This window comes from Candidatus Thiodictyon syntrophicum (assembly GCF_002813775.1).
GTDB classification, from domain to species: Bacteria; Pseudomonadota; Gammaproteobacteria; order Chromatiales; family Chromatiaceae; genus Thiodictyon; species Thiodictyon syntrophicum.
On the sequence record NZ_CP020370.1, the window covers coordinates 6701599 to 6759269 of the forward strand.

Below are 57671 nucleotides of genomic sequence, written 5' to 3' on the forward strand. Positions count from 1 at the left end.
GGACCGGGCATCCCCGACTATGCCATGCCGCGACTCTTCGAGCGTTTCTATTCGACGCCCCGTCCCGACACCGGCAAGCGGGGCAGCGGCCTGGGCCTCAATCTGGTGCAGGAGGTGGCCCGTCTGCATCGGGGGGCAGTGGGCCTGCGCAACCACCCTGAGGGCGGCGCCGAGGCCAGCTTGCGCTTGCCCGTAGGGCGTGAGGAGTGAGGAGTGAGGCGGGAGGAGTGAGGCGGGAGGCGAGGCGGTTACTGTGAAAGTCAGGCGTCTCCGGGGCTCGCTGGGCCCGCTCGTTCCCACGCTCCGCGTGGGAATGCATCCTGGGACGCTCTGCGTCCCGAGTGCCCCGAGCCCCTGTCACGACCGCTAGCCGGCGCGAGCCGGAAGTGCCAAGAAATCGACCGGTTACGCTGCGTTCGCCTGGACTCTCGCCGACTGAAGTCGGCGGTGCAAGACCCAGCCGGCCGCCGGGCGGTCGAATTCGGAATTGCTGGTTGAAACGCCGACCTTCGCCAAGCAGGCCGACGCGATCTGGAGCCGATCCCAGCGCCCGCCCCCCCACGCAATCCACATCCAATCCACACCCGAGCCTCACCGAGGCCCCACGAGCCCCCCACGCCCCCTGCCTAAGCTGGTCATACCCAATCCATCGAGAGGAGATGACCATGCACCGCGTTCTGCTTCCCATCATCGTCTGTCTGGGCCTGCTGTCCGGCCCCGTCCCGGCCGCGGACTGCGACGGCTGCGACCGCAGCCTGGCGCCCCGGCTCTGGATCCCGGACGGCGACCCGGCCCTGGACCAGTTGCCGCTGAAGTCCAGCCACGCCGAGATCCGCATCGACGGCCCCATCGCCCAGGTCCGCGTGACCCAGCGCTATGGCAACGCCGGTACCCGGCCCATCAACGCCCGCTACGTCTTCCCCGGCTCCACCCGCGCCGCGGTGCATGGCCTCACCATGCGCATCGGCGAACGGGTGATCTGGGCCGAGATCAAGGAGAAAGGCGAGGCGGCCCGGACCTTCCAGGAGGCCGCCGCCCAGGGCAAGCGGACCGCGCTGCTGGACCAGCAGAGGCCCAACGTGTTCGCCATGGACGTGGCCAACATCATGCCGGGCGATGCGCTGGAACTGACCCTGGACTACAGCGAACTGCTGACCCCGGAGCAGGGCGTCTATGAGCTGGTCTATCCGACCGTGGTCGGGCCGCGCTACGGCGGCGACCCGCTCCGCGACCCGGGCGCGGAAACCAGCCAGGGCCAGTCGGACGCCAAGTGGATCGGCAACCCCTATGCGCAGACCGACCAGGAGGGCCGCAATCCCGCCGCCATCGCCACCGGGATCACGGTGACCCTGGCGAGCCCGGTGCCGATCCGCGACCTGCGCGTGGTGCAGCACAAGGTGACGACGCGCTGGGACAGCGACCGCGCGGCGCACGTCGCCCTGGACCCGGCCGAGACCGAGGCCGGGAATCGGGACTTCGTGCTGCGCTTCCGCCTGGCGGGCGACCAGGTGCTCTCCGGCCTCATGACCTACACCCGCGAGGCTGAGCACTACTTCCTGCTGATGGCCCAGCCGCCCCAGCGCGTCGCGCCGGCGCAGATCATGCGACGCGAGTTTCTCTTCGTGGTGGATGTCTCGGGCTCCATGAACGGCTTCCCACTGCAGACAGCGGGCGCCCTGATGGCCCGTCTGCTCGCCGGGCTGCGCCCGCAGGAGACCTTCAACATCCTGTTCTTCTCGGGGGGCTCAGACGTACTCTCGCCCACGCCGCTGGCCGCCACCCCGGAGAACATCCGCCACGCCGTCGCGGTGCTGAACAGCCGGCAGGGCGGCGGCGGCACTGAACTCGGTGCGGCCCTGGAGCGTGCCTTCGCGATGCCGCGCACCCCGGACCTGGCGCGCAGTGTCGTGGTGGTGACCGACGGCTTCATCAGCGCCGAGCGCGGCGTCTACGACCTGATCCGCCTCAACCTGAACGACAGCAACCTGTTCGCCTTCGGCATCGGCAGCTCGGTGAACCGCTTCCTGATCGAGTCCATGGCCCAGGCCGGGGCCGGCGAGCCCTTCGTGGTCACCGACTCCGCCGCGGCCCTGGAGGTCGGCGAGCGCTTCCGTCGCTACGTCGATGCGCCGCTCCTGAGCGGCATCCGAGTCCAGGGACAGGGGGTGGAACTCTATGATCTGGAACCCCGGGAGATCCCGGTGATGCTCGCGGAGCGCCCCATCGTGGTGCTCGGCAAATACCGCGCCGCCGGTCCGGATGCCCGCCTGGAAGTGACCGGGCGCACCGCGGAGGGCGAATACAGCACCGCCTTACCGCTCGCCGAGGCCACCAGCGGGGAGGATGCGGGCCTGCTGCCGGTGCTCTGGGCCAGACAGCGGCTGGTGCGCCTGTCGGACCAGGCGGGCGAGGGCGTGGAGGCGAACCGGGACGCGATCCTGAGCCTGGGCCTGCGCTACGGCCTCCTGACCCGCTACACCTCCTTCGTCGGCGTCGATGAGGTGATCGCCAACCCGCAGGGCGGCGCCCGCACCGTCCAACAACCCCTGCCGCTGCCCCAGGGGGTCTCGGCACTGGCCCTGGCGCCGAACCCCATGCCGGAGCCGGAGGCGGTCTGGCTGGCGCTGCTGCTGTTCCTCGTCCCCTTCCTGAACCGGGTCCTGAATCGGGGCCTGAACCGGAAGGGGCCGGCGGCGGCCGGGTCCGCCCGGGGGCTGCGCCATGGCCGGTGCTGAGTGCAGGACCGGGTTGCAGGCCTGGCACTGGGGCCTGGTCCTGTTGGCGGTCGTGGCCCTCAAGCAGGGCTACGGCCTCGCCGGGGCCGGGCAGCTGCAATGGCTGCTCGCGCCCCTGGCCGAGGTGCTGAACCGGGTCGGCGGTCTCGCCTTCGAGCCCCAGCCCGGCGGGGTCTGGCTCGACGTCGGGCACCGGGTGGTGCTGGTGAAGGCCTGTGCCGGCGGCAACTTCCTGCTGACCGTCTGGCTCGCCTGGCTCTGGCGCTGGCGGCAGCGGTCCGCGCCGCTCGCGACGGTTCTCATCGCCGCCGGGACGGCCTGGGTCACCACCCTCACCGCCAACGCCCTGCGCATCCTCCTCGCCGTCCACGGTCAGGACGCGCTCGCCCACCTGGGGGGCCTCACGCCCGCCGACAGCCACCGCCTGATCGGCATCGGCGTCTACTTCCTCGCCCTGTGGGCCCTGCTCGCCCGCCCCGGTCGGGTCCAGTCGGCCCTGATCCTCGCCGCCGGCCTGTACCTGGGAGTCAACCTGTTGCTCCCGGCGCTGCGCGCCTGGTGGCTGGGCCTGCCCGCCATCGACCCCGGACATCTGCTGTGGACGGCCGGGGTTCCGCTCGCTGCGATCGGTGCGGCGGGCATCCTGCCAGCCACGACGCGGCTTCTGCGGTGGAAGGCCGGCAACCATTCAGCCTGAATCCGGCAATTGCCCATGCCAAGACGCCAAGACGCCCGGAAGAGGCCTTGATCATCGTCCCGGCCACCGAGGCTTGTGGGTCGGCCTTCAGGCCGACCGACTGGGAGCGCCGCACCCCAGTGCGGCCCGGCCTATCGGCAACAGGTGATGCCACAGTCGTTTGCGAGATCGCGCCGCACTGGGGTGCGGCGCTCCCAGTCGCCGGGATGATGATCGAGGCCCCGGAAGAGACAAAGCGAAGTCGCGGTTTGTCGGTAGGATGGGTAGAGCGCAGCGAAACCCATCATCTGCGCTAGCCCAGCGCATCCAACGGACTCTGCACCCCCTGACCCCCGCGATCGAGCACCTGCGTATAGATCATGGTCGTGGACACCTCGGCATGCCCCAGCAGTTCCTGCACCGTGCGGACCTCGTAGCCACCCATCAGCAGATGCGTCGCAAAGCTGTGCCGCTTATGCCGAGATCGGCATAAGCGTCACGCCTACGCCACCCATCAATTGGCGGGCGGTTTGTCGGTGGAGCGCCTGCAACGGTTGATGGGCCACCGCAGCATCCAGACCACCCTGCGCTATGTGCATTGGCTGTCCAGTGCCAGTGAGGGCGAGGGCGCGCTGGACCTGATTGCGCAGTTGGGGGTTGACCATGGCTAATGCCTCCCTGCAAGCGGTCATGGCGGCCTGCCTGTCCGGTTATGCCGAACATCACCCGTTGAGCCCGCACCAATGGCAGGTCTGTCACCACATCCTGGACTGTCGTACCGCCGCCTTGGGCGGCTTTGCCCTGGAGTGCGACCAGTGTGGGGATTGCCCCTTTCTCTATCACGCCTGCCGTGATCGCCATTGCCCGCGCTGCCAACGTCGGGCCTCTGAAGACTGGGTCGAACGCCAGCGTGCGGCGGTGCTGCCGGTGACCTACCACCATCTGGTCTTCACCCTGCCCGACACCCTCAACGGTTGGGTGGAGGTCCACCCCGAGGTGATCTATGGCCTGCTGCTCGAGACCGTCTGGGCGACCTTGTCCGCCTTCGGTGAGGACCCCAAGCGCCTGGACGGGCAGTTGGGGATGACGGCGATGCTGCACACCTGGGGGCAGACCCTGGTGCGCCATGTCCACCTGCACTGTCTGGTGCCGGGCGGGGCCTTTGGGGCCGACGGGACCTGGCATCCGGCCACGAGCACCTATCTGTTCCCGGTGCGGGCGCTGTCGCGGCACTTTCGCGGCGGTTTGGTCAGCCGGCTGCGCCGGGCCTTCAAGGAGGGGCGCCTGGCGCGGATCACGGCGGCGGAGGTCGAGCGGGTCTTGAGCGCCCTGATGCAGCCCGAGTGGGTGGTCTATTCCAAGCCCTGCCTGGCGCGCACCGATACCGTGATCGAGTATTTGGGCCGCTACAGCCATCGCATCGCCCTGTCGGACCGGCGGCTGCTCAACTTCGATGAGGACGACGACACGGTGGACCTGTCTGGCGGATGGGGTCATGGCGGATGGGGTCAGGTCTTGACTTATGCCCTGGTAACAAAAAGCCTCCGGCGTAGGGACTCCGGTTACCCGGAGCCCCCGCCACAGACCCGGACGTGCAGTTTTCCCGCATCCGGTTCCTCGGTCGTACTCGCTTTCGCGCGAGCGCGAGGTTTTACGCAAACACCAGTTCGTATTGCAAGCAGCGCGACTCGGTGATGCGGGGTTTGGCGATACCAAGCTTTTCGATGGCGCGACCGAAGGCCGCCCAGGTGAAACTCTTACGCTTACCCCCGCGCCGGTTCAGCCACTTGAACGCGCAGACGACGGCCGTTCGGTAGAAGCGCCACAGGTCCGCCGAGTTGCCCCGTAGACCATAGTAATTGTAATGCCCTACCAGCCGCCGATCCGGCGCGGGTTGTCGCGGACGATGTAGTCCGCGATTCCTTCAAGGTCGCTGTCGGCCAGTCGCGAAACTTTGCAGCGCATGGGTCAACTCACGCCTGTTGGTCAAGCATTGCTTGATACTTGGCTTCAAGGCGTGCGAAAACCTCTTCGGCGGGAATTGCCGGGGCGCTTTCTATTCCCTCGCGAATCTTCTCCCGGTATTCCTCAAGCTCAATCTCGCGCAACCGCTCCGGCGTTTCCAGAAGGCGCAGGGCTTCCCTGACAATTTGGTCGGCGCTGGTGTAATGTCCGGCGTCTATCTGCCGACGGATAAACTGCTCGAAATGATCGCCGACGGCGTAACTTTTTAACTTGGTTTCCAAGTCGTTGGGCTAGCTGCTTGGCGATAGTCATAACGCCCCCTTGGTCGCGTGGCGTCAACATTCGCAGGCCGAACTTATCACCTAAGTCTGCCGCATCTGTAGATTCTTGCGCGTTCTGACCCGGGTCAAGTCGCGGCATTGAACTCGTTCGTCGCTGCGGCCGCGGAACCCGTCAGCAATCCCAAGGATTCGGGCAGCCCGCGTCAATGCCGTAGCGCGCAATGGCATCCTCGACTCGGGACGGCTCGTGCGCCCCCTCGTCGGCGAGCACCTTGAGCGCGGCCACCGCGATGTGGTGCCGGTCCACCTCGAAGAACTGCCGCAGCGCCGCGCGGGTATCGCTTCGCCCATACCCGTCGGTGCCCAAGGCGACGTAGCGGCGCGGCACCCAGGCGCGAATGAGATCCGGCACCGAGCGCAGGTAGTCGCTCACGGCGACCACCGGCCCCGCGGTCGGCATAAGACATTGCTCGACCCAGCTCAGAACGGGCGCCGCGCCCGGATGCAGCCGGTTGCGCCGCTCGGCGTCGAGTCCGTCGCGGCGCAGTTCCGTGAAGCTGGTGACGCTCCACAGGTCCGCGGCCACGCCCCAGTCTTGCTCCAACAACTCGGCGGCGGCCAGCGCCTCGCGCAGCAGGGTGCCGGCGCCCAGCAGTTGCACGCGCGGCCCGCCTTGGCCGTCCGCGGCCGCCCGCAGCCGGTACATACCGCGCAGGATGCCCTCCTGCGCACCCTCCGGCATAGCGGGGTGGACGTAGTTCTCATTCGTCACCGTGACGTAGTAGAAGACGTCCTCCTGGTCCTGGTACATCCGCCTCATGCCGTCCTGCACGATGGCCGCCAACTCGTAGCCGAAGCAGGGATCGTAGGCCACGCAGTTGGGCACCACGGAGAACAGCAGGTGGCTGGAGCCGTCCTGGTGTTGCAGGCCCTCCCCCGAGAGTGTCGTGCGGCCGGCGGTGGCGCCGATCAGGAAGCCGCGGGCCCGCGAGTCACCGGCCGCCCAGACGAGATCCCCGATGCGCCGGTAGCCGAAGGCGGAATAGAAGATGTAGAAGGGCAGCAGCGGCATGCCGTGGGTACTGTAGCTGGTCGCGGCGGCGATCCAGGAGGCGACGGCGCCGGCCTCGGTGATGCCTTCCTCCAGGATCTGGCCGGCGCGGGCCTCCTTGTAGTAGAGCAGCTCGTCTCGGTCCTCGGGCTCGTAGAGTTGCCCGAGCGAGGAATAGATGGCGACCTGCCGGAACAGCGCCTGCATCCCGAAGGTACGCGCCTCGTCGGCGACGATGGGCACCAGCGTCGGCCCCAGCGCCGGGTCGCGCAGCAGGTGCGCGAGGATTTGCACGAACACCATGGTCGTGGACTCCTCGCGCTCATGCCCGCCCTCCAGGAACCGGGCAAGCTCGCTCACAGGCGGCGCGGTGCGCGCCGGACCCTTGGCCGTGCGCGCCGGCAGATAGCCGCCGAGCGCCTGACGGCAGGCGTGCAGGTATTTCATCTCGGGGCTGTCGGCGGGCGGCCGACAGAAGCTTAAGGCCGTGACCTCGGCATCCGACAACGGCAGGTCGAAGCGGTCGCGGAAGGCGAGCAGGGCCTCGGCCTCCAGCTTCTTCTGCCCGTGGGAGCCCATCTTGCCCTGACCCCAGTGGCCCATCCCGTAGCCCTTTTTGGTCTGGGCCAGGATCACGGTCGGCTGGCCCCGGTGGGCGACCGCCGCGTGGTAGGCGGCGTAGATCTTCACCGGGTCGTGGCCGCCGCGCTTGAGCCGGTCGATGTCGCTGTCGGAGAGGTGGGCGACGATCCCCTGCAGTTCCGGGTACTTGTTGAAGAACTGCTCGCGGTTGAAGCGCCCGTCGGTGGCGGCGTACTGCTGCAGCTCGCCGTCGACCGTCTCGTGCAGGCGCTTTAAGATGGCGGCTTCGTGGTCGCGGGCGAAGAGCGGGTCCCAGTCCGAGCCCCACAGCACCTTGATGACGTTCCAGCCCGCCCCGGCGAAGAGTCCTTCGAGCTCCTGCACGATGGAGCCATTGCCGCGCACCGGACCGTCGAGGCGCTGCAGGTTGCAGTTCACGACCACGATCAGGTTGTCCAGCCGCTCGCGCCCGGCGAGCGATAGCCCCGCCAGGGACTCCGGCTCGTCCATCTCCCCGTCGCCGACGAAGGCCCAGACCTTGCGACCCGCGGTGTCGGCTATCCCGCGGTGTTCGAGATAGCGCATGAAGCGCGCCTGATAGATGGCCTGGAGCGGGCCCAGCCCCATCGAGCCGGTGGGAAACTGCCAGAACCGCGGCATCAGATAGGGGTGGCAGTAGGAGCACAGGCCAGCGCCGCCGACCTCGCGCCGGTAGTGATCGAGTTGGGCCTCGCTCAACCGCCCTTCGAGGAAGGCGCGCGCGTAGACGCCGGGCGCGGAGTGGGGCTGGAAGTACACCAGGTCGCCGGCCTCACCGGCGCGGAAGAAATGATTGAAGCCGACCTCGAAGAGGTCCGCGGCGGAGGCGTAGCTCGCGATGTGACCGCCCAGTTCCATGGAGAAGTTGTTCGCGCGCACCACCATCGCCAAGGCATTCCAGCGCACCAGCGCGACGAGGCGCTGCTCGGTCGCGAGCGTCCCCGGAAACTGCGGCTGCTCGGCAAGCTCAATGGTGTTGCAGTAGGGGGTGCTCCAGACCGGCGGCAGCGCCACGCGCTACACGCGCGCCCGGTCGAAGAGCCGACGCAGCAGGAAGGTGGCGCGCTCACGGCCTTCGCGCTCGATGACCGCATCGAGCGCTTGCAGCCACTCATCGGTCTCGGTCGGGTCCGGGTCCGGCGGGAGCACGGCCCAGTGACCGGAGAGGCTGAAGTCGGAGTTGTCGTTCATAGCAGACTCGGCGGCTCGATGGGCGAAGACTCAAGTATCCTTGATGCGCGCAAACTGTCAAAGACCGAACGGGCCGAGGTCGGCCGCCGCCGCACGGTAGAGCTGGCGGGACCTTGCCCCCGGAGTCCAAGGCTTCAGCCTTGGATCTGGGCTAAACTCGCGCGCATTGCCGCTGACTTTTCCCGGAGGGACAGACCCATGGGCTCCGTCGTCGAACTCTATGAAGCGCTCGCCAGCGCGCCGGACGAGCGGGCGCGGGCGCGGCTCATCGCCGCGGCCTTCGAGCACTTCCGTGTCGAAATCACGGCCGCGATCGAGCGTGACCGCAATATCCTCCTGATGTGGATCATCACGCTCATGCTCGCCCAGGTTGGCGTGTTTGCGGCGCTGGTGAAGCTGCTGTGAGGACAGTGGATTGAAAGCTCGCGCGAGGTCGATCGGCGCTGCGGCTACTGCGCGCGGCCAAACAGGAATCGCACCATGCATCACATAAGGGTCCAATCGGACCCCATCGACCTGGCCGCCGAGCAGGAGCCACTGTGGCAGGGCCGCCCCGAGGTGGGGGCCGTCGTCACCTTCGTGGGGCTGATGCGCGACCTCAACGCCGGGGTCGCCGTCACCGCCATGACCCTGGAGCACTACCCCGGAATGACCGAGAAGGCCCTGGAGGCGATTGCCGCGGAGGCCGCCGCCCGCTGGGATCTGCTCGGCATCCGCATCGTCCATCGGGTCGGTCCGCTGAGCCCCCAGGAGGCCATCGTCTTCGTCGGGGTGGCGAGCGCGCACCGCCGGGAGGCGTTCCGTGCCTGCGAGTTCCTGATCGATTATCTCAAGACCCGGGCGCCCTTCTGGAAACAGGAGATGACGGCGCAGGGTCCGCGCTGGGTGGAGGCGCGGGAGACGGATGCGGAGGCGGCGGACCGCTGGGGGGCGGGCGCGGAAGGCACCTCCCGATAGAGCATTAGGCAAACGATGGGCATCGCTCTCACTAATCGAACAGATCGGCGTGCGTACCAGCGCGCACGAACACAGCCAAGCCATGTTTTCCGCTGTCATCAAGCTTATAAGCCAGCAGGAAGTCCACGCCGATGTGACACTCGCGGTACCCCTGCCAGTCGCCGCTGAGCGGGTGATCGAGCCCCCTCAGGCCCGAGTTGGCGGTCGTTGGCGATCAGGAGCAACATCGCCTCTTGGAGCCGTGCGGCCAGCCCGGGACAAGGGCTCCCAGTCCTTGAGAAAAGACTTCGCATAGTCCGCCGCTCGCGGCAGCGGAGCACGTTTACTTGCCGCCAGCCTTTTCGAGGTCATCGAACAGTTCAGCGGCCGTGGCAAAGCGAGCGCGGCGGTTGCGCGCGATTTCATCGGCTTCTTCCATCGCGGCGCGCGTTTCGCGGTTCGGCACCCTGGGCGCAAGTGATGGGTTTCGCTGCGCTCTACCCATCCTACTGGGTTTCACGCCTGGGGCCTCGATCATAACTCCGGCCACGCTGCTGGACGGGAGGTCGCTGGTCCGCACAGCGGACCCTACGGGCGCGGGGCCGTAGGGTCCGCTGTGCGGACCAAAGGCCTCCCCGTTGGATGATGGGCGGGGATTTTGATCAAGGCCCATGCCTGGGCCGGGGCACGGATGGCCGGGATCATGACCAAGGCCGCGCCGGCTCATTCCTCGGTCTCGACCACCACCCCGGCGCCGGTGCGGCCGCGGATCAGGACCAGTTTGCCCAGGGTCGGGTGTCGGGCGGTGATGACGGTGAAGTCGCCGGCGTCCTTTTCGGCCAGGACCTCGCTTTCGTCTTTCAGGTCACGCAGAACCGGCGGGTTGGCGTCGAACATGCGCATGGGTGGGCTCCGGGGGGTGGTGTTTATCGTCGAACCGGGGGCGGCGCGCTTCAGAGCGGCGGGCGTTCGTCAGTACGCACGGACCTGGTCGTCAGCGAGGCCGCGCCGCACTGGGGTGCGGCGGTCCCAGGGGGCCGGGTCAGCCGTAGTGCCGCTCGATGTAGTCGTCCACCATGCGCTTGAACTGCCCAACCAGGTCGTCGCCCTTGAGCGTCGCGACCTTTTCGCCGTCCACATAGACGGGCGCGGCGGGGTGTTCGCCGCTCCCGGGCAGGCTGATGCCGATGTTGGCGTGCTTGCTCTCCCCGGGGCCGTTGACCACGCATCCCATGACGGCCACCTGCATGGTCTCGACCCCCGGGTAGCGGGTGCGCCAGGCGGGCATCTGCTCGCGCAGGTAGGTCTGGATGTCCTGGGCCAGGTGCTGAAAGGTGTCGCTGGTGGTGCGCCCGCACCCGGGGCAGGCGGTTACCATGGGGGCGAAGGAGCGCATGCCCATGGTCTGGAGGACCTCCTGGGCGACCTGGACCTCGCGGGTGCGCGCCTCCCCCGGGGCGGGGGTGAGCGAGACGCGGATGGTGTCGCCGATGCCCTCCTGCAACAGGATGGCGAGCGCGGCGGTGGAGGCGACGATGCCCTTGGAGCCCATCCCGGCCTCGGTGAGCCCCAGGTGCAGGGCCTGGTCGGTGCGGGCGGCGAGCATCCGGTAGACGGTGATCAGGTCCTGCACCCCGCTCATCTTGCAGGACAGGACGATGTGGTCCTTGGGCAGGCCCAGTTCGACCGCGCGGGCGGCGCTGGCGACGGCGGACTCCACCATGGCCTCGTGCATCACCGCCGCGACCGGCCGCGGGGCCGGGGACCGGGCATTGGCGTCCATCATACGCACGATCAGGTCCTGGTCCAGGCTGCCCCAGTTGACGCCGATGCGCACCGGGCGATCATAGCGGCAGGCGATCTCGATCATGGTCGCGAACTGGCTGTCGCGCTTCTCGCCGCTGCCCACGTTGCCCGGATTGATGCGGTACTTGGCCAGGGCCTGCGCGCACTCCGGATAGTCGGTCAGCAGGCGGTGGCCGTTGAAGTGGAAGTCACCGATCAGGGGGACGGTGCAGCCGGCGGCGTCGAGCTGGGCGCGGATGGGGGCGACGGCGCGGGCGGCGGACTCGGTGTTGACCGTGATGCGCACCAGCTCGGAACCGGCCTGCGCCAGGTCCGCGACCTGGCGCACGGTGGCGGTCACGTCGGCGGTGTCGGTGTTGGTCATGGACTGGACCACGACCGGGGACTGGCCCCCGACGGTGACCGGGCCGATGCGCACCGGGAGTGTGGGGCGGCGCGGGAGCCGGGCGTTGGGGGGGGTGGAGACTCGATTCATGCTGACCTCGCCGCGGGGCGGCCTGGGGGGACTCGAAAACCGTGTCACGATGAACCTTGCGCCGCCTCAGGGCAAGCAGGAGCGCAAGCCTTGGACGATCGGCAGATAGTCCGGGTCCTCCTGATCGATACCGCCGTGGCGGACCAGGAAGTCGATTACTACCAGATTACAGTTGAGTTTGAACTCATCGGTGTCGCGTACCAATTGGGCCACCGCCGCCAGCGGCAGGCGGGTGAAGGACTCCACCTCCCCGTCGGTGCAGCGCGGCACGAAGTCGGGCGCAAGCTCCAGGTCGTAGCAGTACATCACGTCCGGCTTCAGCCCGTCGCGCGCCCCTCGGCAGTAGGTCACGGCACCGACCGGCTCGGCCCGATCCGCCAGCGCAGGCTCGATGTCCGCCTCCTCCCGGCACTCCTTGCGCAGGTTGTCGCGCAGGGTGACGGCATGGGGCAGGCCGCCGGCCACCAGGTTGTCCAGGTGCAGCGGATAGACCAGCCGATTCGCGGCGCGCCGGGCGACCCAGAGCTCGATCCCGCCCCCGGTGCGCACGAAACCGTTGAGGTGCTGTCCGAAGGCGCGCACGCCGAACCAGGGGGCGGCGGCGCGGTCGATCAGACAGCGCGCCTGATCGCGCCGCCCCGGGGTTACCGCATAGGCTTCGCCGTGCTGGGGGTAGATCAGCCCCGTCTCGACCAGGGTCTGGACCACCTCCGCCAGGACCCGGGTGCGCGCCTGGAACCCGTCCGGGGCACCGGCCCAGTCGACCCGGTAGGCCTCCACGCGGAACTGCTCCGGCCAGCGCCGCAGTTCTTGCGCAAAGCCCGGCCGCACCGAGCCGATGCGCTCGCCCGCCAGGGTCCAGGGGATGAATTCCCCCGGGTCCCAGGCGTTACAGGCGCGAACTTTGTCGAGATAGCTCATCGTCGTAGGGTCCGCTGCGCGGACCGATGCCCCCCGTAGGGTCCGCTGCGCGGACCGATAAATTACGACTCAGGAACGAGTCAAACACAAACACGATCGTTGTCGTTGTTGTAATCGTAATCGTAATCGGAGAAGCGATGCCATTTGGGGTGCGAGAGAATCCAGAGCGCTACGACAAACTCGATTACGACAACGACCGTGCCGCCAAGGCCATTGCAAGGGCCCCGATCGTCGTTCCGGCCGGAGCGGCCGTAGGGTGCGCCGCGCGCACCAGTGCCACCGCGCTGCCATTGGGTCCCTGCGCAAGGTGCGCGCGGCGCACCCTACGATCGCCGGCCGCGGCCGGAACCACGATCAAGGCCGCCACAAGCACCCCGGCCAACCCCACACTCGCTACCGCCGCCGACAACGGGTCATGGCTTCGACTTGGCCGCCTCCCACAATAGCTCCATCTCCTCGCGCACCGCAGGTCCCGGTTGCAGACCGGCCCGGTCCAGGCCAGCCTCGACATAGGCGAAGCGGTGCTCGAAACGATGGTTTGCGGTCCGCAGCGCCGCTTCCGCGTCGACCCCCAGATGACGGGCCAGATTGACGCAGGAAAACAGCAGATCGCCGATCTCATGCACCCGCGCGTGCAAGTCCACCGGCGCGGCTAGGGTCTCGCGACACTCGTCGAGTTCCTCGCGGACCTTGTCGAAGACCCCCGCGATGGCGTCCCAGTCGAAACCGACCGCGGCCGCCCGCCGCTGCAGCTTCTGCGCCCGCACCAGGGCCGGGAGGGCCGCGGCCACGCCGTCCAGGGTCGCGGCCCCGGCGCCCCCCGGCGCCCGCGCCCGCTCGGCCGCCTTCTCCCGCTCCCAGTGGACGCGCACCGCCGCCGCATCCGGCAGGTCCGCCTCGCCGAAGACATGGGGGTGGCGCCGGACCAGCTTGTCGCAGATGGCACGAACCACGTCGGGGAAGGCGAAAGAGCCCTGCTCTTCGGCCATGCGGGCGTGGAAGACCACCTGCAACAGCAGGTCCCCCAGTTCATCGCGCAGGTCCTCCAGGGACCCGGACTCGATCGCCTCGGCGACCTCGTAGGCCTCTTCCAGGGTGTAGGGCAGGATGGTTCTGAAGGTCTGGGCCAGGTCCCAGGGACAGCCGCCCGCCGGGTCGCGCAGGCGCGCCATGATGCTCAGCAGCTCGTCGATAGTGGTCTGGTCGGGCATGGTCCGGGCGGCGGGTGCGGTGGGGTCGCCTACTTGTCCTTCTTGGTCACTTTGATCAGGCTGCTCGACGCGATGTCGCTGTACTTGGCGCAGTCACCGGGGGCGGAATTGAACCGGTTGAGGGTATCCAGGCTGCAGCGTCCGGGGTCGGTCACCTCCAGCCCCAGGATCTGATCGCAGCGCACGCCCTGGAAGATCATCTCGCGGTATTGATCTTCGCTCGGACGCAGCTCGGAGAAACTCTTGGTCTGGCTGTCGAAGGGCACGCCGCCGCCGATGAGCGCGGTGAACCGGAAGGACAGGTCGGTGATCTTGAAGGGCAGGTTGTTGGTCAGGGTGATGCCGAACTTACAGGCGTTCTCATAGGCCTTGCGGGTGTGGACACTCACCACGGCGGCAGCCCGCCCGGTGCTGGTGACCGGCGGGGTCCGGTCCTCCTTGGGTGGAGGCGCGGGCCGGGCCTTGGACCAGAGGCCGATATCGGTCGCCATGTCGGCACAACCGGCGACGAGCAGGAGCGTCGCCAAGGTCAGACCGCCAAGTACGGCGGCATTCAAGGGGCGGGATCGGGGAAAGGACATGGCGTCACCTCATGGAGATCATTCAATCCAAGGGCCGGATCACGGTCGGCCCCCGGCAGGCGGTCGGAACCCCGCCCGACCCGTCGTCAGAATTGCCCGGTGCGCAGCAACACCAGGGTACAGGCGTGTTCGTAAGGGATCCGGGCGTCATGCAGGGCCAGTTCCAGTTCGCGCGACTCGGCGCCCGGATTCAGGATCACCCGACCGGGGCGCAGGGCCAGGATGGCCCCCACCAGGTTGCGCACGCGCTCCGGACCGATGTACAGCGTCAGGGTATCGACCCGCTCATGGATGTCAGGCAAGGCATGGACAACCGGGAGCTGCTCAATATGCGCCGCCTTGCGGTGCACCGGAATCACCCGGTAACCCAAATCTTTCAGCAGCCTGACCGCCTGGTACGAGTAACGCGCCGGCTTCGGACTGGCCCCGAGCACGACCACGGTGTGCGTCTGGGGCTGGCGAAGCGCGGGCAAAGATGCCGATCCCATCATGTTCCCTCGATCGCCCGGGTTTAAGTCCGGGCCTTAGAGTCCGCATGTTAGCGGAAGCCCTAACCCAAGGTCCACGCCGGACACCCGATCAGACCGCAGGAATGTTGCCCGATGTGCGGACGTTTCATCCAATGTTCAGACCCGCAGGACTACGCCGACTACTTCAGCCTGGAACTGGACCCCGAGTCGATGGGGCCGAGCCGTCCCCGCTATAACCTCGCCCCCAGCCAGGACGTGCTCGCCGTGCGCCTCGGCCCGGACGGGCGGCGGCACCTCGGGCACCTGCGCTGGGGGCTGGTCCCCGCCTGGTCACAGGGACCGGACCACCGCTACACCATGATCAACGCCCGCGCCGAGACCGTCGCCGACAGGCCCGCCTACCGCGCCGCCTTGAAGGAGCGCCGCTGCCTGATCCCCGCCGAGGGCTTCTACGAATGGCAGGCCCAGCCCGGGGGCAAACAGCCGTATCTGATCCGCCGCGGCGGCGGACAGATCTTCGCCATGGCTGGCCTCTGGGAGCACTGGGCCGGCACCGCCGAGGCGGCGCCCATCAGCTCCTGCACCATCATCGTCACCGCCGCCAACGCCGCGATTGCGCGCGTCCATGACCGGATGCCGGTAGTCCTCGACCCCGACCGCCAGGCCCAGTGGCTCGACCCCGCCAAGCGCGACAGCGCGGCGCTGCTCGCCCTCCTCCAGCCGGACCCATCCGCCGACTGGACCCTCACCCCCGTGAGTCGGCGCGTCAACAATGCCCGCACGGACGACCCCGGTCTCATCGAGCCGGCCGCGGGACCCTAGGCCGCCATGAGCGATTGACAAGCGCTGCGTCGATCCGGATAATGCGCCGCTCGGTGACGGTTGCGCCCCGGCAAACTCCCTCTGGACATCGCCGCGCGGACCCACCCCCAGTCAATCGGTCGGCAGGCATGCGCGGCTGGATAATGTCTCCAAGGACGGGGTCCCTCAGCGCCCGTAGCTCAGCTGGATAGAGTACCTGGCTACGAACCAGGTGGTCGGGAGTTCGAATCTCTCCGGGCGCGCCAATTAAGAATATAGGCTTAGCGGTCAACATCGCTAAGCCTTTTTTTTTGTTTCCGGCGCAGCGCGCTACCATTGCGGACGCCACGGGGACCAGATCCCCGAGCCGGGCCGGCTGTTCGATGACAGCGGGAAACCCGCCAGTTGACCCCTGAAGGACCCCCGCGCCGGATATGAGACTCACCCAACAACAACTTGAAGCCCACCTCTGGGGCGCGGCCAACATCCTGCGCGGCAAGATCGCCGGGCAGGACTACAAGGACTACATCCTCTCGCTGATGAACTGGAGCAACGCCGCCATCGGCAAGATCAACTCCGTGCTGCACGGGCTGGAGACCCGGATCGTCGCCGGGGGCCAGCACCATCACCGATCCGGCCTTTCGGGCCGCGGGAGGCACGGTGCGCAAGTTCTCGCTGGTGCTGGCCAATTTCCCCTTCTCCGACGAATTCTGGTGGCTCAAGAAGGAGACCTTCGGCAAGTAGGGCTACAAGGACCCCTTCGGGCGCTTCGGGCGCGGCACCGCCTTCAAGGCCCCGCCGATCGTGCGCGGCAGTGGCTGGTGGCCAATGCCGACCGGCTCCTCATGGCAGACTGCATCGCGGCTGTACCACAGGAGCGGTTTACATATCAGTGAATACCTTAGGTAAGGTCCTGTGCCACCTGTTTTCCTGACCGGGTCAGACGGTATTGCTGTCTTGGACTCGTCGGCGTATCGGGATGCGTCTGTTCCAGCCAACCAGCGGCGAGCGCCGGTTGCAGGTAGTCGTAGAGAAAGGTTGGACGATGGGACAATCTTAGTAGCATCATCAACGATTTGGCCGAGTAGCAGCCGTCCCCCATCGACGCCAGCAGGCGCCGGACTTGTTCGGTTGCTTGTACGGTCACTTGTTCGGGCGGGTCGGCCCCGAGGGCCTCACGGATCACACCCAACATGAAGGCGATAAAAGGCGTCGATGCGCCCACGCGGGTACTGTCGGCCAGCGCCCGATAATAGTCGTCCTGATGGGCATGGACGATGCTCTCGACCGGCAGATCGGCAAACAGCGGTTTCCAGCGGCTCAGGATCAGGCTTTGCCATAGCCGACCCATGCGCCCGTTGCCGTCGTCGAAGGGGTGGATGAATTCGAACTCGTAATGGAAGACACAACTGGCGATCAGGGGGTGGACCTCGCACCCGTGCAGCCAGTCGAAGAGGCCCTCCATCAAGCCGCGGACGCGGCTGGCCGGTGGCGCCATATGGACCACGACGCTACCCGACATGACCCCGACACCACCGCTGCGATAAGCGCCGGGCCGCTCCACCAGGCCGGCCATCAGCAGGGCGTGGGCCGCGAGCAGGTCATCCTCCAACGCCGGATTCCAGGTCGCGAACCGGTCGTAGGCCAGCAGCGCGTTGCGCACCTCCTGGACTTCGCGGGGCGGGGCAATCACCCGCTTCCCCTCCAGGATCGCGGTGATCTGCTGCTCGCTCAAGGTATTGCCTTCAATCGCCAGCGAGCCCTGAATGGTCCGTATGCGATTGATGCGCCGCAGTCGCAGGGCGGCGGCGGAATCCGCGGCCTGGGCATGTTGGCCGACCCGCTCGGCGATGTCGGCGATGAGCGTGACGATGGCAGGGGTGATCGCGAAGGGCGGTGAATAGGGTGCGACCATGGACTTCGACTCAATCCCGCGTTGCGCAACGATGTTATGCCATCTCGCCGACGCGTCGCAGCACTGTCTCGATCACCTGCGCCGAGATTCGGAAGTCGGAGCCGTGCAGACGGGCAAACGCGTCCCGCGCCGATCCGATCAGCCTCCGCGTCTTGGCCATCCCGATGATCGCCGCGGTGCCGGCCACGACCAAGCCATGCTCCATGGCGACCGCACGGCCGGCGCGCTCGTCCATCAACACCAGGCTGGCCCCGGCGTGGGTCAGGGCGATCCGAATGCAGGCGGCCTCTCCCTCATCGAGGTCGGGGAGCACCACGGCCCCGGGGGTCGCATCAATCTGATTCAGCCAGCCCGCGGCCGCGGCTGCGAGGATCGCCGTCTCGTCGCGACCATCAGCGCATCGGGCTTGTCCCGGTTCATGACGACGACCAGGTCGCGGTGCGACTTGCGCAGGGCCTCGCTGGGGTTGTTCTTGAGCCCGCTGACGTTGACGGTCTCCATGCCTAGCTCCCATGGGAATGTCTGATGGGAATAATCGTAGCAGAGGTACGCGCCGCTTCACACTGGGGAACGCCGCAACCCGAGGACCCTTTTGGGACGCACTGGTGATGATCTCGGGCAATACGTGTGCACGAGGGTAGGGCACATTCAGGCCCCCGGGGGTGGTGGGCGGGGCCTGGATGGCGTGACGGAAACGTGACGCCGTCAGGTCACATGATGCCGCTCCCGTGCGTCTTTCGCAGTCACAACAGCCTGGGGCAGGATGTGCTAAAGTGTTGACTCTGAAGTGTTGTCTGGGCACCCGCGTGGCTACGAATCCGGTGGTCGGGAGTGTGAATCTCTCCGGGCGAGCGACTCGAACGGCTGCCACCCAGCCGGGGCCTGAGCCTTACGAGGACCAACCGATGAACCCGACACGACTGGATCGCTACCGCGGCTGCCTGCTCGGCCTGGCTGCCGGGGACGCCCTGGGCACTACCCTGGAGTTCCGCGCGCCGGGGAGCTTTGAGCCGATTACCGGCATCGCGGGCGGCGGACCCTTTCACCTCAAACCCGGTGACTGGACCGATGACACCTCCATGGCCCTGTGCCTGGCCGAGAGTCTGGTCCTGTGTCGGGGCTTCGACGCGGCGGACCAGATGCGGCGCTATGTGCGCTGGTGGCGGGAGGGGTACTTGAGCGTCACCGGCGCCTGCTTCGACATCGGCAACGCCACCCGGGGCGCGCTCGGGCGCTTCGAGCAGACCGGCGATCCCGTCGCCGGCGCCGCCGACCCGCGCTCGGCCGGCAACGGCTGCATCATGCGCCTGGCCCCGGTCCCCATGGCCTTTGCGGGGGACCCGCATCAGGCCATCAGCCTGGCGGCCGAGAGTTCGCGTACCACCCATGGGGCGCGCACCTGCCTGGATGCCTGCCGCTACATGGCCGGCATCCTGGTCGGCGCACTGCGCGGGGTGGACAAGGGGACCCTGCTCGGACCCCGCTACAGCCCGGTGCCGGGGCTCTGGGAACGGGAACCGCTATGCCCGGCGATCGACGCCGTCGCCGCCGGTTCATTCAAGGCCAAGGAACCGCCCGCGATCCGCGGCAGCGGCTATGTGGTCGAGGCCCTGGAGGCCGCCCTCTGGGCCTTCCACCGCACCGACTCATTCGCCGCCGGGGCGCTGGCCGCGGTCAACCTGGGCGACGATGCGGATACCACCGGGGCCATCTATGGGCAGATCGCGGGGGCCTGGTACGGGCTCGACGGTATACCGCGGGAGTGGCGGGCGCTCGTTGCGCAGGCGGGGCTTATTCTCGGGTTGGCGGAATCGTTGATCAAGAGTGATCCGGCCAGCGCATCGCGCAATGAAGGACGCGGAGGATCTCCAGTGCGTCCGCATTGAGGCGTTGGGGAACGGTTCTCTGATAAGTGAAACAAGTCCATTAGGCAATGCTTGTCGCTTCGTCGTTGTCGTTGTCGTTGTCGTTGTCGTTGTCGTTGTCGTAATCGAGGTTAGCGTAACACCCCGCCCCGGACTCAAGCCAAATTTGGCCTCGATCGTCATTCCGGCCGGAGCGCCCGTAGGGTGCGCCGCGCGCACCCGCGCCACCACGATGCCATTGCGTCCCTGCGCAAGGTGCGCGCGGCGCACCCTACGTCGATCGCCGGTCGCGGCCGGAACGACGATCGAGGCCCCACATAGCATCGCTTCTCCGATTACGATCACGACAACGACAACGACAACCTAGGCCCGCTTAAGGCCCGGTCAACCCTTATCCACCCGCCGAAAGTGCCCCTCAATGACCCGGGGTCCGCGCTCGGCACCCGGGCCATGGGTGCGAACCGGGATGACCTTCACATACCGGCGGACCACCCAGCGGCGCAGCGGCGGGATCAGGAGCAGGAAGCCGAGGGTATCGGTGAGAAAGCCCGGGAGCAGCAGGAAGAGGCCGGCGACCAGGAGCAGGGCGCCGTCCAGAAGTTCCAGGGCCGGGACCTCGTCGCGGGCCAGGGACTCGCGCACCCGCATCAGCACGCCGAACCCCTGACGACGGACCAGCCAGGCGCCGAGGATCGCGCACAGGATGGACAGGGCGATGGTCGGGACGGCGCCGATGACCGAGCCGACCTTGATCAGGAAATAGACCTCGATCAGGGGCAGGCCGATGAACAACAGAATAAAAATTGGCACTGCAGGGGGCCTCTGGATGGGTGGGGGGATGCGGGGGAGCCGGCCGGGGGTCCTGACGCGGGCCCGGGCGGGCGGGCCGTTTGCGGGGTCCGATCGCGGCGGGACACCGCTCCCACGGGGTCCTGGTCGGCTTCGGCCCGGCATTGATGGCCGGACCTTTGTCCCCGAGCGGAGCGTTCAAGTGGCAGCAAAGGGCGGGCCGACGCCTTATCATCCCACAATGTGGCGGCGCCTGGCCGCCGCCCTGAGGCCGCCCGAGGATTTTCATGACCGCCGAGACCGATTACCGGCTGGTGCTCTGCACCTGCCCGGACCAGGAGTGCGCAACCCGTATCGCCGAGCGCCTGGTGGAGGAGCGGCTCGCCGCCTGCGTGAGCCTGGTACCGGGGCTCACGTCCATCTACCGCTGGCAGGGGGCGATCCAACGCGACGCGGAGGTCCTGCTCCTGATCAAGACGGTGGCCGTGCGCTTCGAGGTCCTGGCCGCGACCTTGAGCGCGTTGCACCCCTACGAGGTGCCGGAGATCATCGCGCTCCCGATCACCGCGGGGCTGCCCGACTACCTGACCTGGATGATCCAATGCACCCAACCAGACACCTGAGCGCCGGGGCCCGGTCCCTGCCACTTCTGCTCCTCCTGCTGTGCCTGTCGGTCCTGGCCGAGGAGGCGTTCTTGCTGCCGGAACAGGCCTTCCAGGTCGCGGCGCAGGCCGAGGGGGCGGACGCGGTGCGGGTGCGCTGGACCATCGCCGAGGGCTATTACCTCTACCAGGGCAAGTTCCGCTTTACGACCCAGACCCCGGGGATCGCACTCGGGACCCCGGCCCTGCCCCCCGCCGAGACGAAGCAGGACCCCTATTTCGGCGAGATGCAGGTCTATCGCCGCCAGGTCGAGGTCCTGCTGCCGCTCACCCGGGAGGCGGGGAGCGCAGACACCCTGGCCCTGGAGGTGACCTCGCAGGGGTGTGCCGATGCCGGCCTGTGCTACCCGCCCGAGCGTCAGCACCTCGCGGTCGGACTGCCCCCGGCGCCCGCGGCGGCCGGCCCGCGACCGCAGCCGGCGCAGACGCCGGGCGCGGCCCCGGCGGCGGCCGAGGCCCCGCCCTTGTCTTCCCCCATCGGCGCCGCCGCCCTGGGTCTGGGCAAGGCCGTCGGGGCGGCCGCGCGGCACGGGCAGGACAACGCGATCCCGGCCGTCGAGGAGGCCTTCCGCTTCCAGGCGACCGTGGCCGCCCCGGACCGGCTGGACCTCGCCTGGGACCTGGCCCCGGGGACCTATCTCTATCGCGAGAAGCTGGTCCTGGCGCTGGAGGGAGCCTCTGGGGTAACGCTCGGGGCCTTCCAACTGCCCCCGGGCGAGGTCGAGAAGGACGGGATCAGGCCGGACGGCAGCATCGGTGAGGTGGAGGTCTACCGGGGCCGCGTGGCACTTCAGGTACCCCTGGTGCGTCACGCCGGCGCCGCAGCCGAGGTCACCCTGGTGGTCAAGGACCAGGGGTGCGCGCAGCAGGGGCTTTGTTACCCGCCGCAGACCCGGCGGGTCAAGCTCGCGCTGCCGCCGGCGCCGGGCGGCGCTGAGATCGGGGGCACGGGCGGGACGGCGCCCCTGCAGTCGGCCGCGCCGGGCCGGCGCGCGACGCCCCCGCAGGCGCTCCCACCGGAGCCCCTGGAGGCGGTCTCCGAACAGGACCGGATCGCCGCGGTCCTGGCCGGCGGCAACCTGTGGGCGGTGGTCGGCCTGTTCTTCGGCTTCGGGCTGCTGCTCGCCTTCACGCCCTGCGTCTTCCCCATGATCCCCATCCTGTCGGGCATCATCGCCGGGCGCGGGGCGCACCTCAGCACCCGCCGGGCCTTCACCCTGTCGCTCGTCTATGTGCTCGCCATGGCCTTGACCTACACCCTCGCCGGGGTGCTGGCGGGGCTGTTCGGGGGCAACCTCCAGATCGTCTTCCAAAACCCCTGGATTCTCAGCGCCTTCGCCCTGGTGTTCGTCCTGCTGGCCCTGTCCATGTTCGGCTTCTTTCACCTGCAACTGCCCTCCGGGCTGCACGCCCGGCTGGCGGCGCTCAGCCACCGGCAGCGGGGCGGCACCCTGCTCGGGGTGGCCGTCATGGGCGTACTCTCGGCCCTGATCGTGGGTCCCTGCGTCGCCCCGCCGCTCTTCGGTGCCCTGATCTATATCAGCCAGACCGGGGACGCGGTGCTCGGGGGGGTGGCGCTCTTCGCCCTGAGCCTGGGGATGGGTGCGCCGCTCCTCGTCATCGGCACCTCCGCGGGCAAGTTCCTGCCCCGCAGCGGGGCCTGGATGGGGACGGTCAATGCGGTCTTCGGCGTGGGCCTGCTGGGGGTGGCCATCCTGCTGCTGGAGCGCATCCTGCCGGCGGCGGTGGCCATGCTGCTGTGGGGTCTGCTCCTCATCGGCAGCGCGGTCTACCTGGGGGCGCTCACCCAGTTGGCCCCCGGGGCGAGCGGTTGGAGCAAGCTCTGGAAGGGGCTCGGGGTCGGCCTGCTGATCTACGGCGCCCTGATGCTGGTGGGCGCCGCGGCGGGCGGCAAGGATACGCTCCAGCCCCTGCGCGGCCTCCTGGGCGGGGCCGGCGCGGCGGGCGGCGGCGCGCCGCGGGCCGCCTTCCAGCGCATCAAGACCGGGGCGGATCTGGACCGGGAACTGGCCGCCGCGCGGGCCAACGGGCGGCCGGTGCTGCTCGATTTCTACGCCGACTGGTGCATCTCCTGCAAAGAGATGGACCGCGACACCTTCAGCGACCCCGCGGTGATCGCCGAGTTGCAGCGGTTCGTCCTGCTGCGGGCCGACGTCACCGCCAACGACCCGGACGACCAGGCCCTGATGCAGGGGCGCTTCAAGCTCCCCGGGCCGCCCGCCATCCTGTTCTTCTCGTCGGCGGGGACCGAGGTCGCCGGTCTGCGGCTGGTCGGGTTCAGGCCGGCGGCCGAGTTCGCGCAACACCTGCGGCGGGCGGCTCCCGCGGGGCCTTAGCGCGACGTCGGTGCCGGTTTCGATCGCGGGCAGATTTTCCGCAGAACTGGACATGATCGCGCGAAGTCCGGACAATTCGACGGGATTCGCCGCCGCTTCGCCCATCCCGGGCAGGCGCCCGGCGCCAACCCGGCGGCCCTCGCCCCCCGCGGCGGCCTCCCCACACCCCGAACCTGCATGGGCACAGCGGCGACATGGCAAGCATCCTGGTCCTCAACGGACCCAACCTCAACCTGCTCGGGACCCGGGAGCCCGGCCACTATGGTCAGGTCACCCTGGCCGTGATCGAGGAGCGGCTGCGCGCACAGGCGCGGCGCGGCGGTCACGACCTGGACTTCGCCCAGAGCAACGCGGAGCACGTCCTGATCGAGCGCGTCCAGGCCGCCCCCGGCGCCGGCGTCGCCTTCATCATCGTCAACCCCGCTGCCTTCACCCATACCAGCGTGGCCCTGCGCGACGCACTGCTCGCCGTCGCCATCCCCTTCATCGAGGTGCACCTGTCCAACGTGCACGCCCGCGAGCCCTTCCGCCGCCACTCCTACTTCTCCGATATCGCGGTGGGAGTGATCAGCGGGCTGGGCGCGCAGGGGTATGAATTGGCGCTCAGCGCCGCCCTTTACCGGCTGGCACCGGCCGCCCCCACCGAGAACCACTGAACATGGATATCCGCAAGGTCAAAAAGCTGATCGAACTCCTGGAGCAATCCAATGTGGCGGAGATCGAGATTCACGAGGGGGAGGAATCGGTGCGCATCAGCCGGCACGGCACCGCAACCTCACTCTTCATGCCCCACGCGATGACGCAGCAGCCGGCAAGCGCCCCGAGCGCGCCCATCCCGGCCGCCGGCCTGGCCAAGCCCGGCGATGAATTTCTCGATGGGCTGGCCGGGGAGGTCGTACGCTCGCCCATGGTCGGCACCTTCTACCGCTCCCCCTCGCCGGGCACCGGCCCCTTCGTCGTGGAGGGCCAGCAGGTCAAGGCCGGGGACATACTCTGCATCATCGAGGCGATGAAGATCCTGAACCAGATCGAGTGTGAGCGCACCGGCACACTACGCCGCATCCTGGTGGAAAACGGCCAGCCGGTAGAATACAACCAGCCGCTGTTCGTCATCGAGTAAGGCGCCCCCGCGACCCCCGCGCGGGGCCGCCCACGGCGGTCCCAACCCGGGACCAAAAGCGCCACGCCGCACCAGCCGACCACCGTCCACAGGCTACCCCAGCATGCCAGCCATGATCGAGAAGATCCTCATCGCCAACCGGGGTGAGATAGCACTCCGTGTCCTGCGCGCCTGCCGCGAACTGGGCATCCGCACCGTCGCCGTCCATTCGGAGGCGGACCGCGACTTGAAGCACGTCCTGCTGGCCGACGAATCGGTCTGCATCGGGCCCGCGGCGTCGCGCGACAGCTACCTCAACATCCCCGCCATCATCAGCGCCGCCGAGGTCACCGACACGGTCGCCATCCACCCCGGCTACGGCTTCCTGTCGGAGAACGCGGACTTCGCCGAGCGCGTGGAGCGCTCCGGCTTCATCTTCATCGGCCCACGCCCGGAGACCATCCGCCTGATGGGCGACAAGGTCTGCGCCATCGCCGCCATGAAGGCGGCCGGCGTACCCTGCGTGCCCGGCTCCGACGGACCCCTGGACGACAACGACAAGAAGCGCACCCTGGAATTGGCCCGCACCATCGGCTACCCGATCATCATCAAGGCCTCCGGCGGCGGCGGCGGCCGTGGGATGCGGGTCGTGAACTCGGAGGCGACCCTGCTCAACGCCGTCTCGCTTACCCGGGCCGAGGCCGCGGGCGCCTTCAACAACGACATGGTGTACATGGAGAAGTACCTGGAGAACCCGCGCCATATCGAATTCCAGATGCTGGCCGACCAGCACGGCCAGGCCATCTATCTGGGCGAGCGTGACTGTTCCATGCAGCGCCGCCACCAAAAGGTGGTCGAAGAGGCCCCCGCCCCCGGCATCACGCCGGCGCAACGCGCCGAGATCGGGGAGCGCTGCGCCCAGGCCTGTCGGGACATCGGCTACCGCGGCGCCGGCACCTTTGAATTCCTCTATGAGGACGGGCGCTTCTATTTCATCGAGATGAACACCCGCGTGCAGGTCGAGCACCCCGTCACCGAGATGGTGACCGGGGTGGACATCGTCAAGGAGCAGATCCTGATCGCGGCCGGGGAGCACCTGCATTACACGCAGGATGACATCACCATCCGCGGCCATGCGATCGAATGCCGCATCAATGCCGAGCACTCCGAGACCTTCCGCCCCAGCCCCGGCAAGATCATCGAGTTCCACGCCCCCGGCGGCCCCGGCATCCGCATGGACACCCATATCTATTCCGGCTATACGGTCCCCTCCCACTACGACTCCATGATCGGCAAGCTGGTCAGCCACGGCGAGACCCGCCAGGTCGCCATCGCACGTATGTGCAACGCCCTGCGCGAGACGGTCATCGAGGGCATCGACACCAATATCAAGCTCCAGCGCGCCATCCTGCGCGACGCCGCCTTCGAGGCCGGCGGGGCCAATATCCATTACCTGGAGAAGAAGCTGGGGCTCTAGTGCCGCCGGGCGCAATTGCCCGGACCATCGGCGCAGGGTGCGCAGTGCGCACCTTGCAAGAGCGCGGCTGAACGCGACGGCGTGAGTCTTCGCCGGTACCGCGGTGCGCGCGGCACACCCTTATTCCACCAGACCCCGGGGGTCCATCCGCCGTGCCGAAAAAGCCCGCCAAGAACAAACCAGACAAGTCGCCGCAGCCCGAGCCGGCCCAACTCAAGGCCGTGGAGCGTCTGATCGAGGCCGCAGACTACCCGCCGGCCATCGCGCGGGCACGCGCCCTGGTGCAGCGCTATCCGGATTACGGCGGCGCCCGGCGGCTGCTGATGGATGCCCTGTACCGGGGTCAGGGTCAGGGCGCGGCCGCCCTGGCCGCCTATGAATGGGCGCAGCACCGGCCCAACAGCCTGCCCGCCCAGGCGGCGCTGTTCCAATTCGCCCTCGACGGTCGGCACCTCCTGCTCGCGCAACGGGTCGCGGAGCGGCTGCGCGACCTGGGGGCCGTGACCCGGGGCCTGCCCATGACCGCCGAGGCCCTGGACGGTCTGCTGAAGCAGCACGACGGTTCCCGGGCGAGCCGCGAGGAGGTCGAGCAGTTCGACCTCGGCAAGCTGCACCTGGACGCCCACGACTTCGCCGGGGCCGTGCGCATCCTGGAAGGCGTTCCCATCACCCCGGCCCGCAACAACCGGGCGCTGTGTTTGTTCCACCTGAGCCGGATCGAGGAGGCCCTGGTCGCCTTCCTGGACGCCTGGCGGCAGGACCCGGGCAACCTCTTTGCCCTGGGCTTCGCCCTGCAACTGCACCTCTATCAGGGTGATGAGACCGGCGCCCGGGCGCTCGTGCCCCCCCTGGCCGAGGCCACCGCGCGGCGTACCGAGGATGCCCTGGCCCAGGTCGCCGCCCTGCTCCTGATTCAGGAGGACCAGGCCGCCTGGGACGCCTTCGAGCGCGCTCGCCAGGCCGCGTGGGTCGCCCATGAGACCGGCCAGCTGCCGGCCCTCTGGCTCCAGGAGGGCGGCGCCGCGGCCAGCCGGCTCGGGCGCGGCGACCAGGCGCGGGCGCTGTGGGAGCAGGCCTTGGCAATGAGTCCCGGGTTCCCCCTTCCTACGGAAAACCTGCGCGTCCTGGATCGGGACGGCCAGACCCCGGCCTATCCGGTGGTGTTCGTCCAGGGCCAGGTGTTGCCCGTCGCCTGGACGGACGGACTGCGCACGCTGGACGTGGCGGGTCTGGAGTCACACCTCGCCGCGCTGACCGCCGCCGATGCCTACCTGGAGGCGCTCTACCTGGGGGGCGAGGCGGCCTTGCGAGGGCTCACCGTATACCTGCTGAAGCACCGGCTGGACCGCGTGCCCACGGCGAGGAGGCGGCACGCGGCGGTGATCCTGCGGGACCTGGCGCGCCTGCCCATCGGCACCCCCAAGGAGCGCTCGGGCTTCCTCGGCGCACTGCGTGATCACGGATTACTCGCGTCCGACGAGGCCGTTGAACTTTGGAACGGCAAGGAGCTGCGGGAGGTCAACATGCTCTCGACCCATATCGATCGGGAGTCGGAGCCGTCGGATCTGCCGGCGGACCTCCAGGCCCTGCTCGATGAATCCCTGCTCCTGCATCGCGGGGGACGCTTCGCGGCCGCCGAGGACCGTATCAACGCCATCCTCGGGCGCATCCCCGAGCACCGCGCCGCCCTCGGCCAACTGGCGGCGATCCGCGGCAGCCAGGGCCGGCGCCAGGAGGTCGAGGCGCTCCTGCGGCGGGTCATCGCCGCCCACCCCGACGACCTGTTGGCCCGCTGCAACCTGGCCGCCATCCAGATCGAAGACGGCGATCTCGACACGGCCAGGGACTTGTTGTCCGGCCTCGCGCAACGCCCGCGCCTGCACCTGCGGGAGGCCTTCGCCCTCTACGGTGTCACCGCGATGCTGAACCGCGCCCTAGGCGAGGACGAGGCCGCCGCCGCCCTCATCGCCGGTCTGGAGCAGATGGTGGGAGATGAGGATGACGCGCGGCTGCTTGCGACCGCCAAGGGACGGTTGCTGCGGGTCAGGGCGGGAAATGACATCAGGAAAGCTTAAGATCATTGTTCTGCTTCGATCTGCGCGGTTCCGCGATCGTGATCACCCGGGCAGACGCGTATGATCGTTCGCCGTCGGTCGATCAGGTTTTGCGACACAACGAGTAAGGATCGCCGCCATGGCATACAACCCGCAGCGCGCACTCGAGCTGCTTCGCGTCGGTTCCGGCATCCCCAATGCCCGGTTTCGTGAGGGGCAAGAGGACGCGATTCGCGCGGTCGTCGCCGGGGCGCAACGCCTGCTCGTGGTCCAGAAGACCGGCTGGGGCAAGAGCTTCGTCTACTTCATCGCCATCAAGCTGCTGCGCGAGGCCGGGCAGGGCCCGGCCTTGCTCATTTCACCGCTGTTGTCGCTGATGCGCAACCAGATCGCGGCCGCACAACGCATGGGCGTTCGGGCCGCCACCATCCACTCGGATAACCAAGACGACTGGCCTGACGTCGAAGCCCGGCTCAATCGCAACGAGGTCGACATCCTGCTCATCTCACCGGAGCGGTTGGCCAACGAGCACTTTCGTAGCCGGGTGCTGGCCGGCGTGGCGTCCCGGATCGCGCTTCTGGTCGTCGATGAGGCCCACTGCATCTCGGACTGGGGCCACGACTTTCGACCCCATTACCGGTTGCTGGAACGTATCGTGCGGACCCTGCCGTCGAACCTGCGCCTGCTGGCAACCACCGCCACGGCAAACAACCGGGTCATGGACGATCTGCGCACCGTCCTCGGCCCCGATCTTGCCGTCTCGCATGGTGATCTCAATCGGCCATCCCTGACGCTGCAAAGCATCCGTCTCCCCGGCCAGGCGGAGCGCTTGGCCTGGCTGGCAGAGCAACTGCCCAACCTGCCGGGCAGCGGCATCGTCTACACCCTGACGGTGCGCGATGCGGGGCAGGTTGCCGACTGGTTGCGCTCGCGCGGCCTGAGGGTCGCCGCCTACACGGGCGAGACCGGGGAACGGCGCCCCGAGTTGGAACAGGCCCTGCTGGACAATCGGGTCAAGGCCCTGGTCGCCACGACCGCGCTCGGAATGGGATTCGACAAGCCGGACCTGGCATTCGTGATCCATTACCAGACACCAGGATCGGTCGTCGCCTACTACCAACAGGTCGGCCGTGCCGGGCGTGCCTTGGACACCGCCTACGGGGTCCTGCTCAGCGGCCGGGAAGAGAACGACATCAACGATTTCTTCATCGCGAGCGCGTTCCCGACCGCGCACGAGGTTGAAACTGTCCTGGCAGCGTTGGAGCAACATCCGGGCGGCCTGTCAGTCCCGGAGCTGGAGGCCCTGGTCAACCTCAGCCGCGGGCGCATCCAGAAGACCATGGACTTGCTGTCCTTGGAGTCCCCGGCACCCATCGCCAAACAGGGCGCAAGATGGCAACTGACCGCCGCACGGCTGGGACAAGGGTTCTGGGAACGCGCCAAACGCCTGACCGAGTTGCGCCGCGCCGAGCAGCAGCAGATGCAGGACTACGTCAGCCTGGAGTCCGGACACATGGAGTTTCTGATCCGCGCATTGGACGGCGAAGCGGGCTTGATCCAACCGCCAAGGCTGCCGCCGCTGCCCACGACGGCATCCGTCGACCTCGTGCGCGAGGCCATCGCTTTCCTGCGCCGTACCAGCCTCCCCATCGAGCCGCGCAAGCAGTGGCCGACCGGCGGCCTGCCCCAGTTCGAGGTCGCAGGCAACATCGGTCTCAACCGCCGGGCCGAGCCGGGCCGGTGTCTGTGCGTTTGGGGCGACGCCGGCTGGGGCGATCTGGTGCGTCAGGGAAAGTATCGGGACCACCACTTCTCCGACGACCTCGTGACCGCTTGTGTCGGGTTGGTTGCGACCTGGCATCCCGAACCCATGCCCACCTGGGTCACCTGCATCCCATCGCTGCGACACCCCGATCTGGTGCCGGACCTCGCCCGGCGGCTTGCAAAGGCGCTCGGACTCCCGTTTCATGCGGTCCTTGAGAAGACCGCCGAGCGGCCGGCACAGAAGACCATGGCCAACAGCAGCCAGCAGGCCCACAACCTCGACGGATCGCTGGACATCCGCCAAGCGCTCCCCGGCGGGCCTGTCCTGCTCGTCGATGACATGGTCGACTCGCGCTGGACCCTCACCGTCGCGGCCTGGCTGCTGCGTCGGCACGGCAGCGGCCCGGTCTGGCCGCTGGCCCTGGCGCTAACCGGACACGATTGATGAACGACCCACTCTCCCCCAACACCCAAGCCATCCTGCTCCTGACCGCGCCGCTCATCGTCGGACGGGGCAAGACCGCCGCCGATCTGCTGACCCCGGGGCAGTACAAACGGCTTGCCCAGTCCCTGCGCGAGCACGAGCGCCAACCCTCGGACCTGCTCGGCCCGGACGCGGCGACCCTTTGCGCGGCCCTGGGCGAGGCGTGCGCCCCGCAGATCGACTGCGAGCGACTGCGCGCCTTGCTCGAGCGCGGCTTCCAGTTGAGTCAGGCGCTGGAGCGCTGGCATGCCCGCGCCATCTGGGTCGTCAGTCGTGCCGATGCCGCCTACCCCCGACGGCTCAAGTCCCGGCTCAAGGACGATGCGCCCGCGATCCTCTATGGCTGTGGTGACCCGCTGCGGCTCGACACCGGCGGGCTCGCCGTCGTCGGTTCGCGCCAGGTGGATGAGGCCTTGGTCGAGTACACCGAAGGCGTCGGCCGGCTCGTCGCCAAGGCCGGACGGACGCTGGTCTCCGGTGCCGCCCGCGGCATCGACCAGGCCGCCATGCGCGGGGCACTGCAGGCGCAGGGACAGGCGATCGGCGTCCTCGCGGACAGCCTGGAGACCACCGCCCTCAATCGCGAGCACCGCGACCTCCTGCTGGAGGAGCGATTGGTCCTGATCTCACCCTATGACCCCGCCGCCGGCTTCAACGTCGGCAACGCCATGCAGCGCAACAAGCTCATCTATGCCTTGGCCGACGCCGCCCTGGTCGTCAGTTCGGACTACAAGAAGGGCGGCACCTGGGCCGGCGCCAGTGAGCAATTGCAGAAGTATCGGCTGGTGCCCGTCTATGTCCGCGCCACCGGGGAGACGGGCCAAGGGCTCCAGGCCCTGCAACAGGCCGGGGCCTTGCCCTGGCCCGAGCCCCAGACGGCCGAGGACCTGATCGCACTGCTGAGCCTCACCGTAGACTCGCCGCAACCGCCGCAGGATCGAGGCATCACAGCGCCCGTCGCACCGCATCCCCCGCTCCCGGCGGCGAACACCGGCGCCGAATCGGCAACGCTCAGTCCGCACCCTGAGGCGAACGCATCGCAAACCCGCCTGACCCCGGCAGAGGAACTGTTTGCGACCGTGCGGTCACTGATCGAACGGATGCCCGCGCCAAAGACCGAGGCCGAGATTGCCGACGCGTTGAACGTACCGGCAGCGCAGGCCAAGAAATGGCTGGCGCGGCTGATGGAGGAGGGAGTGGTGGAGAAGACGGCGCGGCCGGTGCGGTATCGGGCGGCGACGGGGCGGCCGGTGCAGGGGCGGTTGTTTGGTTAGCGCTCAGAGCAAGGTCTGGTGAAATTCAGCGACGCTTGGAGAATTACGAACTACGCCACACTCCAATGCTGCGATTCCTTCGTTACCTGATGCCAGGGATTTGCGCTTTCTCATGGCGTTGTACCTCGTGGACGGACTGTTTCACGCCAGACATGCCGCGCGGTTCGCTCGCTGTGTCGGGCTGGGATTCAGTTCCAAACGGCTATGAGATTCCAAGGAATTGGCCCTGGTAAGCGCAGCAGCAATAGCGGAAGTCACTGGCGCACAGATCCCGTTACCACACAGCTTTACACGCTGTCGCCGATTTCCGAATTTGATTTGATGCTGTTGATCCAACCCCAACATCGCTTTCGTGAGTTCAGTTGGCTGCAGCATACGCATTCGATCGACGTTTCCGACCCGCTCAACCAAGGCGAACCGATCCAGCGTGGTAACCGTTCTCAAAGGAGCATCAAGGGTTTGCCAACCTCCCGCCCCATCCGATCCGTAGTACACCATAAGATAGGACTGGTCGCGACCGATAGCAGAGCGCGCGCGCGCGGCTCGATCCAGAGTAGCCTGAGCGCGCCCAGGTTTATAAACCGGACTTGTCAGCCATGTTCCCGGCGCATCCAGGATCGACGATGCGGACCGACGTACGCAGCCAGGGGCAGCGACAATTCGGCTTGGTAACGGCGCAAGCGCGTGCCGGTCCCCGATAAGGAACAATCGTTCTCGCGACTGGGGGGCACCGAAATCCACCGCGTTCAGTAGAACCTCAGTCAAGTGCCCAGGCCCAAACCCAAGGTCCCGGAGCCCGGTGATCAACTCGGGGTGTCTCTTCCAGAGGCGCATACGGGAGACATTCTCGATGATTACCCAACGAGGCTCGAGTGCCCTAATCCATGGCAATATATGAAGTGCAGTGCGCCTACTTGATTCGCAGCCCGGCTTGCCACCGCGTGCTACGGAGTGCGAGGTACATTCGGGCGACGCCATCAGCAAATTTGGCTGATATTTCTTCGCCACCGCGATTGGGTCCAAGTCCTCGACACGCGTGCAAATCACTGGAGCGCCAGGGAAATTGTCCTTATAAGTGCGTGCCGCCAGTGGCCAGGCATCGATCGCCAGCAGCGGGGCGCCGCCTGCATCCACCAAGCCGCGAGCACCAAAGCCAGCACCACAGTAAAGATCGATAAACGTAAATTTTTCTTCTATCATATTCTAATGGGAGATTCCGCTTTGGCGGATGTACTGACAGACAAACAACGCAGCCGTTGCATGTCGCGCAATCGAGGTCGCGACACTGGCCCCGAGGTCGTCCTGCGCAAGGCGCTCTGGCAAAAGGGCCTGCGCTACCGGATTAGCTATCCCCTGCCCGGACGCCCCGATCTCGTTTTCGTTGCGGCGCGCCTCGCCATATTTGTGGACGGGTGCTTCTGGCATGGCTGCCCAATACACTATCAAGCCCCAGAGAATAACAGCCAGTTCTGGAAGCGAAAGATCGAGCGAACCATTGAAAGGGATCGAGAGGTAGAAGACTCGCTTACCTCCGTCGGTTGGCAGGTACTGCGCCTCTGGGAGCACGAAGTGCGGACCGACACGAGTGCCTGTGTCGAGCGTATCGCCGTAAGACTTGCTCACAAGGGCAACAGCAAGCCGATATGACCCCGGCGGGTTATGTGGCGACCGATCCAACCCATCCAGTCTGCCATCAACAACTCGCGCAGCCTCATACTGGGCGGCCCCAACTGAGCCGTTACAGCATCCGTGCGGATCGTAATTTGCAGGTCAGCATTCACCAACAAAATAAATCGCTCTGATTCATCTGCACAGACAGGGCTGCGGTAGAGATTGTCGCGACACAGACGTCCCACCTCTTTCTTGTCCGTTTCCCGATCAAGGCGCCAGATATGATCACGAAATTGCCAAGGCACACGGCAAACCAGAACGAAACGGCGCCAGATAACTTTACCGTTCGCATGATCGCAGGGGGGCGTAATGTCCAGCCAATAGAGCCGACAAGCTTTGGAAACCGCCTTCCGATCCGACGTAGCCGTGTCCAGGTAATTACCTCTAATAAATGTCTCGCGCTTTTTCGTGCTGTCGAGGTCGGAAGGAAGCGTTTGCTCTTTCTGGGTCGATACGTCGAAAAGGGCACCCGGAGAAGTAACGGAACCGGGATTAAGGTCCAAGTTAAGCATTGTATTGATCTGGCAGCGCCAAACCTCGCGGCCTTCCTCATCTTGAACTTGCGGCTCATGGCTTGGCGTTCCCAAAGCGCAGGACGGTGCATCGCTCGCGTCCAGTCGATCCGCCAGCAAGCGGGACAACAGCCGATAAAGTGCAGTTACCTCCATACCCGATAACTGGGCCTTGCCAGCTTCGGCCGTTGCGAGTTCGAGTAGTAGATTCCGCAATCGACCATCAAGGAAACCCGTGTCTCCCCCCTTTTCTGCGGTGCATGCCAACCCATGTAATACGGATGCCACTGCCCGGCGTACCGCATGCTCCCAGCCAATCAAACAACGGACCGCATCTATCCCGTCAAGTTTGGATTTTACGGCCTCGAGAAGAGCCGTGTCGTTCACCGCTTCTTTGTCCAGGCGTCCGAACGCTACAGGAAGGTCGGTTCCCGACAAACGTTCGCGCACGAACTTGAACATCGCCTCCGCATGATCGTCATTGGAACTCCAGCTAATCAGTGCCCAGGGACCGTTTTCCGTGGGCAGGAGTTTCTGCAAGGCCGTCACCACCTGCTGGAAAGCGTAGTGCGCGTTGGTTGCCAATCCTTTGCCAGAAAGCTCAATATCCATGAATACGACACGCACCCCACCGGCCAAAGGTCGGGCGTCGACCAATTTGGCTTCGTCATATTGCACGAACACGACCGGCAGTCCGGCCTTCCAAAGCGCAGAGGAGATCCGCAGCCCATCTTCCTCCTTATCATCAACGACCAGAACCGTCCCCGTATCTGTCAGCATTCGTTTCTCTCCCTAGCTCTTTCTTGGAAAAACCATTGCGACGATGGCGCCGGTACATTCCTGCGGTGCACCCACATCTGCCCGCGACGGAAAGCACAGTCGTCCATCATGTCCGGTCATGGCCATATTCGAGAAATAGAGCCCAAGGCCCATGCCGTCTTCGCGACGCGTAAAAAACGGCCGAATCACGTCAGCAGGCACGTCCCGGAATCCAGGGCCGGAGTCGCCCACAACAATCGCCGGACCTTCCAGGTCGTGGCTGGGGCCGACCCACAAACAGCGGCCGGGATCATCGTGATCGCGCGCGGTATTAATCCAGTGAATCGCGTTATCGATCAGGTTGGCCAGCGCCGCGGTCAGAATACGCCGCTCGCCTTTGATCGGGAAATCGGCAGATGCATTACGCTCGAATCCATTAATAAATCGAATATGATGATAATTGCAGCGCGGCAGATTCGCCAACATTGCATAACTGCAGAGTTTCGCGGCAGTCAGCGTTTCACCCTCACCCTTGCGAACCAGGACCAGAGAACCTTCGAGCATCTCTGTCAACTGCCGACTCATCTGAATGAGCTTTTCAAAATCTTCGCCATTTTCCAGGGCTTTAGTTAGGCCACGCACCCCGCGTACGATCTCATGGAACACCAGCGCCAAGCCCAAGCCTGCGCCCACCGAACTCATTAGAACGTCGCGCGCGGCCTCGTAAGTCCTTTTCACTCTATCGACATAGCTGCCCAACTCTGTCGATAGATTCTTCTCCACCACCCGACGCCGCAGTGCCTCAATCGCAATGCCTGGGTCCTCAATCCCGGTGACATCCCCCTTCCCCTTGGTCTTAAATGCCTCCCGCATGTCCTTCTTGTCTCGCGAACGCTCAGCCTCAAACTGGATAAGGGCACATCGAATCGCGTACCACAGTTCACGGTATGCGTCGTTTTCGACAAAGCCCTCCCGGCTCGTCTTTTCGATGAGTCGAGGACTCGAGGCTAGATCGAGATGGATCTCGGCAAGAAGCAGATTGTTACTCAGCTTATCCACCGGCGCGTTGACACGACGTACATCCAGACCAAGCCAGTCGTTACCCGGCTCGCCATAATCGTAGACGCGCATACCATCGCGATATACCCGAACACCGCCCTGATCCCTCAAGAACTGCTCTAAACCGTTTAGATCGTGGATTCTTGGCTTAATCTTAGGGTCGAGATCGAAACAGCTCAGTTGGCATGAAATCGGCCCGATGCCTAGTCCCGTTTTTCGTTCCGCGTCCCAGCGCAACTTGACGGGCTTCCCGTCGGGCCGCGGCTTCCGGCGCGTCCATCCTCCTCCCTCCGGCGGCGGCGGCCCAATTCGGAAGAATTCAAAGCTGTCGTCCCGCTCTACATCCTGCTGACGAGGTTTTATCAGACCAGGGTAGTCCCTCACGAATGAATCGAAGGGCGTATAGCGGTAGTGCCATGATAGCGACGAATCGTCAAGGACAAAAGCAAAATGGTAAAACGCGTATTTGGGCGCGTCGGTAGCGCAAAAGAGATCGTCTAGCCAGTCGGTCTGTGGCTCGATTTCCATCCTCACCTTGAAGGAGTCTTGTTCTTTGAAGGGAGAGACCATGGCATTGACATTGCGATGCAGGCGGCGAACGTCTCCCCGCGTCCAGACCTGCCGCAGGTCGTCAATACGCAGCCAAGTTCCGTGGCGATTCCCACGGAACATCTCTGGCTCCCGCTCCACGACCTGTACTGGAAATTCCTCAAGGTATTTATGCCCTGTCACCGCACTCCAATCGATCTCCAGGGCTAACTCCAATTGTCCCTGCTTTCGGCTGACCATCGTGAGTCGGCGCCCGAGCTTCTGTACCGCGAAACGCCCAACGCCTTTTTCACCCACCGGTAGCCGTCCGTACAACGGCGAGCGCTCGCCGCGGGCTCGCCGCAGGGCTTTGTGGTCCGAGGCAGGCTCGAGCCAGACATTCAGAACCGTGTCCAGATCCATCCCTTCACCAGAATCCCGAACTTCGATCGCGCCGCCTTCCCTTCGCTGAATATTGATAAATCGCAAGAAAATATCCGGTGAATCAGCATCGTAAGCATTCTTCACCAACTCGAACAACGCGATCCGATGATCACGGATCAACTGGTCGCCGAGCAGATCAAGTATCCGGGCGCGGGGGCGAAAATGAGCCTCGTGAGTTGTCAAAGCGGAGTAATCCTAGAGACTAATACAGGTCTGTTGTCAAGTCCGCGCTGACGGGATATCTTGAATCGACAGCGCTAAGCCATCATCGGTGAACACGGAACGAACATGCCCAAAGGCTGCCGTGACGTCTGTTTGAAGATGGGTCGGGCAGAGTGTCCGCGCATGGTTCGGAGCCGTCAAGGGTTGGGACACGAATGCTCCAGGATGCGGATGGGTGGGCGATACTTGCCCGCTCGTTCAGCTTCAGGACCGGAGCCGGTATGCGCTGCTTCCCGCGACCGGCGACACGCGAGGCCTACCTTCCCGGACCGCATTGCCAGGGAGAGAGATGGGCAAGTATTCACTGTACGTTGGGCTGAGGAACGAAGCCTAACAAGCGGCGCAGCGCAACACGCTGAAATGTTCGGCTTCGTTCCTCAGCCCAACCTACGGTATCGCGAATTTTTCGGGGCGCAGGGAATACTTGCCCGGTTTCAGACCTTGGGAACGACAGCAAGGAGTTCAAACGTTCGGGAAGGGGGCTCATGCCCCGTCCAGCGCTGGTGCGGCGGTTGGGCCTATCCGCGGCACGCAACGCTCCGGACACTTGCGAGGCCACACCGCACCGGGGTGCTTTGCCCCGGTGTCGGCCCCGGTCTGTGACCGGACCCGCAGCTCAGCCCCGCATCGAGAGGATCGGCTGGCCACGCGCGACCACCTCGCGCAACAGCGGGTCCGGGACCACCGCTACCGGGCGCGGGCGGTCGACCCGGACCGGGCAAAGGCAGGTCATTGTGTGAGTCAGTATAGAGGCAAGTCCCTGACGGGGCCTCGATCATCGTTCCTGCCTGTGGCTGATGCGCACCCAGCGTCTCGCAGTGGGGGTTGGCAGCAAGCTCAAGACCCTGCAGAGACGCAGGGTAGAAGAAGTCTCTCACGGAGACACAAAGACACGGAGAAAGACACGTCCGGATCTCCGTGTCTTTGTGTCTCCGTGAGAGAAATTCCTGGACCAGGGGTACGCAGCGATGGCCGGAACGATGATCAAGACCCCCGGGCGGGGCCTCGCCGCGTCCCGTCGGCCTACGCGCGTCGGTTGTCGGGTTAGGCGCGGGTCAAGCCGATGTTCTTGCTTGAGGGGCCATGCCGCGCGCGCCCAACCCGACCTACGGGATTGCCTGGAACCGAGGTCGCTGCGCAATACTTGCACGGCGGCGAGGGCAGTGGGACGCGAGAGGGATTGGGTTCGCCTTCAGGGTGCCGGGGCGGGACGCCCCGGCTCCGTTAATGCCCGCCAGACCAAGCGCTCCACCCCTAGGGCGACCACGGCGCAGGCGCGCAGGTCGGTGAGTCCATGCCGATGGCGCAGGGCCGCGCCATAGACCCGCGCCTGTTCCGCTGCCTCGTCGAGTTTGGCCGCGACCGCCGGCAGGGCGGCGAGTGACTCGCGCGATTGGGCGCGGACCTGCTTGCCGGTTAATCCCAGTTCCTTCAGGCCCAGGTATTTGAATTCAAGCAACAGGTCCAGGGCGGCGTAGCGGCGCATGTCGGGGCGCACGATCAAGGCCAGGTCGGCATAGCCGCGGTCGGTTTCCAGTTCCGAGACGGCCATATAGATCCGGTCGTCGAACAGCAGGGTGAGAAAGGCGAATTTGACCAGCAGTTCATTGGTCCAGCGGTAATCGCGGTTCGACAGGACCCGGAAATAGCGCGTCTCGATGAAGTCGCACAGGGGCGCCAGGTCCCCGCGCAGGTACAGGGTCTCCGCGACCCGCTGCACCGTTTCGCGCTCCTCGTAGCCGGGAAGCCACAGGTCCCGCAGGCGCTCGACATAGAGTGCCCGGGCGACCAGATTGGGGACCTTGAGCGCCAGCTTGCGCAACACGCCCAGGTCGGCCAGGGTCAGGACCCCGAAATAGTACAGCAGCGAGGCCATGAAGGGCTGATCCTTGACCGCGCGCAGCATGTCCTCGACCCCGAAGCGCCGCGCCAGTTCGGGGATCACGACCTGATCGTCGCCGCTCAGAGCGGCGACCAGCAGGTCTTCGCCCTGGGGCAGGCGCGCGATGTAGGCAAGCTTGTTGCGGTCCATCGCCAGGTTCTCATCCAGCATCGGCTCCGGATAGTCACCGTCTCGCTGTAGGGACTTGAGGAAGTAAAGGCTCAACGTGGGGTTGTAAAGACTCGTCGTCGCCCGGGTGCTGAAGCGATAGCCGTTGTAGAAGGTCCGCATAGTCTCCAGCGCCTCGGCGGGGGACCAGGTGACGCCGGCCGCGGCCATCTCGGTCAATACCGCGGTGATCTCGGCCTCGGTGAATCCGCACAGGTCGTTGAACGGCGCATCCAGATAGATATTCTCGCCGACGTTGTAGCCGCTCGTCATGTCGCTCATGACGATCGGCGAGACCCCGGTGATGAAGACCCGTTCCAGACCCAGGCCGCCGGCCGCCGCCTTGACCGCCTTGAAGACGGTCTTCAACAGGCCCTCGCCGTACAACAACGATTCATAGTGCCCCTGGGCCTGGCCGGCCATCAGGATTTCATTGGCGAAGTTGTCGTATTCGTCGATCAGCAGATAGAGCCGGTGCGGGGTGGCGCGGATCGCTGCCAGCAGCGATTCCAGGGAGGAGACGGCGTTGTCCTGGCAGATGGCGATCGGGCGGGTCCAATAGTTCGCGTAGTCGGCCACGAAATTGGTCATGCGGTCATTGAGATGCCGGTGCAGCGCGGCCTCGATCTCATGGACCTCGCCCTGGGCCTTGACCAGGGAGAAGTCCCACTTCATCACGAAAAACCGGTTATGCAGCGGCGTGGGGTCCCGCCCGATGCGCAGCCCCCCGAACAGGGCCGCGAAGTGCCCGGTGCGGTTGAGGTCGTAGTAATGCTCCAGCAGCGACAGGAGCAGGCTCTTGCCGAAGCGCCGGGGCCGCAAAAAGATGAGCTGGCGGCCCCGCTCCTCCAGCAGCGGGATCCGGTCGGTACGGTCCTGATACCAGTAACCCGCCTGGATGAGGGTGCCGAAATCGCTGAGACCATAGGGGAATTTCACGGCTGGCGCCTCCTGCCCGGTGACTCGTTGACCCAGCATAGCACCTGGCTGCGGTCGTCGTCGTTGGCTCCTGGCATCCAGACGATGTACGCCCGTTCAGGGTTGTCAGCGTGGCAGCCGATCCTGGAAATCGTCGAGCAAACGCTTGCCGTGCACGAGCGGCTTCGGGCGACCAGGCTACTCGGCGAGCCATTTGCTCATGCGCGCGGTGACGTCCTCGTGTGTCAGGGTACCTTCAGCGTCGGCCCTGTCCTGAACGGCTGTTACCTTTTCCAGAATGTACGGATGGTATTGGACATCTTCGAGGCTACAGTCCTCGGGTAGGGCCTTGAGCAGGGATTCGACTTCCGCTTTGGCGGTACGCATCGCTCGATCCTCATTCAGATAGCGTTGATTGTTGGGTTTCGCTGCGCTCTACCCAGCCTACGGAGGGTGTGCGGATTGGTGCGACGGCGACTGCTTGCACGGTCTCTCAGCCCCGCAACGACAGAATCGGCCAACCGCGCGCCACCGCCACCTCCCGCAACTGCGGGTCCGGGTCCACCGCCACCGGGCGGTCGACCCGGCCGAGCAGGGGCAGGTCGTTGTGCGAGTCGCTGTAGAAGCTGCTCCCGGCGAGGGTCTCGCCGCTTCCCGTAAGCCAAGCGTCCAGGCGCCGGACCTTGCCCTCGCGGAAGGCGGGGATGCCCGCGACCGCGCCGGTGTAGCGGCCTTCGATGAGTTCCGGCTCGGTGGCGATCAGGTGGGGGATGCCGAAGCGCGCCGCGATCGGGGCGCCGACGAAGGTGTTGGTGGCGGTGATGATCAGCAGGGTGTCGCCGGCGCCACGGTGGGCGGCGATCAGGTCGCGGGCGGCGGGCAGCATCAGCGGTGCGATCACCTGGGCGACGAAGTGCTCGCGCAGTTCCTCCAGCAGGTCGCGCGGGTGCTCGCGCAGCGGACTCAAGGCAAAGCGCAGGAAGGCGTCGATATCGAGGGTGCCGGCGCGGTATTGCGCGTAAAAACGGTCGTTCGCACGCGCATAGTGGGCCCCGTCCACCAGCCCGCGGGCGACCAGAAATTCCCCCCAAAGGTGATCGGAGTCCCCTGCAATCAGGGTGTTGTCGAGGTCGAAAATCGCTAAGGCCATGCTCTCATTCCTGCTTTCGCGCTCGCGCCCCGCGGGGCCTGGGAGCCGGGATCGGGCGCATTGTGCCTCAGAAGTGCCCCGCGGCGACGGTTGAAGATGCCGTCGCCCCTGCCCGCGGGGCTGCGCGCGGCCCCGCGGACGGCTCCAAAAGGCACCGGGAAAGCCTTTTGACGGCAACCGCTTATACAATCCAGCGCTTGCCGCTCCCAAGCCGGTTGTGGAAGAATGCGATCACTTAGACGGCCGAGTAAGCTGCCTTGATCGACCGCGACGGTTTCCGCCCCAATGTGGGTATCATTCTGAGCAACGACGAGCGCCGCCTCTTCTGGGGTCGGCGCATCGGTCAAAATGCCTGGCAGTTCCCGCAAGGGGGCATCAACACTGATGAGACCCCGGCGCAGGCCATGTACCGGGAGTTGGAGGAAGAGGTTGGACTGGAACCCCACCAGGTCACGATCCTGGGCGCCACCCAGGGCTGGCTGCGCTACCACCTGCCCAAGCGCTTCATCCGCCGCCATTGCGGCCCGACCTGCATCGGCCAGAAACAGGTCTGGTTCCTGCTGCGGGTGGACTGCCAGGAGGAGGCCTTTTGTCTCGACAAGACCGACAAGCCGGAGTTCGACGCCTGGCGCTGGGTGCGCTACTGGCAGCCCCTGCACGAGGTGGTCTACTTCAAGCGCCGGGTCTATGAACTGGCGCTCGAAGAGTTGGCGCCGCTGCTGTATCCGGAGGGGATCCCGGAGCGCAGCGAGGCCCTGCCGCGGGCGGCCGGCTTCCTGCGTCAGCGGCACCGCTGATGTCTGACGCCCGCGCCCAGCCCCCGGTGTCACCGTCGCCGCCGCCCGCGGCCCCGGTCCCCGCCCCCGCTTCACCCAGCCCAAAGGCCCCGTCGCCCATGCCCGGCATGCTCGAATCACTGCGTCGCATCGTCCAGGAGGTCGACAACGCACCCGACCTGGAACAGGCCCTGGCCATCATCGTGCGGCGGGTCAAGGAGGCCGTGGGGGCCGATGTCTGCTCGGTCTATCTCAACGACTACGACAACCGCCGCCACATCCTCCAGGCCACCGACGGCCTGCGCCAGGCGGCGGTGGGGCGGGTGCGCATCGAGTTGGGGCGCGGCCTGGTGGGGCTGGTGAGCGAGCGGGCGGAACCCATCAACCTGGACGACGCCTCCGCCCATCCACGCTATCTCTGTATCACCGACACCGGCGAGCAGCGCTACCACGGCTTCCTTGGGGCACCGATCATCCAGAACCGCAAGGTGCTCGGGGTGTTGGTGCTGCGCCAGTTGGAGAAGCGGCACTATCTGGATGACGAGGTCACCTTCGTCGTCACGCTGGCCTCCCAACTCGCCGGCGCCATCACCTACGCTCGCACCAACGGCGAACTGGCGCGCCTCCAGGACGAGGGCATCCCCCAGCGCTTCCTGCCCGGGCTCGCCGCCTCACCCGGCATCGGCATCGGCATCGCCGCGGTGGTCTATCCCCCGGCGGACCTGGATGCCATCCCCGACCGGCGCGCCGAGAACCCCCAGGCCGAGGAGGACGCCTTCCGCGGCGCCCTCCAGGACGTGGCCGCGGACCTGGACCGCATGGTGGCGCGCACCCAGACCAACCTGAGCGCCGAGGACGTTGCAATCTTCGACGCCTGGCGCCTGATGCTGGAGAGCGACACCCTGGTCGACGGCACCGTCGCCCGCATCCGCGCCGGCAACTGGGCGCCCGGGGCCCTGCGCGCGACCATCGCCGATCACGCCCGGGTATTCGACGGGATGGAGGACGCCTATCTGCGCGAGCGCGCCTCCGACGTGCGCGACCTGGGCCGCAGTATCCTGATGCACCTGCAGAACCTCGCCGCCGCGCCCATCGCCTATCCGCAGAAGACCATCCTAGTGGGGGCGGAAATCTCCGCCATGCAGATCGTCGATGTGCCGCGCGAGCGCCTGGCCGGGATGGTCTCGACCAGCGGCTCCGGGTCCTCCCACGTCGCCATCCTGGCGCGCGGCATGGGGGTACCCGCGGCCATGGGCGTCGCCGACCTGCCGGTGGGGCGCGCCGAGGGCCGCGACATGGTGGTCGACGGCTACCGCGGCCGGGTCTATGTCTCCCCCGGTCCGGCGGTGCGCGCCGAGTACCAGCGCATGGCCGACGACGACCGGGCCATGAGCAACGAGTTGCAGTCCCTGCGCCACCTGCCGGCGGAGACCACCGACGGCTACCAGTTGCCGCTCTTCCTCAACACCGGGCTGGTCTCCGAACACCGGCCGCTCGGGATCGAGGAGGCCGCCGGGGTGGGGCTCTACCGCACCGAACTGCCCTTCATCGTGCGCGACAGCTTCCCCGGGGAGGCAGCGCAGATGTCCAATTACCGCAAGGTGTTGGAGATGTTCGCCCCGCGTCCGGTGACGATCCGCACGCTCGACATCGGCGGCGACAAGCCCCTGCCCTATTTCCCGGTGCATGAGGCCAACCCCTTCCTGGGCTGGCGCGGCATCCGCATCACGCTGGACCACCCGGAGATTTTCCTGACACAGGTGCGCGCCATCCTGCGCGCCTCCGTCGGGCTCGACAACCTCCAAGTCCTGTTCCCCATGATCAGCACCGTGACCGAGGTCGACGAGGCCCTGACGCTGCTGCGCCGCGCCTATGAGGAACTGCTGGAGGAGGGCTACCAGGTCAGGATGCCGCCGGTCGGGGTCATGATCGAGGTCCCGGCCGCGGTCTATCAGGCCGAGGCCCTGGCGCGCCGCGTCGACTTCCTGTCCGTCGGCACCAACGACCTCACCCAATACCTGCTGGCCGTGGACCGCAACAATGCGCATGTGGCCAAGCTCTATGACGACCTGCACCCCGCGGTGCTGCGCGCGCTGAGCCAAACCCTGGCGGGCGCGCGGGTGCACGGCCGGGAGGTCAGCATCTGCGGCGAGATGGCCGGCGACCCGCTGGCCGCGGTCCTGCTGCTCGGCATGGGCGTGCACAGCCTGAGCATGGGGGCGCACAGCCTGCCGCGGGTCAAGCGGGTGATCCGCAGCATCAGCCGGGCGCGGGCGCGGGAGGTCCTCCAGGCCGCCCTCCAGTGCGAGGACGCGGCCTCGGTGCGCCGCATCCTGTTCGAGACGCTCGAAGGGCTGGGGTTGGGCGGGCTGGTGCGGCCGCGGCGGTAGGAGTTCGGAGTTCGGAGTTCGGGGTTCGGGGTTCGGGGTTCGGGGTTCGGGGTTCGGGGTTCGGGGTTCGGGGTTCGGGGTTCGGGGTCGGGGTTCGGAGTTTGGGGTTCGGAGTTTGGGGTTTGTTAGTCCGCAAGTGAACGCAAATGAACGCGACATGAAGGCGATGAAAACGTTCGGCAGCGATAGCTCTTGCCAAGGTCGTAGGGTGGATAAGGCGCGCGGCACGGCGCTGCTGATCGCCAACGAGGCCGGCACGCGCCGCATCCACCATGATGCCGGGGTCAGGCCCCGCGGCGGCCTCGATCATCGTTCCGGCCCGCACACAACCGGCAAGGTGCACGCACGGGCCGGTTTTCTCACGCAGAGACGCAGAGACGCAGAGAATCCTTCTTTCTTCTCTGCGTCTCTGCGTCTCTGCGTGAAACTTCTTCGAGTTCTCGCTGGCCGGAACGATGATCGAGGCCCCCGCGGCGCCTCATCCCCATGATTGGACTCTGGCTGGCCGACGGCCGCTTGACCCTGCGGCGGGACCTCCCGGAGCCGGCACCAGGCCCCGGCGAGTCCCTGATCCGCCCGCTGCTGCGCGGCATCTGCAGCACCGACCACCAACTGGTCGACGGTCTCTATTCGTTCACCGGCGTACCCGGCCACGAATTCGTCGGGGTGGTCGAATCAGGCCCGCCGGACCTGGTGGGACAGTGCGTCGTCGCCGAGATCAACCTGCCGTGCGGACAATGCCCACGCTGCCGCGGCGGTCTCACCAAGCACTGCGCCAACCGCCAGGCCGTCGGTATCCATGGGCGTAATGGCGCCTTCGCCGAATGGCTCGCCGTCCCCACCGCCAACCTGCATCTGGTCCCGGCCGGCGTCACCCCCGAACAGGCGGTCTTCACCGAACCCCTGGCCGCCGCGCTGGAGATCCAGGAGCAGATGGCCATCGGCCCCGCTGACCGGGTGCTGGTGATCGGCGACGGCAAGCTCGGCCAACTCATCGCCCAGTCCCTGCGCCCCACCGGCTGCCGGCTCGTCGTCCTGGGCCGGCACCCGTCCAAACTCGACCACCTGGCGCAACTCGGCATCGCCACCCTGAGCGCGCCGCCGAGCGCCCCGGCCGACTTCGACGTGGTTGTCGAATGCACCGGCACCGGTGCCGGCTTCACGCTGGCCCGCACCGCCGTGCGCCCGCGCGGGACCATCGTGCTCAAGAGCACTTACCGCGGGAGCGTCGCGGTGGATCTGAGCGCCATCGTCGTGGACGAGGTCCGACTGCTGGGCTCACGCTGCGGGCCATTCGATCGGGCCCTGGCACTGCTCGCCGCCGGGACCCTGGATCTCGGTTACCTGATCGACTCCATCTACCCGCTCCAAGACGCAGTGTCGGCCTTTGCGCGCAGCCGCGAACGGGGGGTGGGCACTGGTTCAGTTTAATTCCTGTTTACAAGACATTGAAATATATGTAATATATCTAGTTCGGCGCGGGTTTCCGTCACTTTTTGAATAAGTGAGAACTTCTTGAACGGACAATGGACATGCCCTCATTGCAATTCACAGAATTGTCGGCATCACAAGACGTATCAAACCGGTCATAACGGTACGCGTTTGCTGTGGCGATGTCAAAGTTGCAATAGGCTCTTTTCCGAGACCAAAGCCACCCTTATCGAGGGGCTCAGGAAACCGACCAGCTTCATCATTCAAGTGCTCAAAACGCGCACTGAGGGGATCGGCTTGAACGCCGCCTGCCGGGCCTTCGCGATTGCGAAGAATACGTTGCTCCTATGGGAGCGTCGCCTGGCCGATTGCAAGGATGTGCTGGTCATATATGCCCTGACGCACACCTTTATTGAGCAACTGATCGAAGGTGATGAGCTTTATACGAAAGTGAATAGGAATGTCCCCCCGGAGGATTGTGAAGGCTGGACGATCGTACTGATGGAAAGGGCAAGTCGATTTATCTGGGCGCTTCAGTGCGGGAAAAAGGATCGCAGCCTATTTTCATATGCCATACAAATACTTAGAGATGTCATCCTGCGTACTGGCGATGTCACTCTAGTCACCGACGGGGAACGTCGGTATGGCAATCTCCTGTTTGAAATTTGCCACGAAGTATTGCGAACCGGAAAACGCGGCCGCCCACCGAAAGTGCTTCGTCGCGGTGTGAAGGTGCGCCTTAAGAATAAAGGGAAAGGAACTGATAGAACGGGGCACTCGCGTCCCAAATACGAAACCCCTCATCCGGAGCATCCAGAAACCGATCAAGATGTGACGCCAGCCGATATTCATGCTAATCATTTGGAAGCATCGAACGCTTCATTTCGGCGAAAGAATTCTGCTTATCGCCGCCGAACGAATACGTACGCGAAGAGCATTTCTGGTTTGCAAAGAACATTGGATATGTTGTGGATTGTCCATAACTTTATTCGCAGCCACTTCACGACAAAACAGGTTCCTGCGGTGGCTCTGGGGATTCTCCAGCAGGGACTCTCGTGGGATGAGGTCCTTAGAGTTCGACAGCCCAGGTTATAAAAATACTACAAAAACATAAGGATAAGGAAGAACCAAACTGAACCAGTGCCGGGCGTTGCCCTGGGCTGGTATATCGCGCCCCTGCGGGGCTTGAGCATGCGCAAGAATAGCTGAAACGGGGTACTAGTGCTTCAGCGCGGCCATCACCGCCGCCACCACCGCATCCTGATCCCCCTCGCTCAGATCGCCATGCATCGGCAGGCTGACGACCTCGGCGGCGAGCCGCGCGGCGACCGGTGTGCAGTCCGGGCAGCACAGGTACCGATAGGCGGGTTGGGCATTGAGCGGGATCGGATAGTGGACCGCGGTGGGGATGCCGCGGGCGCCCAGGGCCGCGACCAGGGCGTCCCGGCCGGGGACTTGCAGGGTGTATTGGGCATAGACACAGGTGCGGTCCGCGCGGGTGACGGGGGTCTTGATGCCGGGCGCACCGGCGAACAGTTGCGAATAGCGTTGGCCCATGGCGATGCGCCGCGCGAGTTCCTGATCGAACCGGTCGAGCTTCGCCAGCAGCACCGCGCATTGCAGGGTGTCCATGCGCCCGCCGACCCCGATCCGGGTATGCACATAGCGGCGCTCCTGACCATGGACGCGCAGTTCCTGCATGGCGAGCGCGAGCCCCGCGTCATTGGTGAAGATGGCCCCGCCGTCGCCGTAACAGCCGAGCGGCTTGGAAGGGAAGAAGCTGGTGGCGCCGATGGTGGAGAGGTTGCCACTGCGCCGACCGCGATAGGTGGCGCCGAAGCTCTGCGCGGCGTCTTCGATGACCGGCAGCCGGTAGACCTCGGCGATGGCATTGATCTCGTCCATGTCGGCCGGTTGGCCATAGAGCGAGACCGGCATGATCGCCTTGGTGCGGGGAGATATCGCACCCTCGAGCTTGTCCGCATCGATGTTGCAGGTATCGGGTTCCACATCGACGAAGACCGGCCGCGCACCCACGAGGCAGATGACCTCGGCGGTCGCTACGAAGGTGAAGGGGGTGGTGATGACCTCATCGCCCGGCCCTATGCCCAAGGCCATCAGGCTGATCAAGAGGGCATCGGTCCCGGAGGCGACGGCGACACAGTGGGCGGCCCCGGTGTACTGCGCCAGACGGCCCTCCAGTTCTTCCATCTCAGGACCCAGGATATAGCGGCCGTGGTGCAGGACGCGGTGGAGGCGTTCCTCCAATTGGGGGCGGATGAATGACTGCTGGCCGGGGAGATCGATGAAGTCGATCCGCCGCTCAAGGGTCGGCAGGTCGAGGTAGGCGGCGGGGGTGAGGGCCTGGTCGGGGTGCGCGGCGATGAAGGCCGGGTCCAGCGTCAGGACCTTGATGGACCCGGGGGTGAAGCGTTGCAAGGCGCGCAGCAGGCGATCCTGGGCCGGATTCGGTGCCGCGCAGTCCGCGCAGTCCCCGGCCAGCGCGGCGAGCCATTGCTTGCCGTGCGCGAAGGCCGCCAATTGTTGGCGGGCGCGTTGCAGGGCTTGCGCCTCTGCGGACTCACCCGCGCCGCACCGGGCCTCGTCCTCCAGGGCGCGGCGGATGCCGTCCTCGTAACCCTGGGCGGCCCCGGCGTAGAGCCAGACCCGGCCGCCCTGGTCCAGGCAGCGGCCGAGCGCGTCCGTGGTAGCGGCGTGGGCCGGATTCCCAGGGTGACAGGCCGCGACGCAGCCATCGATAGCGAGCAGCAGATCCATGATCAAGAGTCCCGGCGCGGCGCGCTCATTGTTTATCCATCGGCCGATAGACCGGTGCGGCGGGCCAATCCTGTGCGGGCACCGACCGGCCGGACGGTTGCTGGGCCGCCTCCAGCTCCCTGATCCGGCGCTTCAGGGCCGCCACCTCGTCCGCATCGGGCGCGGTGCCTTGCGAGGGCAGGGGGGCGGGTGCGCCGGTGGGCGCGGTTGCCGCCGGGGCGAGCGGGTACCCGGGGGCACCATAGCCGTAGCCTGGGGCACCATAGCCGGGGGCGCCGTAAGGCGCACCCCAGGGGCCGCCGCCGTAGCCGCCCCAAGGCGCCCCGTAACCGCCGCCCCAGGGATTACCACCCCAGGGGCCGTCGTCGTAGTAATAGTCGTTGTAGCGATTGCCGCCGCCCATCCAGCGGTTGGGATTCCACATATTGCCGAAATTAAAGGCCTGGGCCGGCGCGGTCCAGGTCCCGGCCGCCACCAGCGTGGCGAGTGACAGGGCGGAGAGGGTCTTCATGGTGATCGGTGACACGGCGGGGCTTCCTCCACGGTTGGGTATATTGCGCACGTCGTTCTGGGTGACCGGCCGCTCACGCGGTCGGCTGCGCGCGCCTGGGTGGTGCCCTGATCCATCCCCCACAGGCTCCGTCGGAGACGTTTTCGCGTGATGAGCGCGACCTGTTGCTGTCCGGATCAGGACCCGCGGATTTTTACCACCCGGGCAAGCGCTTGGTCAACCGCTGTCGGGTCCGCTGCGCGGACCGCCCCCCGGAATTAGGGTCAACGCCACGCGGGCCTCAGGCCTGCGGCTGTCCATGGTCGTGGCCATGCCCGTGGTCATGCCCATGCCCATGATCGTGACCATGACCATCGCCGTGATGGTGATGGGTATGACCATGCCCGCTCACCGCCCCCCCATCTGGCCCGCCCGCCGCGTGCAGCCCCGCCCCAGCGGCCTGGATCGCCGGCCTGGTGGTGCGCCCGACCTGACGGCGTGCCCGCTGGGCCGCCAATTCGACCTCGAGCCACGCAAGCCAAGGCCCTAACTGGCCCGTGCCGCGGGTGGAGAGGATCTGGAAGGGCGCGCCGCTCGCGAGGTTGCGCAGATAGCCCTCGGCCCGCCGCGGGTCGAACTCCGGCAGCAGCGGCAGCAGGTCGGACTTGGTGCACAGCACCAGGTCCGCCGCCCGGAACATCACCGGGTATTTGGCCGGTTTGTCGTCGCCCTCGGGGACCGAGATCAGGGCGACGTTGCGGTGCTGGCCGAGATCGAAGCTCGCCGGGCACACCAGGTTGCCCACGTTCTCGATGAACAGGAGGTCGACGCCGTCCAGATCCAGGTTGTGCAGGGCCGCGTGGACCATGTGGGCATCCAGGTGGCAGGCGCTCCCGGTGGCGATCTGTACCGCCGGCACGCCCTTGGCGCGGATGCGCACCGCGTCGTTCTCGGTCTCCAGATCGCCCTCGATCACGGCGATTTTCAGGTGCCCGCCCAGGGCGTCGATGGTCGCCTCCAGGAGACTCGTCTTGCCCGCCCCCGGGGAGGACATCAGGTTCAGCGTCAGCACGCCGTGTTGGTCGAAGTGCTCCCGGTTATGGGCGGCCTGGTGGTCGTTTTCCGTCAGCAGCCCCTGGAGCACGGTTACGGCCGCCCGCCCGTCCGCGGTGCGGGCGAGCTTGCCGTCCCCCCGGACCAGGTGCTCGTTACCGGGGGTGATGTTGCAGCCGCAGGTGTCACACATGGGTCGTCTCCGATGCGTCGGGAGTGGGTTCAGTTGCGGACGAGGCCTCTGCCTGGGTGCGATCGGCATCCGGGATGCTCAGCTCCAGTCGGGCGAGCAGCAGCTCGTCCCCGCTGACAAGCCGGGTGTGGAAGCCGCCGCAGGCCCCGCACAGCAGGCGATTGGCCGTGGCCGCCGACTCCGCGTCGCAGTCGAGACAGCGCACGCGAATCGCCGCCGCCTCGATCACCAACTCGGCCGCCTCGGCGAGGGTCCCCGCCGCGACCAGGGGCCAGGCACTGCGCAGCAGCGCCGGCTCCAGCCCGGACAGCGGCCCGACCTGGAGCAGGATGCGCTCCACCGCCCGGGCGCCGTGCTGCCGCGCGATCCCCTCCACCTGATCGAGCAGGGACTGACAGATGGAAAGTTCATGCATGGGCGGTCACCAGAGACGGACGGCGAGGGGTTGCGGGGAACCCTAACCGAATCCGCGCCGTCTTGCACCCCGACTCTCGATCTTCTAGGGGGTGGCCCCCGGAGCGCGGCCCGGCAGCGACCCCGCGGGCTAGTCGGTCAGGGCGACCCGATAAGCGCTGCGGCCATGCGTGAAGGCGTAGAGATAGCGTTTGTCATTATCGGCTTTCGCGATGGTCAAGGACTGGACAATCACGTTGGCGAAGCCGGTGTTTTCAACCGCCCAGGTCAGGCCGCCGTCAGTCGAGGAGAAGACCCCGATGTCGCTGCCCACATAGAGCCTCCGGGTGTTTTGGTCTTTCGGGTTCGGGTCGACGACGATGCTGTGGACCGGCACGTCGGGGATGGCGGTGGGGCCGGAACCGTCGATGTTGGTCCAGTTTAATCCGGAGTCGACTGACTTGAACACATGACCTCTGCCGGTAGTGCTATTGAACGTCGACACCGTGGCGTACACCGTACCCTTCAACAACGGATCGGGTGTGATCGACGAGATCACATTGTCGTCGCTGCGCAGTTTGCTCCGAAGCCAGACGGTATCTTTCGTCGCAGTCCCGCCCTGATCGGTCGTGTAGATGTAGCCCATGGCGGTGCCAAAGTAGACCCGATTGCTGTCTTGCGGCGAGATACCGATGGCAGTAGTCGTCGTTTTTGGGTTGGGGTCCTCCGTCGGTGCCGTTGCCGCTTTGGTATTGAACTCCGTACCGGCCTGAGTCCATATGTCGATGTTGTCGGGGAGCGGCTTGACCGTGGCATTGTCCGCGCGCCAGGGCTTGGACCCACCGATCCACATGCGGTTGGGATTGGTGGGGTCCTGGGCGAACGGCGCGATGAACCCGAAGTTCTCTGAAGGCTCAGTGATGCCCGCGGTGAACTTCTCTGTGGTTGACGCGCCGTCCACACTGCGCACGATGTTCAGGTTGGTGTACTCGTACCACAGCATGTTCGTATCAGACGGATTGATTGCTACATAGCCGCCGTCACCGCTGTAGATCACGTTCCAATTATTCGGAGAGTCAAGCTGGCCGCGGATGTTGCCGTTATCCTGGGTTCCGCCGAAAAAGGTCAGGCCGTTGGGATAGGGCAAGCCATGATAGAACTGGGTGACTCGATAGCCGTTGTTCAGGTGGACCCACTTTATCGTGTCTGGATAAGGGTCGACCTCGGCAAAGTTGCATACGGGTGACACCGACGTGATCGGGATCGGCGACGCCTTGACCACCCCTGACTTGGCCTTATCAGTCTTGTACAGGCCGCCGTCATTGCCATTGAACAGTATTTGGTTGTCGGTGCCGTTGTATTTCGGATGGAAGACGAGCGCATGATGATCGGCATGGGCGTAATCCGTGCGGGACGGCTTATCACTAAGATCCCAATGTGAGGCTTGCCCCCAGTTCTTGCCGCCGTCGTCGGAACGGAACAGGTCGATGCCGCCGGCCCAGACGACATTCTCGTTCGTCGGGTCCACCGCGATCACGTTATCGAAATAGCCCTGGTTAAAGAATTGCGGTGTTCCGTTGCCGTAGCAGCCCGCCCCGTACGAGGGATTGGACAGCAGCAGGCGGTTGAGTGTCTGGTCACTGTTGACCATTGGGACCCAACTACTCGTTGCGCCGGACTTGTCTGAGCGATAGACCGCCAGTAATCCGTCGTTTAAAGTGAGGTCCGCATCAATTCTCGCGGCCATCGCGTAGATGACGTTCTGTTTCGACGGGGCGATCGCCAGAGAGGTGCGTCCCATGGTTGGCACCCCCACGCGCACGGCCGGAATCACCAACTCCCAGTTCTTATCAGCTAGCGGGTTACTATCTATCGCACGCCAGACGCCATCGCGTGGGTCGACGAGTGGCTCATCAGAGTACCGGGGGCCAGAACCGCACGCGGCGAAGACGTAGGACACGGAACGATTCTGAATCGCCAGATCCATACAGCCCCTGGAGTTCGCACCGGCTTGGAGCACCCGAACCCAGGTTGTGCCGGAGTCGACACTGCGGAAAACCCCTGTTCCGGTAGCCGCATAGATGCGCGGATTCCTCTTATCTCCGCCGATGACGATCTTATTCACAAACCAGAAGTCCTCCTTGTCTTTCGTGGCCTCCAATTGGAACCAGCTCTCCCCGCCGTCGGTGGACTTCAGGATGCCGGCGCCGCGCACCGCGTCGGCGTTGAAAAAGCCTTCGCCGGTTCCGGCATAGAGAATGTCCGGGTTATACGGCTCCAAGGCCATCGAATTGACGGCCAAGTTGATCAGCAGGTCGGCCTTGGGGGTCCAGGTCTGTCCGCCGTTGGTGGTCTTCCAGATGCCGCCGGCCGCGGCGGCGGCCCACATGGTATCGGGCTGCTTCGGGTGTATCACCAGCGCCCTGGTGCGTCCGCCGATGTTGCCTGGCCCCAAGGACTCCCAGTCCCCCAGTGTCCCGGCCATGGGGTCCAGTGACTGGGTGACGATGCTGGGTGCGGTCAGCGGCCGGCTCGTGGCGGCCTTGATCACGCGCTCCTGCGCGGTGGAGTAGACCGGCATCCGTGCGGCCTGACTCAAGGCGGAGAGGTACATCTGCGGGCTCAGGACGGCTTGGTCGGAGGGCAGGCGCATCTCGAGGAAGTAGGTCTGGGCGCTCTGGGGCTGGTCGGACCGTGCCTTCCCGTCCGGGTTAAGGCGGGCGGCCTGCCACTGCGCGAGGATCGCGTTGCGCTCCTGCTTGGAGGGCTTGCGGGGCCTGGGCGCGAGCTTGTCCGGGAGAGCGGCAACACGCTGCTCGTCGTCCGGCGCCGCCGTGACTGCGCCGGGCGGGGGCGCCATTTGGACTTCGGGCGCCCTTGGCGCACCGTGCTTGATGGCCACAAGGGCCACGCCCACGCCTAGGGCAACCAGTACTCGGCTATTCATTGCATTTGCTCCAGCGAATCTGACGCGTTCACCGCACGGTGCGGCCTCCCCTTATCCTGGCTCGCAGGGCAGCCGGCAGCAGCCCGAGCAAGGTCAGTGTCAACAGCAGCGTCGGGGGCTCCGGGACGATGATCGCGTTGATCGCGGCCCCGTCGCCCGCGCCCGCGAGTACCATCCGCGCGATGTTGTCTGCGTCGCTGACGGCGCCCACGAACAGTGCCGTACCGTCGCCGTTTTCAGTATTCTCGCCCTCGATGTTCAAGAAGCTGGCGATCTCGGCACCGAACTGGTCGTACAGCGTCAGGTCCACCCAGAAGGTTCCGTAAAGAAAGCTCTGTATCTGGGTTCCGACCGCCCGCACCGGCGTCGCGAAACGGATGTCGAAGACGCCGGGGATCTCGCCGGCGCGGCACTGGTTCAGTTTGGTTCTTCCTTATCCTTATGTTTTTGTAGTATTTTTATAACCTGGGCTGTCGAACTCTAAGGACCTCATCCCACGAGAGTCCCTGCTGGAGAATCCCCAGAGCCACCGCAGGAACCTGTTTTGTCGTGAAGTGGCTGCGAATAAAGTTATGGACAATCCACAACATATCCAATGTTCTTTGCAAACCAGAAATGCTCTTCGCGTACGTATTCGTTCGGCGGCGATAAGCAGAATTCTTTCGCCGAAATGAAGCGTTCGATGCTTCCAAATGATTAGCATGAATATCGGCTGGCGTCACATCTTGATCGGTTTCTGGATGCTCCGGATGAGGGGTTTCGTATTTGGGACGCGAGTGCCCCGTTCTATCAGTTCCTTTCCCTTTATTCTTAAGGCGCACCTTCACACCGCGACGAAGCACTTTCGGTGGGCGGCCGCGTTTTCCGGTTCGCAATACTTCGTGGCAAATTTCAAACAGGAGATTGCCATACCGACGTTCCCCGTCGGTGACTAGAGTGACATCGCCAGTACGCAGGATGACATCTCTAAGTATTTGTATGGCATATGAAAATAGGCTGCGATCCTTTTTCCCGCACTGAAGCGCCCAGATAAATCGACTTGCCCTTTCCATCAGTACGATCGTCCAGCCTTCACAATCCTCCGGGGGGACATTCCTATTCACTTTCGTATAAAGCTCATCACCTTCGATCAGTTGCTCAATAAAGGTGTGCGTCAGGGCATATATGACCAGCACATCCTTGCAATCGGCCAGGCGACGCTCCCATAGGAGCAACGTATTCTTCGCAATCGCGAAGGCCCGGCAGGCGGCGTTCAAGCCGATCCCCTCAGTGCGCGTTTTGAGCACTTGAATGATGAAGCTGGTCGGTTTCCTGAGCCCCTCGATAAGGGTGGCTTTGGTCTCGGAAAAGAGCCTATTGCAACTTTGACATCGCCACAGCAAACGCGTACCGTTATGACCGGTTTGATACGTCTTGTGATGCCGACAATTCTGTGAATTGCAATGAGGGCATGTCCATTGTCCGTTCAAGAAGTTCTCACTTATTCAAAAAGTGACGGAAACCCGCGCCGAACTAGATATATTACATATATTTCAATGTCTTGTAAACAGGAATTAAACTGAACCAGTGCCCCCGTGCGCTGGTCCGGATAATAGTCAAAATCCAAGACCTCATTGAGCGAATACGGACAGGCGCTCGGAAAGCCGCCCGAATCCAACAGGGTCTCCCGCACGGCGATATCAACCGCGTCCGGAAACGCCTCCGTGATCGCTTCCGCAACATAGGGCCGCACGCTCGGGCTATGTTGAATCTGGCGCTGTATCTGCTTGCGTTGCTCGATGATGCTGCTGCGCCAATTGGTGTCCCGATAGGCGGGTTGCAGTTGCCACTTCAGCAAATGGGCCAGCAGAATGACCAGGCGGTTCGCGACCTCGTTGCGCTCTTTCCTGCCAATGCTGTCGAGTTCCTCCGCCAGGTCATCCGCATTCAACTCATCGAAGCGGCGCCGACGCACCAGGTCCGCCGCCGCCAGGGTCCAGGCGTGGAAATCGGTCTTGTAGAGATCGGCCAGGGAACTCATCGCAACATCCTCTTTTAACGCATGATCTGGTTTGCCAGGAAATCGCGATAGGCCAATGCCAGTCCCTCGCGCAGGGCCACCCGCGGCTGCCAGCCCAGGGCGCGCAGGCGCTCGCTGTTGATGAGTTTGCGTGGGGTGCCGTCCGGCTTGCCGCTGTCATAGACGATGCGCCCGGTGTAGCCGACGGTTTCACAGACCAGGGCCGCGAGGTCGGCGATGCTGAGTTCCTCGCCGCTGCCGACGTTGAGGTGTGATGACCTGGGGCTGGTGTAGGCGTCATAGGCGGCCCGGTCCAGTCCCATGACATGCACGCAGGCGGCGGCCAGGTCATCGACATAGAGGAATTCGCGGCGCGGGGTGCCGGTGCCCCAGATGACCAGTTCGGGAGCGCCGGCGAGTTTGGCCTCATGGGCGCGGCGCAGCAGGGCGGGCAGCACATGGCTGTTCTCGGGATGGTAATTGTCGCCGGGCCCATAGAGGTTGGTCGGCATGACGCTGCGATAATCGGTCGCGTATTGGCGGTTATAGGACTCGCAGAGCTTGATCCCGGCGATCTTGGCGATGGCGTAGGGCTCATTGGTGTCTTCCAGGACCCCGCTCAGCAGGGCCTCTTCCGGGATCGGCTGGGGCGCCAGACGGGGATAGATGCAGCTGGAGCCGAGAAACAGGAGACGCCGCACCCCGGCGCGCCAGGCCTCGTGGATGACGTTGGCCTCGATCATCAGGTTGTGATGGATGAACTCGGCGGGATAGGTGTCATTGGCATGGATGCCGCCGACCTTGGCCGCCGCCAGGTAGACCTGGGACGGGCGCTGCGCCTGGAAGAACGCACGCACCTGGGCCTGGTCGGTCAGGTCCAGTTCGGCGTGGGTCCGAGTGAGGGGCGGCTCATAGCCGCGGCGGCCCAGCTCCCGGCAGATAGCGGCGCCGACCATCCCGCGGTGCCCGGCCACATAGGTTGTTGCTGACATCATCTCACTCGTTGCGCTCGAAGGTGCTGTAACCGTGCCGCTGCACCAGGTCATCGCGCTGCGCCTGTTTCAGATCCTCGCGCGCCATCTCGGCCACCAACTCGGCGAAACTGGTGGTCGGGACCCAGCCGAGCTTTTCGCGCGCCTTGGTGGCATCCCCGAGCAGGGTCTCGACCTCCGTCGGGCGGAAATAGCGGGGGTCGACGGCGACGATGCAGCGCCCGGCGGCATCGTAGCCCTTTTCATCCAGGCCCGCGCCCTCCCAGCGCAGGCTGAGGTCCAGCTCCCTGGCCGCCGCGGCCACGAAGTCGCGGACGCTGTATTGCACCCCGGTGGCGATGACGAAGTCTTCCGGCTGCTCCTGCTGGAGCATCAGCCACTGCATCTGCACATAGTCCCGCGCGTGGCCCCAATCGCGCCTGGCGCTGAGATTTCCCAGGTAGACACAGTCCTGGATGCCGAGCTTGATCCGCGCCAGGGCGCGGGTGATCTTGCGGGTGACGAAGGTCTCGCCGCGCACCGGGCTCTCGTGGTTGAAGAGAATCCCGTTGCAGGCGTAGATGCCGTAGGCCTCGCGATAATTGACGGTGATCCAATAGGCATAGAGCTTGGCCACGGCATAGGGGCTGCGCGGGTAGAAGGGCGTGGTCTCGCGCTGCGGGGTCTCCTGCACCAGGCCGTATAATTCCGAGGTGCTCGCCTGATAGAAGCGCGCCCGCTTCTCGAGCCCGAGGATGCGGATCGCCTCCAGGATCCGCAGCGCGCCCAGTGCGTCCGAGTTGGCGGTATACTCGGGCTCCTCGAATGAGACGGCAACGTGACTCTGGGCGCCGAGGTTGTAGACCTCGTCCGGCTGTACCTGGCCAATGATGCGGATCAGACTCGAGGCGTCCGTCAGGTCGCCGTGGTGCAGGATGAAGCGGCGGTCGCCGACGTGGGGGTCCTGATAGAGGTGGTCGATACGGTCGGTATTGAACAGCGAGGCGCGGCGCTTGATGCCGTGCACGCGGTAGCCCTTGGCGAGCAGGAACTCGGCCAGATAGGCCCCATCCTGTCCGGTAATGCCCGTAATCAGCGCCGTCTTCATTGGTGTACCTCACATCGCTTCAGTAGCTCGTCATAAACCGCCAGGGTCGCCCCATGGATGCGCGTCGCGTCGAAGCGCTCCTGCGCCAGGACCCGGGAGCGGGCGCCGAAGCGCCGTCGCAGGTCCTCGTCACCCGCGAGACGCTCCAAGGCGTCGGCCAGGGCGTCCGGGTCCCGGGGCGGTACCAGGAGGCCGTTCTTCTCCGGCTCCACCGCCTCCCGGCAACCAGTAGCGTCGGTCGTGACCAGGGGCAGGCCCGCCGCGGCGGCCTCGATCAGGAACTTCGGCAGGCCCTCGCGATAATAGGACGGCAGGCAGGCGATGTGCGCGGCGGCCATGACCGCGGGCATGTCGGCACGATAGCCCCA

The 57671-nt window shown here is 65.8% G+C and carries 52 protein-coding genes, 1 tRNA gene and 3 pseudogenes (2 of these 56 only partly in view); 24 read left to right on the forward strand and 32 right to left on the reverse strand.

Annotated features, from left to right (window positions below):
- The 3 genes from creC to THSYN_RS28715 all read left to right on the forward strand — a co-directional run.
- Nucleotides 1–210, forward strand: the 3' end of a protein-coding gene (gene creC, locus THSYN_RS28705) for a two-component system sensor histidine kinase CreC (RefSeq protein WP_100922137.1). It extends 1224 nt beyond the left edge of the window; the window shows 210 of its 1434 coding nt (coding positions 1225–1434); its start codon lies off the left edge, out of view; its stop codon occupies nt 208–210.
- A 455-nt stretch (nt 211–665) separates the two neighbouring features.
- Entirely contained in the window at nt 666–2735 is a 2070-nt protein-coding gene (locus THSYN_RS28710; protein WP_100922138.1) for a VIT domain-containing protein, read from the forward strand.
- Entirely contained in the window at nt 2722–3432 is a 711-nt protein-coding gene (locus THSYN_RS28715; RefSeq protein ID WP_157817994.1) for a hypothetical protein, read from the forward strand. Before THSYN_RS28710 ends, THSYN_RS28715 begins: the two co-directional genes overlap by 14 nt.
- 292 nt (nt 3433–3724) lie before the next feature.
- On the opposite strand, the pseudogene THSYN_RS28720 reads toward THSYN_RS28715, so the two are convergent.
- Nucleotides 3725–3883 (reverse strand): annotated as a pseudogene (locus tag THSYN_RS28720) (tyrosine-type recombinase/integrase); the annotation flags it as partial.
- Between the two features lie 64 nt (nt 3884–3947).
- Here THSYN_RS28720 and THSYN_RS28725 point away from each other — a divergent pair.
- Together THSYN_RS28725 and THSYN_RS28730 are read left to right on the forward strand one after the other, a co-directional pair.
- Nucleotides 3948–4082, forward strand: coding sequence for a hypothetical protein (locus THSYN_RS28725; RefSeq protein WP_236848738.1), 135 nt, complete (start codon nt 3948–3950; stop codon nt 4080–4082).
- Nucleotides 4075–4890 (forward strand): annotated as a pseudogene (locus THSYN_RS28730) (IS91 family transposase); the annotation flags it as partial. The gene THSYN_RS28725 and the pseudogene THSYN_RS28730, both read left to right, overlap by 8 nt.
- A gap of 494 nt (nt 4891–5384) precedes the next feature.
- Here the strand turns inward: THSYN_RS28730 and THSYN_RS28735 are convergent.
- Nucleotides 5385–5657 (reverse strand): type II toxin-antitoxin system ParD family antitoxin, encoded by a 273-nt coding sequence (locus tag THSYN_RS28735; RefSeq protein WP_100922140.1) that lies wholly within the window; start codon nt 5655–5657, stop codon nt 5385–5387.
- 172 nt (nt 5658–5829) lie between these two features.
- Nucleotides 5830–8520: pseudogene (mdeB, locus tag THSYN_RS28740) on the reverse strand (alpha-ketoglutarate dehydrogenase).
- Between the two features lie 198 nt (nt 8521–8718).
- On the opposite strand from mdeB, the gene THSYN_RS28745 reads away from it, so the two are divergent.
- Nucleotides 8719–8925 (forward strand): hypothetical protein, encoded by a 207-nt coding sequence (locus THSYN_RS28745; protein ID WP_100922141.1) that lies wholly within the window; start codon nt 8719–8721, stop codon nt 8923–8925.
- Between the two features lie 75 nt (nt 8926–9000).
- Nucleotides 9001–9477, forward strand: a complete 477-nt coding sequence (gene moaE, locus THSYN_RS28750) for a molybdopterin synthase catalytic subunit MoaE (protein ID WP_100922142.1) — start codon at nt 9001–9003, stop codon at nt 9475–9477.
- 31 nt (nt 9478–9508) lie between these two features.
- On the opposite strand, the gene THSYN_RS36390 is transcribed toward moaE, so the two are convergent.
- From THSYN_RS36390 to THSYN_RS28790, 8 genes are all read right to left on the reverse strand, one after another.
- A complete protein-coding gene (locus THSYN_RS36390) occupies nt 9509–9604 on the reverse strand; it encodes a type II toxin-antitoxin system YafQ family toxin (RefSeq protein ID WP_236848740.1) in 96 nt (31 codons plus the stop codon).
- A gap of 195 nt (nt 9605–9799) precedes the next feature.
- On the reverse strand, nt 9800–9922 hold the full coding sequence (locus THSYN_RS36785) for a hypothetical protein (protein WP_257791211.1): 123 nt from the start codon (nt 9920–9922) through the stop codon (nt 9800–9802).
- Between the two features lie 257 nt (nt 9923–10179).
- The gene (locus THSYN_RS28765; protein WP_100922143.1) at nt 10180–10359 is read right to left on the reverse strand and encodes a hypothetical protein; all 180 of its coding nucleotides are present in this window, start codon (nt 10357–10359) and stop codon (nt 10180–10182) included.
- A gap of 139 nt (nt 10360–10498) precedes the next feature.
- The gene (gene ispG / locus THSYN_RS28770; protein ID WP_100922144.1) at nt 10499–11737 is read right to left on the reverse strand and encodes a flavodoxin-dependent (E)-4-hydroxy-3-methylbut-2-enyl-diphosphate synthase; all 1239 of its coding nucleotides are present in this window, start codon (nt 11735–11737) and stop codon (nt 10499–10501) included.
- 66 nt (nt 11738–11803) lie between these two features.
- Entirely contained in the window at nt 11804–12658 is an 855-nt protein-coding gene (locus tag THSYN_RS28775; protein WP_100922145.1) for a DUF4743 domain-containing protein, read from the reverse strand.
- 413 nt (nt 12659–13071) lie between these two features.
- Nucleotides 13072–13869: a nucleoside triphosphate pyrophosphohydrolase gene (gene mazG, locus THSYN_RS28780; protein ID WP_100922146.1), complete on the reverse strand. Its 798-nt coding sequence runs from the start codon at nt 13867–13869 to the stop codon at nt 13072–13074.
- 29 nt (nt 13870–13898) lie between these two features.
- Nucleotides 13899–14450 (reverse strand): hypothetical protein, encoded by a 552-nt coding sequence (locus THSYN_RS28785; RefSeq protein WP_100922147.1) that lies wholly within the window; start codon nt 14448–14450, stop codon nt 13899–13901.
- 86 nt (nt 14451–14536) lie between these two features.
- Nucleotides 14537–14923, reverse strand: coding sequence for a CoA-binding protein (locus THSYN_RS28790; RefSeq protein ID WP_236848741.1), 387 nt, complete (start codon nt 14921–14923; stop codon nt 14537–14539).
- A 129-nt stretch (nt 14924–15052) separates the two neighbouring features.
- Between THSYN_RS28790 and THSYN_RS28795 the strand changes: the two genes are divergently transcribed.
- From THSYN_RS28795 to THSYN_RS28805, 3 genes are all read left to right on the forward strand, one after another.
- The gene (locus THSYN_RS28795) at nt 15053–15742 is read left to right on the forward strand and encodes an SOS response-associated peptidase (protein WP_100922148.1); all 690 of its coding nucleotides are present in this window, start codon (nt 15053–15055) and stop codon (nt 15740–15742) included.
- A 168-nt stretch (nt 15743–15910) separates the two neighbouring features.
- Nucleotides 15911–15987: transfer RNA gene (locus THSYN_RS28800), tRNA-Arg, on the forward strand.
- Nucleotides 15988–16155: 168 nt separating this feature from the next.
- Complete coding sequence (locus tag THSYN_RS28805) at nt 16156–16617, forward strand: type I restriction-modification system subunit M N-terminal domain-containing protein (RefSeq protein ID WP_100922149.1); 462 nt, start codon at nt 16156–16158, stop codon at nt 16615–16617.
- Nucleotides 16618–16622: 5 nt separating this feature from the next.
- Here the strand turns inward: THSYN_RS28805 and THSYN_RS28810 are convergent, their stop codons facing one another.
- From THSYN_RS28810 to THSYN_RS28820, 3 genes are read right to left on the reverse strand one after another with little or no spacing between them, the layout of a single operon-like run.
- Nucleotides 16623–17636 carry a Fic family protein gene (locus tag THSYN_RS28810; RefSeq protein WP_100922150.1) on the reverse strand — a complete coding sequence of 338 codons (1014 nt, stop codon included), beginning with the start codon at nt 17634–17636 and terminating at the stop codon, nt 16623–16625.
- A gap of 34 nt (nt 17637–17670) precedes the next feature.
- The gene (locus tag THSYN_RS28815) at nt 17671–18009 is read right to left on the reverse strand and encodes a PIN domain-containing protein (RefSeq protein WP_100922646.1); all 339 of its coding nucleotides are present in this window, start codon (nt 18007–18009) and stop codon (nt 17671–17673) included.
- Nucleotides 17979–18137, reverse strand: coding sequence for a hypothetical protein (locus tag THSYN_RS28820; protein ID WP_236848743.1), 159 nt, complete (start codon nt 18135–18137; stop codon nt 17979–17981). The genes THSYN_RS28815 and THSYN_RS28820 overlap by 31 nt, the downstream gene beginning before the upstream one ends.
- Before the next feature lie 404 nt (nt 18138–18541).
- Here THSYN_RS28820 and THSYN_RS28825 point away from each other — a divergent pair, with 404 nt between their 5' ends.
- Nucleotides 18542–19522, forward strand: coding sequence for an ADP-ribosylglycohydrolase family protein (locus THSYN_RS28825; protein WP_100922151.1), 981 nt, complete (start codon nt 18542–18544; stop codon nt 19520–19522).
- 363 nt (nt 19523–19885) lie between these two features.
- Here THSYN_RS28825 and THSYN_RS28830 read toward each other — a convergent pair whose 3' ends face one another.
- Nucleotides 19886–20311 carry an FxsA family protein gene (locus THSYN_RS28830; RefSeq protein ID WP_100922152.1) on the reverse strand — a complete coding sequence of 142 codons (426 nt, stop codon included), beginning with the start codon at nt 20309–20311 and terminating at the stop codon, nt 19886–19888.
- A gap of 266 nt (nt 20312–20577) precedes the next feature.
- Between THSYN_RS28830 and cutA the strand changes: the two genes are divergently transcribed.
- The 8 genes from cutA (at nt 20578) to THSYN_RS28870 (ending at nt 31461) form a co-directional block, all read left to right on the forward strand.
- Nucleotides 20578–20913: a divalent-cation tolerance protein CutA gene (gene cutA / locus THSYN_RS28835; protein WP_172965355.1), complete on the forward strand. Its 336-nt coding sequence runs from the start codon at nt 20578–20580 to the stop codon at nt 20911–20913.
- The gene (locus THSYN_RS28840; protein WP_100922154.1) at nt 20892–23309 is read left to right on the forward strand and encodes a protein-disulfide reductase DsbD; all 2418 of its coding nucleotides are present in this window, start codon (nt 20892–20894) and stop codon (nt 23307–23309) included. The genes cutA and THSYN_RS28840 overlap by 22 nt, the downstream gene beginning before the upstream one ends.
- A 194-nt stretch (nt 23310–23503) precedes the next feature.
- A complete protein-coding gene (aroQ, locus tag THSYN_RS28845; protein ID WP_100922155.1) occupies nt 23504–23965 on the forward strand; it encodes a type II 3-dehydroquinate dehydratase in 462 nt (153 codons plus the stop codon).
- Nucleotides 23966–23967: 2 nt separating this feature from the next.
- Nucleotides 23968–24429, forward strand: a complete 462-nt coding sequence (gene accB, locus THSYN_RS28850) for an acetyl-CoA carboxylase biotin carboxyl carrier protein (RefSeq protein ID WP_100922156.1) — start codon at nt 23968–23970, stop codon at nt 24427–24429.
- 112 nt (nt 24430–24541) lie between these two features.
- Nucleotides 24542–25885: an acetyl-CoA carboxylase biotin carboxylase subunit gene (accC, locus tag THSYN_RS28855; RefSeq protein WP_100922157.1), complete on the forward strand. Its 1344-nt coding sequence runs from the start codon at nt 24542–24544 to the stop codon at nt 25883–25885.
- A 152-nt stretch (nt 25886–26037) separates the two neighbouring features.
- Nucleotides 26038–27960 carry a hypothetical protein gene (locus THSYN_RS28860; RefSeq protein ID WP_236848744.1) on the forward strand — a complete coding sequence of 641 codons (1923 nt, stop codon included), beginning with the start codon at nt 26038–26040 and terminating at the stop codon, nt 27958–27960.
- A gap of 118 nt (nt 27961–28078) precedes the next feature.
- Nucleotides 28079–30148, forward strand: a complete 2070-nt coding sequence (locus THSYN_RS28865; protein WP_100922158.1) for a RecQ family ATP-dependent DNA helicase — start codon at nt 28079–28081, stop codon at nt 30146–30148.
- The gene (locus THSYN_RS28870) at nt 30148–31461 is read left to right on the forward strand and encodes a DNA-processing protein DprA (protein WP_100922159.1); all 1314 of its coding nucleotides are present in this window, start codon (nt 30148–30150) and stop codon (nt 31459–31461) included. The genes THSYN_RS28865 and THSYN_RS28870 overlap by 1 nt, the downstream gene beginning before the upstream one ends.
- 141 nt (nt 31462–31602) lie before the next feature.
- On the opposite strand, the gene THSYN_RS37530 is transcribed toward THSYN_RS28870, so the two are convergent.
- The gene (locus THSYN_RS37530; RefSeq protein WP_100922160.1) at nt 31603–32661 is read right to left on the reverse strand and encodes a DNA cytosine methyltransferase; all 1059 of its coding nucleotides are present in this window, start codon (nt 32659–32661) and stop codon (nt 31603–31605) included.
- A gap of 60 nt (nt 32662–32721) precedes the next feature.
- Here THSYN_RS37530 and THSYN_RS37535 point away from each other — a divergent pair, with 60 nt between their 5' ends.
- The gene (locus THSYN_RS37535; protein ID WP_418219954.1) at nt 32722–33108 is read left to right on the forward strand and encodes a very short patch repair endonuclease; all 387 of its coding nucleotides are present in this window, start codon (nt 32722–32724) and stop codon (nt 33106–33108) included.
- Here THSYN_RS37535 and THSYN_RS28885 read toward each other — a convergent pair.
- From THSYN_RS28885 to THSYN_RS28905, 5 genes are all read right to left on the reverse strand, one after another.
- Nucleotides 33081–34424 carry a hypothetical protein gene (locus THSYN_RS28885; protein ID WP_100922162.1) on the reverse strand — a complete coding sequence of 448 codons (1344 nt, stop codon included), beginning with the start codon at nt 34422–34424 and terminating at the stop codon, nt 33081–33083. The genes THSYN_RS37535 and THSYN_RS28885 overlap by 28 nt on opposite strands.
- 12 nt (nt 34425–34436) lie before the next feature.
- Nucleotides 34437–36617, reverse strand: coding sequence for a sensor histidine kinase (locus tag THSYN_RS28890; RefSeq protein ID WP_100922163.1), 2181 nt, complete (start codon nt 36615–36617; stop codon nt 34437–34439).
- Between the two features lie 1231 nt (nt 36618–37848).
- Complete coding sequence (locus tag THSYN_RS28895) at nt 37849–39645, reverse strand: AAA family ATPase (protein ID WP_100922648.1); 1797 nt, start codon at nt 39643–39645, stop codon at nt 37849–37851.
- Nucleotides 39646–39822: 177 nt separating this feature from the next.
- Nucleotides 39823–40011 carry a hypothetical protein gene (locus tag THSYN_RS28900; protein WP_100922164.1) on the reverse strand — a complete coding sequence of 63 codons (189 nt, stop codon included), beginning with the start codon at nt 40009–40011 and terminating at the stop codon, nt 39823–39825.
- A 106-nt stretch (nt 40012–40117) separates the two neighbouring features.
- Complete coding sequence (locus THSYN_RS28905) at nt 40118–40774, reverse strand: histidinol-phosphatase (protein WP_100922165.1); 657 nt, start codon at nt 40772–40774, stop codon at nt 40118–40120.
- Nucleotides 40775–41031: 257 nt separating this feature from the next.
- On the opposite strand from THSYN_RS28905, the gene THSYN_RS28910 reads away from it, so the two are divergent.
- From THSYN_RS28910 to THSYN_RS28925, 4 genes are all read left to right on the forward strand, one after another.
- Entirely contained in the window at nt 41032–41571 is a 540-nt protein-coding gene (locus THSYN_RS28910; RefSeq protein ID WP_100922166.1) for an RNA pyrophosphohydrolase, read from the forward strand.
- Between the two features lie 107 nt (nt 41572–41678).
- Nucleotides 41679–43940, forward strand: a complete 2262-nt coding sequence (ptsP, locus tag THSYN_RS28915) for a phosphoenolpyruvate--protein phosphotransferase (RefSeq protein ID WP_100922649.1) — start codon at nt 41679–41681, stop codon at nt 43938–43940.
- Between the two features lie 486 nt (nt 43941–44426).
- The gene (locus tag THSYN_RS28920) at nt 44427–45371 is read left to right on the forward strand and encodes an MDR/zinc-dependent alcohol dehydrogenase-like family protein (protein WP_100922167.1); all 945 of its coding nucleotides are present in this window, start codon (nt 44427–44429) and stop codon (nt 45369–45371) included.
- Between the two features lie 84 nt (nt 45372–45455).
- Nucleotides 45456–46466, forward strand: a complete 1011-nt coding sequence (locus tag THSYN_RS28925) for an IS1 family transposase (RefSeq protein ID WP_100917404.1) — start codon at nt 45456–45458, stop codon at nt 46464–46466.
- Nucleotides 46467–46589: 123 nt separating this feature from the next.
- Here the strand turns inward: THSYN_RS28925 and THSYN_RS28930 are convergent, their stop codons facing one another.
- From THSYN_RS28930 to THSYN_RS28980, 11 genes are all read right to left on the reverse strand, one after another.
- Nucleotides 46590–48149 (reverse strand): DegT/DnrJ/EryC1/StrS family aminotransferase, encoded by a 1560-nt coding sequence (locus THSYN_RS28930; protein WP_100922168.1) that lies wholly within the window; start codon nt 48147–48149, stop codon nt 46590–46592.
- Between the two features lie 25 nt (nt 48150–48174).
- Nucleotides 48175–48675, reverse strand: coding sequence for a hypothetical protein (locus THSYN_RS28935; protein WP_236848746.1), 501 nt, complete (start codon nt 48673–48675; stop codon nt 48175–48177).
- Between the two features lie 265 nt (nt 48676–48940).
- Nucleotides 48941–49885 carry a hydrogenase nickel incorporation protein HypB gene (hypB, locus tag THSYN_RS28940; protein ID WP_100922170.1) on the reverse strand — a complete coding sequence of 315 codons (945 nt, stop codon included), beginning with the start codon at nt 49883–49885 and terminating at the stop codon, nt 48941–48943.
- Nucleotides 49878–50300, reverse strand: a complete 423-nt coding sequence (locus tag THSYN_RS28945) for a hydrogenase maturation nickel metallochaperone HypA/HybF (RefSeq protein ID WP_100922171.1) — start codon at nt 50298–50300, stop codon at nt 49878–49880. Before THSYN_RS28945 ends, hypB begins: the two co-directional genes overlap by 8 nt.
- Nucleotides 50301–50429: 129 nt before the next feature.
- The gene (locus tag THSYN_RS28950) at nt 50430–53225 is read right to left on the reverse strand and encodes a WD40/YVTN/BNR-like repeat-containing protein (protein WP_157817995.1); all 2796 of its coding nucleotides are present in this window, start codon (nt 53223–53225) and stop codon (nt 50430–50432) included.
- Between the two features lie 28 nt (nt 53226–53253).
- On the reverse strand, nt 53254–53535 hold the full coding sequence (locus THSYN_RS28955; RefSeq protein WP_157817996.1) for a hypothetical protein: 282 nt from the start codon (nt 53533–53535) through the stop codon (nt 53254–53256).
- A 148-nt stretch (nt 53536–53683) separates the two neighbouring features.
- On the reverse strand, nt 53684–54694 hold the full coding sequence (locus THSYN_RS28960) for an IS1 family transposase (protein ID WP_100917404.1): 1011 nt from the start codon (nt 54692–54694) through the stop codon (nt 53684–53686).
- A gap of 11 nt (nt 54695–54705) precedes the next feature.
- Entirely contained in the window at nt 54706–55245 is a 540-nt protein-coding gene (locus tag THSYN_RS28965; RefSeq protein WP_100922174.1) for a DUF29 domain-containing protein, read from the reverse strand.
- Between the two features lie 14 nt (nt 55246–55259).
- Nucleotides 55260–56216 carry a GDP-L-fucose synthase family protein gene (locus tag THSYN_RS28970; protein ID WP_100922650.1) on the reverse strand — a complete coding sequence of 319 codons (957 nt, stop codon included), beginning with the start codon at nt 56214–56216 and terminating at the stop codon, nt 55260–55262.
- Nucleotides 56217–56220: 4 nt separating this feature from the next.
- Nucleotides 56221–57303: a GDP-mannose 4,6-dehydratase gene (gene gmd / locus THSYN_RS28975; protein WP_100922175.1), complete on the reverse strand. Its 1083-nt coding sequence runs from the start codon at nt 57301–57303 to the stop codon at nt 56221–56223.
- A protein-coding gene (locus tag THSYN_RS28980) for a glycosyltransferase family 4 protein (protein WP_100922176.1) crosses the window boundary here: on the reverse strand, nt 57300–57671 show its 3' portion. Its footprint extends 777 nt past the window's final position; only the last 372 of its 1149 coding nucleotides appear in the window; the start codon falls outside the window, past its right edge; it ends in the stop codon at nt 57300–57302. Before THSYN_RS28980 ends, gmd begins: the two co-directional genes overlap by 4 nt.

Coding starts and splice junctions, on each gene's coding strand:
- THSYN_RS28805 (WP_100922149.1), top strand. CDS start 16,156: ATGAGACTCACCCAACAACAACTTGAAGCCCACCTCTGGGGCGCGGCC.
- THSYN_RS28930 (WP_100922168.1), bottom strand. CDS start 48,149: ATGGATCTGCTGCTCGCTATCGATGGCTGCGTCGCGGCCTGTCACCCT.
- gmd (WP_100922175.1), bottom strand. CDS start 57,303: ATGAAGACGGCGCTGATTACGGGCATTACCGGACAGGATGGGGCCTAT.
- THSYN_RS28945 (WP_100922171.1), bottom strand. CDS start 50,300: ATGCATGAACTTTCCATCTGTCAGTCCCTGCTCGATCAGGTGGAGGGG.
- THSYN_RS28820 (WP_236848743.1), bottom strand. CDS start 18,137: ATGGAGACCGTCAACGTCAGCGGGCTCAAGAACAACCCCAGCGAGGCC.
- accB (WP_100922156.1), top strand. CDS start 23,968: ATGGATATCCGCAAGGTCAAAAAGCTGATCGAACTCCTGGAGCAATCC.
- THSYN_RS28885 (WP_100922162.1), bottom strand. CDS start 34,424: ATGCTGACAGATACGGGGACGGTTCTGGTCGTTGATGATAAGGAGGAA.
- THSYN_RS28840 (WP_100922154.1), top strand. CDS start 20,892: ATGCACCCAACCAGACACCTGAGCGCCGGGGCCCGGTCCCTGCCACTT.
- THSYN_RS28970 (WP_100922650.1), bottom strand. CDS start 56,216: ATGTCAGCAACAACCTATGTGGCCGGGCACCGCGGGATGGTCGGCGCC.
- THSYN_RS28950 (WP_157817995.1), bottom strand. CDS start 53,225: ATGAATAGCCGAGTACTGGTTGCCCTAGGCGTGGGCGTGGCCCTTGTG.
- THSYN_RS28775 (WP_100922145.1), bottom strand. CDS start 12,658: ATGAGCTATCTCGACAAAGTTCGCGCCTGTAACGCCTGGGACCCGGGG.
- THSYN_RS28810 (WP_100922150.1), bottom strand. CDS start 17,636: ATGGTCGCACCCTATTCACCGCCCTTCGCGATCACCCCTGCCATCGTC.
- ispG (WP_100922144.1), bottom strand. CDS start 11,737: ATGAATCGAGTCTCCACCCCCCCCAACGCCCGGCTCCCGCGCCGCCCC.
- THSYN_RS28965 (WP_100922174.1), bottom strand. CDS start 55,245: ATGAGTTCCCTGGCCGATCTCTACAAGACCGATTTCCACGCCTGGACC.
- moaE (WP_100922142.1), top strand. CDS start 9,001: ATGCATCACATAAGGGTCCAATCGGACCCCATCGACCTGGCCGCCGAG.
- THSYN_RS28870 (WP_100922159.1), top strand. CDS start 30,148: ATGAACGACCCACTCTCCCCCAACACCCAAGCCATCCTGCTCCTGACC.
- accC (WP_100922157.1), top strand. CDS start 24,542: ATGATCGAGAAGATCCTCATCGCCAACCGGGGTGAGATAGCACTCCGT.
- THSYN_RS28745 (WP_100922141.1), top strand. CDS start 8,719: ATGGGCTCCGTCGTCGAACTCTATGAAGCGCTCGCCAGCGCGCCGGAC.
- THSYN_RS37530 (WP_100922160.1), bottom strand. CDS start 32,661: ATGATAGAAGAAAAATTTACGTTTATCGATCTTTACTGTGGTGCTGGC.
- THSYN_RS28710 (WP_100922138.1), top strand. CDS start 666: ATGCACCGCGTTCTGCTTCCCATCATCGTCTGTCTGGGCCTGCTGTCC.
- hypB (WP_100922170.1), bottom strand. CDS start 49,885: ATGTGTGACACCTGCGGCTGCAACATCACCCCCGGTAACGAGCACCTG.
- THSYN_RS28715 (WP_157817994.1), top strand. CDS start 2,722: ATGGCCGGTGCTGAGTGCAGGACCGGGTTGCAGGCCTGGCACTGGGGC.
- THSYN_RS28865 (WP_100922158.1), top strand. CDS start 28,079: ATGGCATACAACCCGCAGCGCGCACTCGAGCTGCTTCGCGTCGGTTCC.
- THSYN_RS37535 (WP_418219954.1), top strand. CDS start 32,722: ATGTCGCGCAATCGAGGTCGCGACACTGGCCCCGAGGTCGTCCTGCGC.
- THSYN_RS28795 (WP_100922148.1), top strand. CDS start 15,053: ATGTGCGGACGTTTCATCCAATGTTCAGACCCGCAGGACTACGCCGAC.
- THSYN_RS28825 (WP_100922151.1), top strand. CDS start 18,542: ATGAACCCGACACGACTGGATCGCTACCGCGGCTGCCTGCTCGGCCTG.
- THSYN_RS28905 (WP_100922165.1), bottom strand. CDS start 40,774: ATGGCCTTAGCGATTTTCGACCTCGACAACACCCTGATTGCAGGGGAC.
- ptsP (WP_100922649.1), top strand. CDS start 41,679: ATGCTCGAATCACTGCGTCGCATCGTCCAGGAGGTCGACAACGCACCC.
- THSYN_RS28900 (WP_100922164.1), bottom strand. CDS start 40,011: ATGCGTACCGCCAAAGCGGAAGTCGAATCCCTGCTCAAGGCCCTACCC.
- THSYN_RS28765 (WP_100922143.1), bottom strand. CDS start 10,359: ATGCGCATGTTCGACGCCAACCCGCCGGTTCTGCGTGACCTGAAAGAC.
- THSYN_RS28785 (WP_100922147.1), bottom strand. CDS start 14,450: ATGTCCTTTCCCCGATCCCGCCCCTTGAATGCCGCCGTACTTGGCGGT.
- mazG (WP_100922146.1), bottom strand. CDS start 13,869: ATGCCCGACCAGACCACTATCGACGAGCTGCTGAGCATCATGGCGCGC.
- cutA (WP_172965355.1), top strand. CDS start 20,578: ATGACCGCCGAGACCGATTACCGGCTGGTGCTCTGCACCTGCCCGGAC.
- aroQ (WP_100922155.1), top strand. CDS start 23,504: ATGGCAAGCATCCTGGTCCTCAACGGACCCAACCTCAACCTGCTCGGG.
- THSYN_RS28920 (WP_100922167.1), top strand. CDS start 44,427: ATGATTGGACTCTGGCTGGCCGACGGCCGCTTGACCCTGCGGCGGGAC.